The organism is Trichocoleus sp. ST-U2 (assembly GCF_039961875.1).
Taxonomy (GTDB): Bacteria; Cyanobacteriota; Cyanobacteriia; order Cyanobacteriales; family FACHB-T130; genus FACHB-T130.
In genome coordinates, this window is record NZ_JAMPJY010000013.1 from 57,672 (window position 1) to 115,342 (window position 57,671).

44 protein-coding genes and 1 tRNA gene (2 of these 45 cut by a window edge) are annotated in these 57,671 nt (G+C 47.7%); 19 read left to right on the forward strand and 26 right to left on the reverse strand.

The features are described from left to right. Window positions 1-451, forward strand: the 3' portion of a protein-coding gene (locus NC996_RS11285) for an LON peptidase substrate-binding domain-containing protein (RefSeq protein ID WP_190415401.1). Its footprint begins 191 nt before the window's first position; 451 of the gene's 642 nt are visible here — the last part of the coding sequence; its start codon lies off the left edge, out of view; it ends in the stop codon at window positions 449-451. A gap of 89 nt (window positions 452-540) precedes the next feature. Here NC996_RS11285 and NC996_RS11290 read toward each other — a convergent pair whose 3' ends face one another. Continuing rightward, complete coding sequence (locus tag NC996_RS11290; protein ID WP_190690286.1) at window positions 541-1,941, reverse strand: hypothetical protein; 1,401 nt, start codon at window positions 1,939-1,941, stop codon at window positions 541-543. A 71-nt stretch (window positions 1,942-2,012) separates the two neighbouring features. Continuing rightward, complete coding sequence (pheA, locus tag NC996_RS11295) at window positions 2,013-2,858, reverse strand: prephenate dehydratase (protein ID WP_190415397.1); 846 nt, start codon at window positions 2,856-2,858, stop codon at window positions 2,013-2,015. Window positions 2,859-3,177: 319 nt separating this feature from the next. Between pheA and NC996_RS11300 the strand changes: the two genes are divergently transcribed. Next, window positions 3,178-3,759 carry a DUF1997 domain-containing protein gene (locus tag NC996_RS11300; RefSeq protein ID WP_190415395.1) on the forward strand — a complete coding sequence of 194 codons (582 nt, stop codon included), beginning with the start codon at window positions 3,178-3,180 and terminating at the stop codon, window positions 3,757-3,759. Between the two features lie 105 nt (window positions 3,760-3,864). Here NC996_RS11300 and NC996_RS11305 read toward each other — a convergent pair whose 3' ends face one another. The 7 genes from NC996_RS11305 to NC996_RS11335 form a co-directional block, all read right to left on the reverse strand. After that, window positions 3,865-4,464 carry a ribonuclease HII gene (locus tag NC996_RS11305; RefSeq protein ID WP_199299825.1) on the reverse strand — a complete coding sequence of 200 codons (600 nt, stop codon included), beginning with the start codon at window positions 4,462-4,464 and terminating at the stop codon, window positions 3,865-3,867. Window positions 4,465-4,679: 215 nt separating this feature from the next. Further along, window positions 4,680-6,911 (reverse strand): Rne/Rng family ribonuclease, encoded by a 2,232-nt coding sequence (locus tag NC996_RS11310; RefSeq protein WP_190690289.1) that lies wholly within the window; start codon window positions 6,909-6,911, stop codon window positions 4,680-4,682. A 637-nt stretch (window positions 6,912-7,548) separates the two neighbouring features. Next, window positions 7,549-8,718, reverse strand: coding sequence for an IscS subfamily cysteine desulfurase (locus NC996_RS11315; RefSeq protein ID WP_190674181.1), 1,170 nt, complete (start codon window positions 8,716-8,718; stop codon window positions 7,549-7,551). Window positions 8,719-8,929: 211 nt separating this feature from the next. Beyond that, the gene (locus NC996_RS11320) at window positions 8,930-11,044 is read right to left on the reverse strand and encodes a serine/threonine-protein kinase (RefSeq protein WP_190690292.1); all 2,115 of its coding nucleotides are present in this window, start codon (window positions 11,042-11,044) and stop codon (window positions 8,930-8,932) included. 179 nt (window positions 11,045-11,223) lie between these two features. Further along, entirely contained in the window at window positions 11,224-13,293 is a 2,070-nt protein-coding gene (locus tag NC996_RS11325) for a serine/threonine-protein kinase (RefSeq protein ID WP_190690296.1), read from the reverse strand. Between the two features lie 382 nt (window positions 13,294-13,675). After that, window positions 13,676-14,101, reverse strand: a complete 426-nt coding sequence (locus NC996_RS11330) for a phosphomannose isomerase type II C-terminal cupin domain (protein WP_190415385.1) — start codon at window positions 14,099-14,101, stop codon at window positions 13,676-13,678. A gap of 232 nt (window positions 14,102-14,333) precedes the next feature. Next, window positions 14,334-16,508, reverse strand: a complete 2,175-nt coding sequence (locus NC996_RS11335) for a phosphodiester glycosidase family protein (RefSeq protein ID WP_242037725.1) — start codon at window positions 16,506-16,508, stop codon at window positions 14,334-14,336. 799 nt (window positions 16,509-17,307) lie between these two features. Here NC996_RS11335 and NC996_RS11340 point away from each other — a divergent pair. Beyond that, on the forward strand, window positions 17,308-21,960 hold the full coding sequence (locus NC996_RS11340; protein ID WP_190690302.1) for a glutamate synthase-related protein: 4,653 nt from the start codon (window positions 17,308-17,310) through the stop codon (window positions 21,958-21,960). A 237-nt stretch (window positions 21,961-22,197) separates the two neighbouring features. On the opposite strand, the gene NC996_RS11345 is transcribed toward NC996_RS11340, so the two are convergent. The 4 genes from NC996_RS11345 to NC996_RS11360 all read right to left on the reverse strand — a co-directional run bounded on the left by NC996_RS11345 (window position 22,198) and on the right by NC996_RS11360 (window position 26,936). Next, window positions 22,198-23,175 carry a polysaccharide deacetylase family protein gene (locus NC996_RS11345; RefSeq protein WP_339380555.1) on the reverse strand — a complete coding sequence of 326 codons (978 nt, stop codon included), beginning with the start codon at window positions 23,173-23,175 and terminating at the stop codon, window positions 22,198-22,200. Window positions 23,176-23,532: 357 nt separating this feature from the next. After that, window positions 23,533-25,119, reverse strand: coding sequence for a bifunctional pantoate--beta-alanine ligase/(d)CMP kinase (locus tag NC996_RS11350; RefSeq protein ID WP_190690305.1), 1,587 nt, complete (start codon window positions 25,117-25,119; stop codon window positions 23,533-23,535). A 177-nt stretch (window positions 25,120-25,296) separates the two neighbouring features. Beyond that, window positions 25,297-26,472 (reverse strand): septal ring lytic transglycosylase RlpA family protein, encoded by a 1,176-nt coding sequence (locus tag NC996_RS11355; protein ID WP_242037726.1) that lies wholly within the window; start codon window positions 26,470-26,472, stop codon window positions 25,297-25,299. Window positions 26,473-26,777: 305 nt separating this feature from the next. Next, window positions 26,778-26,936 (reverse strand): hypothetical protein, encoded by a 159-nt coding sequence (locus NC996_RS11360; protein WP_190415379.1) that lies wholly within the window; start codon window positions 26,934-26,936, stop codon window positions 26,778-26,780. Between NC996_RS11360 and purM the strand changes: the two genes are divergently transcribed. Next, window positions 26,935-27,987, forward strand: a complete 1,053-nt coding sequence (gene purM / locus NC996_RS11365) for a phosphoribosylformylglycinamidine cyclo-ligase (protein WP_190690312.1) — start codon at window positions 26,935-26,937, stop codon at window positions 27,985-27,987. The two genes, NC996_RS11360 and purM, sit on opposite strands and share 2 nt — an antisense overlap. A 2-nt stretch (window positions 27,988-27,989) precedes the next feature. Here the strand turns inward: purM and NC996_RS11370 are convergent. Next, a tRNA-Cys gene (locus NC996_RS11370) sits at window positions 27,990-28,061 on the reverse strand. Between the two features lie 360 nt (window positions 28,062-28,421). On the opposite strand from NC996_RS11370, the gene cpdA reads away from it, so the two are divergent. The 5 genes from cpdA to NC996_RS11395 all read left to right on the forward strand — a co-directional run bounded on the left by cpdA (window position 28,422) and on the right by NC996_RS11395 (window position 31,146). After that, window positions 28,422-29,219, forward strand: a complete 798-nt coding sequence (gene cpdA, locus NC996_RS11375; protein ID WP_190415375.1) for a 3',5'-cyclic-AMP phosphodiesterase — start codon at window positions 28,422-28,424, stop codon at window positions 29,217-29,219. A gap of 251 nt (window positions 29,220-29,470) precedes the next feature. Further along, window positions 29,471-30,367, forward strand: a complete 897-nt coding sequence (locus NC996_RS11380) for an ATP-binding protein (RefSeq protein ID WP_190690316.1) — start codon at window positions 29,471-29,473, stop codon at window positions 30,365-30,367. Continuing rightward, window positions 30,360-30,566 (forward strand): hypothetical protein, encoded by a 207-nt coding sequence (locus NC996_RS11385; RefSeq protein WP_190690319.1) that lies wholly within the window; start codon window positions 30,360-30,362, stop codon window positions 30,564-30,566. The genes NC996_RS11380 and NC996_RS11385 overlap by 8 nt, the downstream gene beginning before the upstream one ends. 8 nt (window positions 30,567-30,574) lie before the next feature. Then, on the forward strand, window positions 30,575-30,781 hold the full coding sequence (locus NC996_RS11390; RefSeq protein ID WP_190690322.1) for a hypothetical protein: 207 nt from the start codon (window positions 30,575-30,577) through the stop codon (window positions 30,779-30,781). Next, entirely contained in the window at window positions 30,781-31,146 is a 366-nt protein-coding gene (locus NC996_RS11395; RefSeq protein WP_190690326.1) for a hypothetical protein, read from the forward strand. Before NC996_RS11390 ends, NC996_RS11395 begins: the two co-directional genes overlap by 1 nt. A gap of 184 nt (window positions 31,147-31,330) precedes the next feature. Here NC996_RS11395 and NC996_RS11400 read toward each other — a convergent pair whose 3' ends face one another. After that, entirely contained in the window at window positions 31,331-32,038 is a 708-nt protein-coding gene (locus tag NC996_RS11400; RefSeq protein ID WP_190690329.1) for a hypothetical protein, read from the reverse strand. A 124-nt stretch (window positions 32,039-32,162) separates the two neighbouring features. Here NC996_RS11400 and NC996_RS11405 point away from each other — a divergent pair, with 124 nt between their 5' ends. Continuing rightward, entirely contained in the window at window positions 32,163-34,841 is a 2,679-nt protein-coding gene (locus tag NC996_RS11405) for a GAF domain-containing protein (RefSeq protein WP_190690332.1), read from the forward strand. Window positions 34,842-35,505: 664 nt separating this feature from the next. Beyond that, entirely contained in the window at window positions 35,506-37,713 is a 2,208-nt protein-coding gene (locus tag NC996_RS11410; protein WP_190428818.1) for a PAS domain-containing protein, read from the forward strand. A 111-nt stretch (window positions 37,714-37,824) separates the two neighbouring features. On the opposite strand, the gene NC996_RS11415 is transcribed toward NC996_RS11410, so the two are convergent. After that, complete coding sequence (locus NC996_RS11415; protein ID WP_190428819.1) at window positions 37,825-38,301, reverse strand: peptidoglycan-binding protein; 477 nt, start codon at window positions 38,299-38,301, stop codon at window positions 37,825-37,827. A 472-nt stretch (window positions 38,302-38,773) separates the two neighbouring features. Here NC996_RS11415 and NC996_RS11420 point away from each other — a divergent pair, with 472 nt between their 5' ends. Continuing rightward, window positions 38,774-38,980 (forward strand): hypothetical protein, encoded by a 207-nt coding sequence (locus NC996_RS11420; RefSeq protein ID WP_190415360.1) that lies wholly within the window; start codon window positions 38,774-38,776, stop codon window positions 38,978-38,980. A gap of 34 nt (window positions 38,981-39,014) precedes the next feature. Here the strand turns inward: NC996_RS11420 and NC996_RS11425 are convergent, their stop codons facing one another. Continuing rightward, window positions 39,015-39,692, reverse strand: coding sequence for a response regulator (locus NC996_RS11425; RefSeq protein WP_190690335.1), 678 nt, complete (start codon window positions 39,690-39,692; stop codon window positions 39,015-39,017). Window positions 39,693-39,876: 184 nt separating this feature from the next. Next, on the reverse strand, window positions 39,877-40,485 hold the full coding sequence (locus NC996_RS11430) for a hypothetical protein (RefSeq protein WP_242037727.1): 609 nt from the start codon (window positions 40,483-40,485) through the stop codon (window positions 39,877-39,879). A 184-nt stretch (window positions 40,486-40,669) separates the two neighbouring features. Here NC996_RS11430 and NC996_RS11435 point away from each other — a divergent pair, with 184 nt between their 5' ends. From NC996_RS11435 to NC996_RS11450, 4 genes are all read left to right on the forward strand, one after another. After that, complete coding sequence (locus NC996_RS11435) at window positions 40,670-41,017, forward strand: hypothetical protein (RefSeq protein WP_190415708.1); 348 nt, start codon at window positions 40,670-40,672, stop codon at window positions 41,015-41,017. Between the two features lie 104 nt (window positions 41,018-41,121). Then, the gene (locus NC996_RS11440) at window positions 41,122-42,633 is read left to right on the forward strand and encodes an AAA family ATPase (RefSeq protein WP_190415355.1); all 1,512 of its coding nucleotides are present in this window, start codon (window positions 41,122-41,124) and stop codon (window positions 42,631-42,633) included. Window positions 42,634-42,777: 144 nt separating this feature from the next. After that, window positions 42,778-43,131, forward strand: a complete 354-nt coding sequence (locus NC996_RS11445) for a DUF1257 domain-containing protein (protein ID WP_190415354.1) — start codon at window positions 42,778-42,780, stop codon at window positions 43,129-43,131. Between the two features lie 238 nt (window positions 43,132-43,369). Next, window positions 43,370-46,960: a CHAT domain-containing protein gene (locus NC996_RS11450; protein ID WP_190690339.1), complete on the forward strand. Its 3,591-nt coding sequence runs from the start codon at window positions 43,370-43,372 to the stop codon at window positions 46,958-46,960. Here the strand turns inward: NC996_RS11450 and NC996_RS11455 are convergent. From NC996_RS11455 to NC996_RS11480, 6 genes are all read right to left on the reverse strand, one after another. Beyond that, complete coding sequence (locus NC996_RS11455; protein ID WP_190690342.1) at window positions 46,957-47,319, reverse strand: hypothetical protein; 363 nt, start codon at window positions 47,317-47,319, stop codon at window positions 46,957-46,959. The genes NC996_RS11450 and NC996_RS11455 overlap by 4 nt on opposite strands. Window positions 47,320-47,474: 155 nt before the next feature. Continuing rightward, entirely contained in the window at window positions 47,475-48,533 is a 1,059-nt protein-coding gene (aroF, locus tag NC996_RS11460; protein ID WP_190690345.1) for a 3-deoxy-7-phosphoheptulonate synthase, read from the reverse strand. A gap of 233 nt (window positions 48,534-48,766) precedes the next feature. Next, window positions 48,767-49,231: a PAM68 family protein gene (locus NC996_RS11465; RefSeq protein ID WP_190425690.1), complete on the reverse strand. Its 465-nt coding sequence runs from the start codon at window positions 49,229-49,231 to the stop codon at window positions 48,767-48,769. Between the two features lie 15 nt (window positions 49,232-49,246). Then, window positions 49,247-49,516, reverse strand: coding sequence for a 30S ribosomal protein S15 (gene rpsO / locus NC996_RS11470; protein WP_190415339.1), 270 nt, complete (start codon window positions 49,514-49,516; stop codon window positions 49,247-49,249). Between the two features lie 85 nt (window positions 49,517-49,601). Further along, window positions 49,602-50,117 (reverse strand): Holliday junction resolvase RuvX, encoded by a 516-nt coding sequence (gene ruvX / locus NC996_RS11475; protein WP_242037728.1) that lies wholly within the window; start codon window positions 50,115-50,117, stop codon window positions 49,602-49,604. After that, complete coding sequence (locus NC996_RS11480; protein ID WP_190690351.1) at window positions 50,080-51,366, reverse strand: GNAT family N-acetyltransferase; 1,287 nt, start codon at window positions 51,364-51,366, stop codon at window positions 50,080-50,082. The genes ruvX and NC996_RS11480 overlap by 38 nt, the downstream gene beginning before the upstream one ends. 449 nt (window positions 51,367-51,815) lie before the next feature. Between NC996_RS11480 and cruF the strand changes: the two genes are divergently transcribed. Both cruF and cruG read left to right on the forward strand, forming a co-directional pair. After that, complete coding sequence (gene cruF, locus NC996_RS11485) at window positions 51,816-52,736, forward strand: gamma-carotene 1'-hydroxylase CruF (protein ID WP_190690354.1); 921 nt, start codon at window positions 51,816-51,818, stop codon at window positions 52,734-52,736. After that, window positions 52,733-53,980, forward strand: coding sequence for a 2'-O-glycosyltransferase CruG (cruG, locus tag NC996_RS11490; protein WP_190690358.1), 1,248 nt, complete (start codon window positions 52,733-52,735; stop codon window positions 53,978-53,980). Before cruF ends, cruG begins: the two co-directional genes overlap by 4 nt. Window positions 53,981-54,119: 139 nt before the next feature. Here cruG and rnhA read toward each other — a convergent pair whose 3' ends face one another. Both rnhA and NC996_RS11500 read right to left on the reverse strand, forming a co-directional pair. Further along, window positions 54,120-54,998: a ribonuclease HI gene (gene rnhA / locus NC996_RS11495; protein WP_190690361.1), complete on the reverse strand. Its 879-nt coding sequence runs from the start codon at window positions 54,996-54,998 to the stop codon at window positions 54,120-54,122. An 82-nt stretch (window positions 54,999-55,080) separates the two neighbouring features. Then, window positions 55,081-56,685, reverse strand: coding sequence for a tetratricopeptide repeat protein (locus NC996_RS11500; protein ID WP_190690364.1), 1,605 nt, complete (start codon window positions 56,683-56,685; stop codon window positions 55,081-55,083). Between the two features lie 227 nt (window positions 56,686-56,912). Between NC996_RS11500 and NC996_RS11505 the strand changes: the two genes are divergently transcribed. After that, window positions 56,913-57,671, forward strand: the 5' portion of a protein-coding gene (locus NC996_RS11505; RefSeq protein WP_190690367.1) for a DNA polymerase III subunit gamma/tau. 1,371 nt of this gene lie beyond the right edge of the window; 759 of the gene's 2,130 nt are visible here — the first part of the coding sequence; the start codon lies at window positions 56,913-56,915; its stop codon lies beyond the right edge, outside the window.

A 57,671-nucleotide genomic window follows, 5' to 3' on the forward strand; every position in this document is an offset into this window, starting at 1 on the left:
TGCCGTGGGATGCTGCGCTGAAATTATCCACTTCCAGCGTCTTCCCGATGACCGAATGAAAATCTTGACCTTGGGACAGCAGCGGTTTAGGGTCTTAGAGTACGTCCGCGAAAAGCCTTATCGCGTCGGTTTGGTGGAATGGATTGAAGACCATCCACCAGAAAAAGACCTCAGAACCTTAGCCTCTGAGGTTGAACAACTGCTCAGAGATGTGGTACGTCTCTCATCCAAGTTGACCGACCAAGACATGGAGCTACCAGAAGACTTGCCTACCCTCCCCAGAGAATTATCCTACTGGGTTGCCAGCAATCTTTACGGGGTGGCATCTGAACAGCAAGCCCTTCTGGAAATGCAAGATACGACAACCCGCCTAGAGCGCGAAGCCGAAATTCTCACGTCTACTCGCAATCACCTCGCGGCTCGTACAGTCCTCAAAGATGCACTCCAGTAAGTTTCATTAGTTGTTAGTCATTAGTCTTCAATGATTAGTTCAGTGCAAAAAGCCTCGCTAATCACTGATTCAGAACTAATGACTAAGGACTAAACACGAGCATCTGCTCGCAAGTCATACCAGCCATACCAGTGACGAACTGCAAGCCAGACAGCGCCCAAGAGAGCGGCTACGCTGAGAGTAAGTCCCGTGTAAGGAACGACGAGTCCCAAGACTGGCACAACCGCACCAGCAATCGTGCAAATGACGGCCGCAAGAGACGCACGGCGGTTTGACCCCAATCCCCACGCCAAGGCTAGCAAGACGATAGAGATGAGAGTCCAAGCTACCTTGACATCAATCAGGCGGCTAAGATAAGTCAAAGTTAGCAGACAAGCGAAGAAAATTCCGCCAGCGATCGCTACATTTCTGAGGCTCATGGGTAGCGACATATAAAGCAATAATATCCACCATAAGAATACGGCTGGTGCGAGTAACAGCAACCGGGGAAGGATGCCAGTGTTGCGAATTGGGCCTGTCGAAGTAAAGACACCAAATGGATTTTGGACGGAAACGTTGTCGTCAAATACCCAAGTAAATCGGGTGCCTTGTCCCTCAACCTTACTTTCTGTGGGGATAATCCCACTAGCAAAATCCCCTCCAGGGAAGTTAGCCAGCGCGGTGAGGCGGAAATTGGAGAGTAATTGCCCGGTGGCACTATAAACCCAGCGCGGCCCTCCTTGAGCTTTATAGGTGACTTTAAAACTAGCTGTTTGTCCGGGTTCGAGACGGAATGGAAAACCATAGTCACCGGGATTCGCTTGCTGAAGCCGAGTCCCGTCCCGCTCTACCTTATAGCTTTGCAGCAGTGAATAACCGGCAGGCGGCGGGACTTCAAAGAAAAAATTGCTAATATCAGTCAACGGGTTGGTAACTTTATAATCGGCACTGTAGTCAACGCGATAAATTGCGCGACGATCTTGGGCATCTGTGCTTTGGTCAATTTTGACCTGAACTTGCGATTCGCTCAGAGTTAGCAAACGGCTAACTTCTCGCGTATCGTTGACTTTGACGATTTTACCCTCAACTTGAGTGGTATAAGTGTAAGGCTCTTTGAGAACGTAGCGTACTTGGGGTGCGGGTTGCTCTAGCCTGTCACCGGCAACGCTGGCAGCTACCTGAGCGACCCTTGCTTGTTCCCAGTGGTGGTAGCGATTGCCTAAAGTTGAGCTAAGAAAAAATCCTCCTACCATGAGAATTAAAACCAAGGCAGCGTGGGGTAAACTTCGCAGTAATCGGGAGTAGCGAACAACCCACTCACCCATGAAAATCGCTTGTTCTGGTTGATCGCGACGGAGAGAAAAACTTAGCAGCGCGATCGCAATTCCCAACGCACCAACTAGAAACACAATGATGAGGAAGGTACTCAGTACCTGCCCCCCAAATTTCATTAGCTCAGCCGGATGCGTTAAATCGGGCAATCCGGGAATGCCTTGAGCAGATTGAAACATAAAAGTTTGGGATTTTGTAGAGACGCTCGATATAGCGTCTGGTTTGAGTTTTAGAGACTACAGTCCCAAGGCTAGAGTTTCCCTACCGGCAGAATTGAATAGCTACCAAATATTTTGAGCGTTTCGGTATAGGTGGATAATTCTTCTAAGGCAGATTGAACCGATGCCTCTGTAGTGTTCGCTTCCAAGTCAATAAAGAACAGATAGTCGCCAAGACTCCGCTTCGTCGGGCGAGATTCAATTCGACTCAAGTTAATGTCGCGACTGGCAAACACTTGAAGCAGTTTGGCGAGTGCCCCAGGCACATTGGCAGGAACGCTGAACGCCAAAGAAGTACAATTGCCTCCGGTAGCGGGTTGTAAACTCAGCACCCAGAACCGCGTGTAGTTGTCAACATAATCATTAATCGGGCAAACCAGAATCGGTAGATTGTAGAGTTGAGCGGCTCTAGAGGAAGCGATCGCCCCCGCTGTTTTGTCCTCATCCAGATACTTGAGAGCTTCCGTCGTCGCATTTGTCGGTACCAGCTGCGCCTGCGGCAGAAACCGCTCCAGCCACCCCTGACACTGAGCCAAAGCCTGTGGGTGAGAATAAACGGTCTGAATTGCCTCTAAATTCGGCGCTCGTGACATCAGAGCATGAGAAATTGGCAGTACCAAAGCTTGTTGAATTTGCAGCGTATCTAACTGCCACAGGGTATCCAACGTTGTCGTAACACTGCCCTCAACCGAATTTTCTACCGGCACCACAGCTAGATCCACTTGTCCCTGCGCTGCGGCTCGGAGTGTCTGAGCAATGCTGGGATAGGGACATAACAACGCTTCCTTTCCCATCTGGGTTAGCCAGCTAACATAAGCCAAAGCAGCAGCTTCTGCGTAAGTGCCAGGAGGTCCTAAGTGTGCAACGGATACGACCATTAAAGCTAGCCCTTTATTTTTCCGTGATAGTCATTCTGACACCTTTTTTACCTTTCTCAGAAAGTCGGTGCTAACGAGGCTGTCCCTCGCAAGGGATAGAGTGGAGCTACTTTATGCCCTATCCCAGTGTCTATTTCTTATGCCTCCGAAAGAGGAGACCTGCTTCATAAATTTTTATAATTACAGAATGCTTTAGTTGATGCCTTCTTTACTAGGACGGATTTTAGCTCCAGAAAAAATTCTGTCCGCTTTTTTAAGAACTGTAAAGTAAAATTAATTTAATTTAGCGTACAGAATTACATTCTGTTACCATCCTCTCATGCAAACTCAATTTGTTGCCTCCCAATCTGTTCAAATTGCTGTTCCGGAACAACCTGTTCCCATTCAGCATTATTTGCGCCAGCCCCAACGTCTTGTGCAGGCTCTAGTCGATCCGACTCGAATTGAACAACTCAGTGACGAGCTTTTTCGTTTGAAAATGCGTCCCTTAAGCTTTATGACCCTGAGCATTCAACCAATTGTGGATTTAAGAGTATGGGCAGAGTCGGATGGAACAGTTCATTTAACATCTACAAATTGCGAACTGCGTGGTGTTGAATATATCAACCAACGCTTTGCTCTCAATTTAATTGGTAAGCTTTCTCCGTGCGAATTGAATGGAACAACTCATCTCAAAGGAAAAGCAGATTTAGAGGTCAAAGTAGAGCTGCCGCCGCCTTTTTTGTTTACCCCTAAGCCGTTTTTAGAAGCGACTGGAAATGCTCTACTCAAAAGTGTACTGTTAACTATCAAACAACGATTGATGCATCAGTTACTTTTAGACTATCGTCGGTGGGCAAACGCTACTAATTCTCAGTCCTCTGCAATTAGCAATCAGCCTTCTGAAAGTTTTGAGTTTTGAAATTATTAGAGCGGTTTTGCTCGTTTTATCTGTTGTCTCAGCAATATGTTTGGATAAACCCGCTTGTACTCAATTGCTCAGGAGTAGGGCATCAGTAAATTGTTTTTATTGATTACCCACCCGACAGGGACTAAAAGACATTCGATGCAAGCGCGAAGGACCGTATTGTTGCAGAGCTAAGAGATGCGGAGCAGTACCGTAACCTTTATTAGCTGCTAAATGATAGGCAGGATACTGGGTGGCGAAACGCATGATTAAGTCGTCGCGCCACACTTTGGCAACAATGCTGGCCGCAGCAATGACCAGCGATCGCTCATCACCCTTCACAAGATTCTGTTGCGGTACCGCCAAGTCTGGCAGCGACCACTTCCCATCAACCAGACACATCTGCGGCTGCACCTTTAGCTTAGTGACAGCCCGCTTCATCGCCAATAACGACGCCTGCAAGATGTTGATCTGGTCAATTTCCTGATTGTTGGCATAGCCGATTTTCCAGTCAAGCGCGATCGCTTGAATGTGTTCTGCCAGTTTGCTGCGCCGATAGCTAGACAGCTGTTTGCTGTCTCTAACCCCAGCGGCTGCAAGTTCCTCAAAAGCAGACTTGGGTAGAATTACAGCCGCCGCTACCACCGGCCCAAATAAGGCTCCGCGCCCCACTTCATCCACACCGGCAACCAGTTCCCAATCGCCAGCTAACTCTGGCAGATCTGCTAGGTTGAAATTCGGTTTACGGATTCGCTTTACGACGGCGGGGGCATTTTGCACTTCCGGCGACACGATCTTTGACTCCTTGAGAATTTAGCTTCTGACGAATGAAGGATGAATCATAACAGTATGGAACTGAATTTTTAGGTAAATACCTACAGTCTTTCTCGTTTCATCCTTCATCCGGCGCATTAGCGCCGCTTCGCTAACATCCTTCAGCCTTCAGAAGCCTCCGTTGCAGAAGACCGACGACGACGCCGCCGGTTTATCACGGGGCTACTTTCGGCTTCATTAGAGGATGCAGAAGAAGCACTCTCCACAGTGTCTTCTTCCCTAGGGGCTTCTGGTTCGGACATCACCACAGGCATCACCAACTGAGTTGGTGGTTCCTCGTCCGTTGTCTCATCTCCCCCATCTCTCATCTCATCTTCCTCGTAGGCGGAGGATATATAAGAGAATTTCTCGTCAAGCGCGGACTCTACGCCAGGAATATCCCTATCTATGATGTTATCTATGACGCTGACAGCTTCCCTGCTTGGTTCTACAGACGGTGCAGGTGCAGTTTGGGCAGACTCTCCGGGTAAGGTGACAGAAACAATCGCTGATTTAGGATTTTTGACCTGCCGATTAAGGAGTACCAACGGAGAAATTCCCATTAAAGCATAGATATCTTGTTGCTCTGGGGTCATTTCAATCGAAACAATCTCCGGCGGTTCAACTTCCTGCCTGGAAGGCTTAGGACGCTCCGGTCTTGACGCCCGACGACCTTCTTCCACAGCGGGTAAAACGGGCAATGGCGCTGCTGTAAATGCCTCGGTGTCTCTGGATACTTCTGGTTCTGCCACCGGACTCTGTCTGAAATGATTCACCAGTGGCGGAGAAGTCGAGACTCGAACGGGATTTTTAGTGATTTCCTCTCTTGCAGGAGGTTCGCCGATACGGCGGCGACGACGACGGCGATTATTGTTATTGACTCCTCCCCGTTCCTGATAACTGGGATGATGCATCAAATCCATTGCGTCATCATCATCATCATCATCAACAGCTAAATCTAAGGCTTCGCTGCGACTTTCACGGATGTCTGGGAGGGGCATTTCCCGGACGCCAAGTTCGTTTCGTTCGTTTCGTTCGTTTCGATAAGGTGCCGTCCGGACTTCCCTTACAGGCACTGGCACAGAATGCTCGGCAATTTCCCCGCCATTTCGGGCAGGCTCACCCGGAAGGCGAACTTGATGCCCCAAGCCGCCGCAGGTCGGGCACGCCTGACTAAACAATTCGTAAATATTTTGACCTTGGCGCTTGCGGGTCAGTTCTACTAAGCCGAGTTCTGAGAGTTGAGCAATCTGCGGTCTTGCTTTATCTACTTTCAGTGCTTTGTTAAAGTGTTCCAGCACTTGCAGCTGGTCTCGCCGCTGATCCATGTCAATAAAGTCAACAATAATCACACCGGCGATATTCCGAAGCCGCAGTTGGCGGGCAATTTCCGTTGCTGCCTCGCTGTTAGTCCAGAGGACGGTTTCGCGGGCTGTTGCAGAGCGGGTAAAGGAACCGGAGTTGACATCTATGACCGTCAATGCTTCCGTCGGCTGAATGATAATGTAGCCACCGGAAGGAAGATCAACTCTAGGCTTGAGGGCTTCTCGAATGGCAGCATTGACGCGGAAGTATTCTAAAATCGGGAGACGCTCGCGGTGATGGTCGATCAAAACCCCTTCAGGCGATCGCCCTCCGCTCCAGCTAAGTAAGTATTGCTTAACTCGTTTGACTCCCGTGTGGGAATCTACCACAATGCGATTGACTTCCGCACTGTACATATCTCGCAGGACGCGCTGAATGAAATCATCGTCTCGATTCAACAGCGCTGGTGCCCTGGTGGAGTTTACCTCTTGCTGAATTGCCTCCCACTGTTTTTGCAGAGACTCTAAATCTTCAATGATGGCTTCTTCCGAGCGTCCTTCTGCTTCTGTCCGCACGATCAGCCCCATACCTGCGGGTTTAATCAGAACCGCTAACGCTCTTAGGCGGTTGCGTTCGCTCTCACTCTTGATTTGCCGAGACAGGCTTACACCCCGTCCGAAGGGCATCAACACTACATAGCGTCCGGGTAAACTGACGTTTCCGGTAAGCCGGGGGCCTTTGTTGCCCGTCGGCTCTTTCATCACTTGTACCAATACTTTCTGCTGGGGTGTCAGCAGTTCTGTTATCGCACCGGCAGAGCGTTTTAGCCGCAACGGACCCAAGTCAGTAACATGAATAAAGCCATTTCGCTCTGTATCTCCAATGTTTACAAAGGCAGCATCTATCCCAGGTAAGACATTTTCGACAACGCCCAGATAAATGTCTCCAACTTGATGGTTGCCAGTCGCAACGACGAGTTCTTGAATTTGATCTTCCCAAAATACGGCAGCGATTCGATGCTGCTCTGCGATGATAATTTGCTTTGGCATTCAATTTCCTCAAAATTTGCAGCAAGCTGATAGCACAACAGACAGGCGGAAGTTGCTCACTGGCAGAAGGCGGAATGGAATGTATTCATTTATCCTTCCGTACCCTTCGAGGTACAACGAAGAGCGGCTCTTCGAGAAGACCTTCGGTCTACGCCCCACATCCTTCATCCTTTCGAGGTGACTCTCACTTTTGCTCAAAAAAAATAACAGTGTCAGCCTGAAACAACTCTGTACGGGCCGGTTTTGTTTTACCTTCTGGTTCAATGACAGCAGGGATAGATTCTAAACCCGCCCCTACCTAGAGAGAATAAAGGTGCGATCGCCCATAGTCACTGGAATCAGTAACCGACAAGCTGGGTCAACTCTTCCCCGATGAATTTAAGTTGCCAGTGCCATCCTTTTTCAAAAAGGTTGAACGCTGGACTTTGCCAAGAATGAACAGAAAGTCTCAAAGAAAAGCTAGCTGCGCGAGCGCCACCATGACAGGTTCACACGAGGGGCAACCCGATGGAGCCTCGATCCGCAATTGCTTCTATTGTGATGTATTATATCGCGCTGTTACGCCGATCGGACGTAACTTAGATTGGCAGTGGCGTTAGCCAGAACTTTCTCAGCCTAAGTTTGCAGATTTGGTTGCTTAACCGACAATCGAAGCTTGTCTACGCAGACTGGAAATCGTCGCGATCGCGTGCTGTGCGACTCGATCGATCTCCTCCGCAGTATTCTGCCGTCCAATCCCAAACCGTACCGACGCATAAGCCAACAGTTCCGAGCGTCCTAGCGCCGTCAGGACGTGAGAGGGAGACACTTTGACAGAGGTACAAGCCGATCCAGAAGACACTGCCACCACTGGTTGCAATCCCAGTAATAGCGCTGCTCCATCTACACCCTCGACACTAATATTAAGGTTTCCGGGTAGTCGCTGGGTGGGATGTCCATTTAAATGAATCCCTGTCAAACCGCTTAGTTGCTGCCATAGGCGTTCCCGCAACTGGACGAGGCGTTGCGTCTGCGATTCCATTTCCGTGAGTCCCAGTTCTACTGCCTTGGCAAACCCAACAATTTGCGGTGTATAAAGAGTACCAGAGCGCATCCCCCGCTCATGACCGCCTCCATGCATTTGGGGTGCCATTTGGACTCTAGGGTTGCGGCGTCGGACGTAAAGAGCGCCGATTCCTTTAGGGCCATAGACTTTATGGGCAGTCATTGACATCAAATCAATGTTCATCGCCGCTACATCTAGGGGAATTTTGGCAATTGCTTGGGCAGCATCAGTATGGAAAAGAACCTGATGCTGGCGACAAATTGCCCCAATCTCTGCTAACGGCTGTATAACTCCAATTTCGTTATTCGCCGCCATCACCGAAACTAAAATCGTGTCCGGACGAATCGCTTTCTCTAACTGGGTTAAATCAATAAGTCCATCGCTTTGCACGGGGAGGAAAGTCACCTCAAAACCAAGTGATCGCAAATAATCACAAGGATCGAGAACCGCATTATGTTCCGTCTCTACAGTAATAATGTGGCGTCCTTTTTGAAAATAAGCTTCCGCGACGCCCTTAATTGCTAAATTATTTGCCTCCGTCGCACCGCTGGTAAAGACAATTTCTTCTGGTGTGGCATTGATCGCGTCTGCCAAAATTGCTCTGGCTTGTTTGACAGCAGCTTCCGCTTCCCAGCCATAGACATGGGTAATACTGGCAGGGTTGCCAAAATGCTCGGTAAAGTAAGGCAGCATTGCCGCTAACACCCGCTCATCAAGAGGTGTCGTTGCATGGCAATCGAGATAAATAGGGCGCTGAGTCAATTGTTTCGTTGAATGGTTCACAATCCCATTTTGGCAAATTGTAGGTCTAGCGATTGAGGATACGATAGCCGTAGCCTCAGCTCGGTGCAGAAGGAGGTTCCCATGAGTCTGACTATCCAGGATTTAGAAAAACTGCAAGAAAAGTGGTGAATGTTTCAGGGCGATCGCTTTCTAGGTTTTCTAGAAAAATTATCCCAAGATCCTCAATCTTTTAGGGCGACGATTGCCAAACCTCGATTTTCCCCTCCTCACCATTGCTGACCAGGGTTTTCCCATCAGGACTAAAAGTAACAGAATTAACAGCGCCTGAATGGTTAGAAATCGGGCTTTTTAGCTCTCCTGTTTGTGGATTCCACAGCTTGATTGTCTTGTCCCGACTTCCACTCGCGAGAGTCTGCCCATCGGGACTGAAAGCAACCGAATTAACATAGTCTTTATGGGCAAAGATAGTCCGTGTAGGGCTACATGGCTGTGCGCCTTTACAACCCTTCAAAAGCTCTTGCAGATTCCATAGATAAATTTTGTCAGAAATGTTGCTAGTGGCGAGAATCCGACCATCTGGGCTAATGGCGACAGCAGGAACACCATTGTCTGAAGGCTCGGAGACGGTGCTAATCAGGGTACCTGTGGACAGATTCCACACTTTGATTGTTTTGTCATCGCTGCCACTGACAAGGGTTTGTCCATTTTGAGCGATCGCAACCGATAAAATAAAGCCTGAATGACCCTTGAGAGTAGTTTTCAGTTGCCCCGTGCCCAAATTCCACAGCTTGATTGTCTGATCCTTACTCCCACTAGCGAGAGTTTGTCCATCTGGGCTAATCGCAATCGAAAAAACCCGGTCTTCAGGCCCTGATTTGAGGGTTTGCAGTAGTTGCCCAGAGTGCAAATTCCACACTTTAATGGTTCCGTCACCACTACTACTTGCTATCTTCTGCCCATCAGGGCTGAAGGCAAGGGAATAAACCCAGTCTGAATGACCTTTGAGGGTTTGCAGTTGTTGTCTCGTCCCTAAATTCCACAGCTTGATAGTGTTGTCATCACCACCGCTTGCGAGGGTTTGACCATCCGGGCTAATCGCAACCGAATAAACATTTTTTGAATTTCCAATAAAAGTATTGGCTAAAGCAATATTTTCTACCCGATCCCAAGAATTATTGAGTTTTTGCAACGACTGTGATGGACTATTTGCAATTTGTAATAAGGGTGATGAATTATTTTGTTTCGGAAAGTAGTAAATCCCCGCTGTTAGCGCGAAAGCAGTGGCAAGACCGACTCCAATTCCGATCAGCCAATGAGGTTTATTTGGAGTCGCAACACCAGCATTGCTCATGGGTGTATCGACCGAGGATGTTGATAACTCAGCAACAGCATCCTGGATTGTTTGTGGCTGAGATGGGTCGGTTTGAGGTAATAGTGTAGAAGTGACAATTGGTTGAGTCGTGGCTGCTCGAGGCGTTAGGGTTTGTGTGGGTGGCACATGATAAGCCCCCGTTGACATTTGGGAATTAACCCATTGAAGTGCTTGCAAAGCTTCTGTTGCTGTTTGGTAGCGTTGACGGTGGTCATAGCGCACCATTTTGTCTAAAACATCTGCGAACGGCTGGCTGACTTGTACCTTATCCCGCCAAATCATCTCGCTGGTTGTCGGATCTTCTGGTAACTGGCTGGGTGGTATTCCTGTAATTGCTTGGATACCAATCATTCCCACTGCATATATATCGCTGCAAAATCGCGGTTTGCCACCGAGTTGTTCGTTCGCCATGTAACCGGGCGAACCAATCGCAACCGTTAAAGTAGTATTCCTTTCAGAGTTAGTTTTTTGAGCGCTAACTTGTTTAACTGCCCCAAAGTCAATTAAAACGATCTTTCCATCTTGTTTGCGCCTAATTAAATTTGAAGGTTTGATATCGCGATGAATGACCTCTTGCTGATGAACAAATTCTAATATTTTTAAAATGTCTCCACAGAGGGTCATTACCTGATTTTCACTCAGATGCTTACCAACAGGTAACTCTTGCTTGAGTTCATGCCCTTCGATAAATTCTTGTACTAAATAGAACTCTTGCTCTTGTTCAAAATGAGCCAAAAGTTGGGGAATTTGATCGTGTTTTCCCAGCTTGTAGAGGACTTGGGCTTCTCGATCGAATAAACGCTGTGATACTTGTAAAGTTAAGGGGTCGGTAGCTTGGGGTTTAAGTTGCTTAACAACACACAGTGGATTTCTGGGTAGCTGCCGATCTTCAGCCAGGTAAGTTTGACCAAAACCCCCGCGTCCCAAGTGTTTGACGATGTAATAGCGACCACTGAGCGTTTTTCCCAGCATGACATTTGTACAGTGTAGTTGTCTGATAGTTTAGCCTTGGGAATCGGGAAATCCACAGAGTACGCGAACTGACAAGTCAGCGCTAGGCTAACGCCTCGCTTCGCATGAGCGCGATCGCTTTTCGCCCTCTTGTTTCCTCAGCCCTGATTCTCTACCCTTATTTCCCCAAGCTTCTAGCTTTAAGGCACGCTCCAAACCTTAATGGTTCCATCCAGGCTACTACTGTAAATCGTCTGCCCATCCGGACTAATCGCAATTGCGAAAATCGTGTTGGAATGTCCCGTCAGGGTGCGAATCAATTCTCCAGTCCGCCGATTCCACAATTTTAGGCTGTTTTCCTTAGTACCACTGCCACTAAAGAGCATCTGACCATCTGGACTGAGGGCAACCGCATACACTCCTCCAGAAAAAGAGCCATTTGGCAATCGAGATCCATGAGGAAACGTATTCAGCAGTTTGCCTGTTTGTAAATTCCATAATTTTGTAGTTCCATCTGGACTGCCACTGGCTAGGGTTTCACCATTCGAGCTAATCGCGATCGCCCTCACTGCCTCGATATGTCCCCCAAAGGTGCGGCGCAGTTCGCCCGTTTCCAAATTCCACACATTGATGTCATAAACGTTACTACTGACCAGCGTTTGTCCATCTGGACTAATGGCAACATTCCGAACGCCCTCATCTAGCCCTTCTTTGATCCCGATCAGCGATCGCACCAATTCACCTGTTTGCAAGTTCCACACCTTGATGGTCTTGTCCTGACTCCCGCTAACAAGGGTTCGTCCATCTCGGCTAATCGCAACGGAATACACATTTCCTAAATGCCCCCTCAGGGTGCGAAGCAGTTCCCCTGTTTGCAGGTTCCACACCTTAATTGTTTTATCGGCACTCCCACTCACCAGGGTCTGACCATCCGAACTGATGGCAACAGAATAAACATATCCTGAATGCCCGGTCAGCGTGTGAATGATTTCTTTGCTGCGGACGTTTCTAATCTTAATCGTCTGGTCGAGACTGCTACTGACAAGGAACTGACCATCCGGGCTAATTGCAATCGATGTAACGCCGCCTGCATGACCGGGGAGGGTGTTGACTAAAGCAATTTCTTGTGGTTTTTCTCCAATGGTATGAGGTCTTTGAAAATAGAAAATTCCGACTGTCAGAAATAGAGCCGTAGCAATACCTGCACCAATTCTGATGAGTACAGGAGCCTTGTTTTGGATAGTAGAAATCCCTTCTTCTTCAGACTTTGGTGGTGCTTCCTGAATAACCGATGTCGCCACAGAAGAATTTTGGCTTGTCGGTTGCCTTGCTGATGAGATTTGAATCGACAGCGTCTGCGTGACGGGTAGCAAAGAAGCAGTAGGTGATGACCTGACGTTATAAGGAGGGGGTGTCATCGGCTGCGTTACTAAGTCAGTATTGAGCTGCTGGAGCGCCTGCAACGCTTCTATTGCTGTTTGGTAGCGTTGGCGGTAGTCATAGCGCACCATCTTGTCTAAAACATCTAGTAGGGGCACGGTATACCGCGTCCCGACCGGCAGGCGATCGCGCCATAAAATTTCACTGTTTCTGGAGTCTTCTGGCAGTTGAGATGGCGGTAATCCGGTAAGGGCTTGAATTCCCAGCATCCCTACAGCATAAATATCGCTACTGAATCGGGGTTTACCGCTGAGTTGTTCGTTTGCCATATAACCGGGGGAACCAATTACCACCGTTAAAGTTGTCTCTCCTGAAGAACTGACTGTCTCAGTGCCAACTTCTTTAACGGCTCCAAAATCAATCAAGACTAATTTGCCATCCTGCTTGCGCCTAATTAAGTTTGACGGTTTAATATCCCGGTGGATGACATCTTGCTGATGGACAAACGCTAAGACTTCTAAGAGGTCTTGTAAAAGAACAATGACGAAGTCCTCTCTCAGTTGCTTCCCAACGGGTAATTCTTGCTTGAGTTCGTGCCCTTCGATGAATTCTTGTACTAAATAAAACTCTTGCTCCTCCTCAAAATGAGCTAAAAGTTGAGGAATTTGATTGTGATTCCCTAAGCGATAGAGGACTTGAACTTCCCGATCGAATAAACGTCTAGCTACCTCCAACGTTAATGAATCGTTAGCCTTGGGTTTGAGTTGCTTAACGACACATTGTGGATTGCCCGGTAGCTGCTGATCTTCGGCAAGGTAAGTTTGTCCAAACCCCCCGCCTCCCAAGTGTTTGATGATTTGGTAGCGACCACTGAGCGTTTTTCCCAGCATGAGGTAGATGCAGTGTTCTGGCAGTTATTCTAGATTAGTCCCCAAGGCTCTGGTTTTGCTTGCCAGCCTTAGATGTTTTAACGCCCAACCGCTACCCCTGCAAGAGAAATCAGGAAACTTGTCCAGTTTCACAAGTCTCACTGAGTAGAAACACTCGTCTCGCTTTAGATGACTCCTGGCTTGTCCGGGAATGACAAGAGCCGTGGAAATGCAACAAATGAATGAAAGATAGAATTAGGACTTCGGCGCGATCGCATACCCTTTGGAAACAATTTAGGGCGACTCCCACCTGATTATGGAAGCACGCCCTAGAAAATTTGATTTCAAAAAAATACTGAAATCGGGTAGTCGCTCGTCGAGCTACCCAACTTTGAACCCTAGCCTACTTTTTTTGCTGACTGCGGGAGTAGTCATCTTGAAAACGAACAATGTCATCTTCTCCTAAATATTCCCCATTCTGAACCTCGATTAATACCAGAGGAATGACACCAGGATTCTCTAGGCGATGAGTATGGCATTGAGGAACATAGGTCGATTGATTACTGCTAAGAGTCAGTTCTTGCTCGCCACAAACAACCTTCGCTGTGCCTGAAACCACGATCCAGTGTTCGCTACGGTGGTAGTGCATTTGCAGGCTGAGCCGGTGACCAGGCTTTACTTCAATGCGCTTGATTTTGTAGCCTCGCCCTTCTTCCAGAATCGTGAAAGAACCCCAAGGGCGCAATTCCGTTGCAGCAATTCCGTTGGTGGCTATCGAACTGGGTAAAGGGAAGGCAGAAGTTTGAGAAATTTCTTGCGCCTGAGCCATTGATGTTTCTCCTTAAAACCGTTGCTTTGTCAGCATGGTGAATACATTTTGAGAATGGACAATTGTAGTGAGCGATCGCTGACACATTGAGGGAATCTTTGCCAAACATAGCAAATCAAACCAGGCTGTTGTAACCGTAAACTACTGAATCCTCGCAATCTACATCAAGTCTTCATAGAAGTTTTAACGGTTGACAAATTGGCTAAATCGTAAAAAAATCCTAAATCAGCGACTACCGGGTGGGCTGGAAGAAGATACCAAGACCGTTGTGAACGCGGGCGGCACTGGAGGGAGGGCGATCTAGGAGCTGCCCCCCTAAGTAGAGGCTGGTAGAGCTGCCCCCGTCGAGGTTGAGGGCGTCAATGATACCCATTTTTTGCATCAGGGCAGCCATTTCTCTCAAGGTAGGCCCAGTTCCACCAACGCGATTGTGAACGGCAACAATCATTAGGTTGCCGTCTGCGGTCGTTCCAATTGCACTGCGAATTGCGGCTTGCTTATCGAAAGCGTCGCTAAATTGCTCGCCTTTGGCATTCAGCACAATTTGCCGATTTTGCAACAAAAGGGGACCAGCACCAACAATGTGCGGGTAGCGGTTAAAGTCAGCAGGGACAGTAGCTCCCTCTACCCATACTTTCGTACCAAGCGGGAGAGAACTGGCTGGTCCTCGGTTGGCGCGTAGGGTGAGTAAGAAACCATTGCGGGGAATGGGAAATGCAGTTTTCCCTGCAATCCCTCCGGGTAGAAGGCTCGTGACTTGGTTGTTCTGAACAACGGCAATGATTTCATCATCAATGAGAGGCGTGTAGGTTGCTCCCCACTCCGGGGTATAGCGGGAAATGCCTGCCTTGACGTAGCCACTGTTGAGGAAAAGAATTGGCAACCGCGCACCCGTTGCGGTCATTAAAGTTTCTTGGAGTGCCAGACGCCCAATTTTTACTGCTCCCGTATCATTCCAGGCGATCGCGCCTCGATTCAGAATCGGCCCGGATAACCAGCGCCCATCCCGCCGAATTGCGCCTAAAGGTAGCTGGTTCTTGCGATTAAAAAAGCCCCCGTTGACTGCCGCCGAGGCGTGCCACATCTGGGCTGTCTCGCTCAGGGGAGCGACTCCCACCATCTTGGAAGGATGGCTCCAGATCGGTTTCATTTTAAAAAAGGGCAAGTTGACATCCCCCTGAAGACGGGGATTCAATATCAGTCCGACCACCGGAAATCGGGAAGAACCCAAACTCACATACTGCTGTTTCCAGCGGATTCCTTTCGCCCAAAGAATATCTCGCTCTACCATCGCCTCTGGTAGAAAATCGATAACCAATCGATTCGGGTTGGGTAGGGAGGAAAAGCGAGGAGACAGACCGGCTGGAATGTTGATACGGATTTGGGTTTGGTTCTGAATTGATTCCACCACTGGAGTCGGTAATTTCGAGCGATGGGGAAGTGGAACTATCGAGGGAATCTCTCCTTCTGTTTCCCTGTCCTTCTCTGCGACCTTCCCTTGCTTCGGAGCCTGTAGCAGCGGTACTGGAGCGGAAGAAAAACGCTGGAGGAGAGCGGGAGTAGCCACTGCATCCATTGTGACGACTAATTCTTCACCCTCTTTTCTCACTTGCCACGGCGTCGGACGATCGATCTCGATCGTCATGCGCGAACCCCTCGGTTGCAGTGCTGGTTGAATATCTGCCACTTGCGCTGGCTTAGAGGAAATCAAGAGCTTGGTGCCCTTTACCTCCATCTTCCAACCGGCTCTCTGGGCGAAATCAGTAATATCTAGATAGCGATACGACCCCACTGCCTGCGTCGCCAACCTTAGCGGCTCTGTTGCCGGTTGGGAAAACCACTGTACCGGCTGTGTGGTGACATCTCCAGTATTTAAAAGCTCTACCCCCAATGTTTGACTCATTCCGGCGTCGCTAATTCCGGTACGGACAGACTCTCCTACCCGCCACTGACTCCAAGTGGCTGGCAAGGTGCGCCCGTTGATAGAAACTTGATAACCCAACCGAGAAATCTGAGGCGATGCTGAAGGCACCAACGCCTGTGTGGTTAGGGGCAATTCCGGTGCCGGTAATTTTTGAAGCTTCCCAGTGGGAGCTGCAACAGGCAACGCTTGACTGGGCAACTTGTTGGGCCTGCTGAGAGCGGCATAAAACTGTAATCCTTTGGGGGGGAGCTTGTGGGGGGCTACAGGTATCTGCTTGGCAGTCGGTGGTGCTATCTGGCTCTTTTCTTCGCTCTCCCGTGCCTTTAACACTGGCTCTTTAGTGCTTCCGACCGGGGAAGAAGTCGCCATGTAAACTGAGAGGGCAATAATGGACGGGAGCGAGAAAGCGATTAGGCGACCGGGGGCAATTATGCCCGCCACACCATCGAACGTCTCACTCTGTGACGTCGTTCTCCTGATCATTCGACAACATCAATAAAAATAGGGCGGCTCTTCTGTAGGGGCGTATTTGCCATACACCTGGATAGCGCTGGATGCGTGTCTACAGAGTCACGACTTCTAAAATAACTCAGCGCGTCAGCAGCACAACTATCAAAAAACAATGACTTTATCTTCTCAAGCCTGCTTTTTTAGCTTCATAATAAAAAGCATAACCGCAGGGTTCGGCAAGACGCTTTATTCAACAACTCAATAGGGCGAAGCATTCGCTCTCAAAGTAGCGGCTAAAAACATAGCCCAGTCTAGACTTGGTGTTGACGATAGCCCCTACAATTTGTTTGTCCTGGCTCTATGTCTTGGGGTCGCTTACCAGTCCCTTGACCAGCGTCGGGGATTTATATTAGGCGTCATTAAAAAATGATAAGATGTCTAATCCGTCACTCTTGCAGGCTGCTGGGATAGGAATCGGGTTAGAACGAGGTTCTTAGCAGCACCTTGCGGGAAGCGATCGCTCTGACAACCAGTTTTGTCACCCTTGGCTCTAGCGCAAAAAAGCAGAAAAAGTAGTAATGTCATTCAGTTGCAGCCTTCATAGTCAAATGGCATCTATATCTAGATAAGTATCTAGATAAGTCAGGCTTTGGAGGCATCACCTAGTCTCGGCGAGAGAAGACTGAAATGAGTGTTTAAATACATTGACGACGAGTTTTGTCATCGTTTGACAATTTTTAATCCTGTTGTTTAGTAAAGTCTTGCCACAGGGTTAGCAACCTGAGAACGGGAAATTTGTATCAGTAAGTAAAGGAAAAACGTGGATCAGCTCATGGAGAACAGGAGTGTGAATGATAATCATCAATTACAGGGAACGCTAAAGGGGGCAGAAACCTCTCCTGGCCCGCGATGGTTGGTAGAGGAACGCGATGCCTGCGGCGTCGGCTTCATCGCCAATCCGCAGGGAACGCCAGAGCATGAATTAGTCGAGAAGTCTTTATCTGCCCTGGCTTGTCTGGAACACCGGGGCGGTTGTAGTGCTGACCAGGATTCTGGGGATGGAGCCGGTTTGATGACCGCCATTCCGTGGGAACTGTTGGGTGAATGGTTGGCAACTCAAAGCATAGAAATGCCCCCGACTCAGCAGACAGGGGTGGCAATGGTATTTTTACCCCAAGATACCGAAGCTGCCAGCAGAGCCAAGGACATTGTTCGGAAAACTCTCGAACAGGAAGAATTAACTGTCTTGGGATGGCGAGAGGTGCCAGTACAGCCCCAGGTGCTGGGGATACAGGCAAAAGAGAACCAGCCACGAATCGAGCAGCTGATCTGTACCTCGACCCATTTACAGGGCGATGAACTGGAACGAAAGTTGTATTTGGCTCGCTGCCGTATCGGCAAGGCACTCAAAGCCAATAGCGACCTCGATTTAGAATGGTCGGAAGATTTTTACGTCTGTTCGTTCTCTAGCCGCACCATCGTTTATAAGGGCATGGTGCGCTCCGCCGTGCTGGGAGAATTTTATACAGATTTAAAAAATCCAGTTTATAAGAGCGCCTTTGCGGTCTATCACCGCCGCTTCAGCACCAACACCCTGCCCAAATGGCCTCTAGCCCAACCAATGCGGCTTTTGGGGCACAACGGCGAGATTAATACGCTGTTGGGAAATATTAACTGGATGATGGCACGAGAGGCAGAGCTGAAGCACCCGCTTTGGGGAGAACGCATCAACGACCTCAAGCCACTCGTTCATCTCGATAATAGCGACTCGGCAACTCTTGATAACGTACTAGAGTTACTGGTACGCACGGGTCGGAGTCCTCTGGAAGCCTTGACGATTATGGTGCCAGAGGCGTACCAAAATCAGCCGGAATTGTTGGAGCGTCCAGAAATTGTTAATTTTTATGAATATTACAACGGGCTTCAGGAACCTTGGGATGGCCCAGCACTGCTAGTATTCAGCGACGGGAAAAAAGTAGGGGCGACCCTCGACCGCAACGGTCTGCGACCGGCTCGATACAGCATCACGCGGGATGGCTACGTCGTCGTCGCTTCCGAAGCCGGTGTAGTCGATTTGCCCGAAGCAGAGATTCTGGAAAAAGGTCGCTTGGGGCCAGGTCAAATGATCGCCGTTGACCTGGAAACCCACGAAGTTCAAAAAAATTGGGAGATTAAGGAACGGATTGCGGCTACCCATCCTTATGGAGAGTGGCTAGCGTCTCACCGACAAAATCTAGCAGCGGAGCCTTTTGCACCAGAACCAAAGCTGGATAATCAAACCTTGCTGCGCCAGCAAATTGCCTTTGGCTACACCACTGAAGATGTGGAAATGATCATTGAGGAAATGGCGTCTTCTGGAAAAGAACCGACATTTTGCATGGGAGATGACATTCCCCTCGCAGTGCTGTCAGAAAAGCCGCATTTGCTTTATGACTATTTCAAGCAGCGCTTCGCCCAGGTGACAAATCCGCCAATTGACCCCCTGCGCGAAGGCATGGTGATGTCGCTATCGGTTTCTCTGGGTAAGCGGGGAAATCTCTTGGAAGTGAAACCAGAGTATGCCCGGTTGCTGAAGTTAGAGTCTCCGGTTCTGAATGAAGCACAACTAGAGCAAATCTGCGCTTCTTCTTTCGAGACAGAGCAGTTCTCAACGCTGTTTGAAATTGAGAAAGGGCCAGAAGGGCTAGAGGCAGCGGTTAGAAGCTTATGCGAAGCAGCGGCTCAAGCCGTCCGTGCTGGGAAAGAAATAATCATTCTAAGCGATCGCATCGCCAGTGGTATCAGCGCTGAATCTAGCTATATTCCACCGCTCTTAGCTGTAGGGGCAGTACACCACCACTTGATCCAGCAGGGTCTGCGGACGAGGGCATCTCTAATTGTCGATACCGCTCAGTGCTGGAGTACCCACCACTTTGCTTGTCTAATTGGCTACGGTGCTTCTGCGGTTTGTCCTTATCTATCTCTGGAAACCGTGCGTCATTGGTGGAGCGATAGCAAAACCCAAAATATGATGCAGCGGGGCAGAATCAAGAGTATTAGCTTAGAGCAGGCTCAAAAAAATTACTGCAAAGCCGTAGAAGCTGGGTTGTTGAAAATTCTCTCAAAAATGGGGATTTCTCTGCTGTCTAGCTATCAAGGGGCACAAATTTTTGAGGCAATTGGCATTGGAGGAGATTTACTGAAGCTCGGCTTTGCGGGGACGGCGTCGCGCCTCGGTGGCTTGAGCGTAGCAGAACTTGCCCAAGAAGTGATGTCCTTCCATTCGGCGGCGTTCCCAGAAGTGCCGCGCAAAAAGCTGGAGAACTGTGGCTTTGTGCAGTACCGTCCGGGGGGCGAGTACCACATGAACAGCCCAGAAGTTGCCAAGTCGCTGCATCAGGCGGTGAAGAATCCGCAGTACGACCACTACGAAGTTTATCAAAAGCACTTGCAAGGGCGACCCGTAACGGCGCTCAGAGATTTGCTGGATCTAGAAAGCGATCGCGCCCCCATTCCACTGGCAGAAGTAGAGCCAGTCGAGGAAATTTTCAAGCGTTTCGCTACAGGTGGGATGTCTCTAGGGGCATTGTCGCGGGAAGCGCACGAAACCCTCGCGATCGCCATGAACCGCATCGGCGGTAAATCCAACTCTGGTGAAGGCGGCGAAGACCCAGTTCGTTACAAAGTCCTCGATGATGTCGATGAAATGGGTCATTCCCAGGTATTGCCACATCTGAAAGGGTTAAGGAATGGGGATACGGCTTCTTCTTCGATTAAGCAGGTTGCTAGCGGTCGCTTTGGCGTCACCCCTGAGTACCTGATGAGCGCCAAGCAAATTGAAATCAAAATCGCTCAAGGTGCCAAGCCGGGAGAAGGCGGTCAGCTACCGGGGACAAAAGTTAGCCCTTACATCGCCATGCTGCGCCGTTCCAAGCCTGGGGTGACGTTGATTTCGCCGCCGCCGCACCACGATATCTATTCCATTGAAGATTTGGCGCAGTTAATTTTTGACTTGCACCAAATTAACCCGAAAGCGGGAGTATCGGTGAAGCTGGTAGCAGAAGTTGGCATCGGTACCATCGCGGCTGGGGTCGCCAAAGCAAATGCCGATATTATCCAGATATCCGGTCACGATGGGGGTACGGGCGCTTCTCCGCTGTCGTCGATTAAACACGCCGGAAGCCCTTGGGAACTGGGGTTAACCGAAGTGCATCGCGTCCTCATGGAAAACAGCTTGCGCGATCGCGTGATTCTGCGAGTAGACGGTGGCTTTAAGAGTGGCTGGGATGTCGTTATTGCCGCTTTAATGGGCGGAGAAGAATACGGTTTCGGCTCAATTGCTATGATTGCCGAAGGCTGCATTATGGCGCGGATTTGTCATACCAATAACTGCCCTGTAGGCGTAGCTTCTCAGCAAGAAAACTTGCGGAAGCGCTTCCCCGGAATGCCAGAACACGTCGTCAACTTCTTCTACTTTGCGGCAGAAGAAGTGCGGAGTCTCTTGGCACGGTTGGGATATCGGTCGCTCAACGACATCATTGGTCGAGCCGACCTCTTGAAGGTGCGCCCAACGAAACTCACCAAGACACAGGCGCTGAATCTAGATTGCCTGACCCGTCTTCCCGATACCCGCGAAGACCGTTCCTGGTTGGTTCACGAGGCCGTTCATAGCAATGGCTCGGTTTTGGACGATCAATTGCTCAACGACCCGGAAGTTAAGGATGCGATCGCAAATCAGTCGAGCGTGACCAAAGCTGTAACCGTAGTAAATACAGACCGGACGGTTGGGGCAAGAATTGCGGGAGTGATCGCGTCTCAATATGGAAACACCGGCTGGAGTGGCAGTCTTACCCTCAACTTCCAAGGCAGTGTGGGTCAAAGTTTTGGTGCCTTCAACCTCCCTGGCATCACCCTCAACCTGGAAGGTGAGGCAAATGATTACGTAGCCAAGGGGATGCATGGTGGCGAAATTGTCATCAAGCCGCCCCAGTCAGCCACCTACGATCCAGCCCAGAACGTGATTGTCGGCAACACCTGTCTCTACGGTGCCACAGGCGGCATTATGCTTGCCAATGGTCAAGCCGGTGAGCGCTTTGCCGTTCGCAATTCTAAGGGCATGGCGGTGATCGAAGGTGCAGGCGACCACTGTTGCGAATACATGACTGGCGGCGCGATTGTCGTCTTGGGCAGAGTCGGACGCAATGTGGGCGCGGGGATGACCGGGGGTTTAGCTTACTTCCTCGATGAGGATGGCAGCTTTACATCGAAGGTAAACCCAGAAATTGTCAAGCTGCAACGAGTCAGGACACCTGCCGGTGAGCAACAACTCAAAGAGCTGATTGAGCTGCACGCCGAACGTACAGGTAGCCAGAAAGCGAAAGATATTTTAGCCAACTGGGCTGAGTCTCTAGCCAAATTTTGGCAAGTTGTGCCTCCTTCCGAGGCTGATTCTCCAGAAGCCAATCCTGAAGCAACACCAGAAAAGGTGCTTAGCTCGGTGCAGTAAGCACTAAAAAGTGAAGGGGAACTATCGGGTTCCCCTTACCAGCATCATAGAGAAGAAATTTTCTCTATAAATTCTATAAATGCCGCTACATCGTACAGGTCAGCAGTAATGAAAGTGATGATTGATGAGTGAAAATAAATTTCTTTAATTCAAGACTCACCACTCAAAACTTAAAACTTTTTCCCAATCACCAGCCACCTCTGTATCGTGCCTGAAAAGAGGAAATATTCTCTTCCCTTATTCAGGTTTTGGAACAGCCGATTGAACTTTTGGAGGAACTCGTTTAGCAGCGGCTGCCAACTTAACTTCTTTGTCTTGCATCTCCATCAGTTCTGGCACAGTAACAAACCTGTAGCCACGCTTTTTGTATTCGGTGATTAGTTGGGGTAAAGCCCGCACCGTATGGTCTCGATTGCCTCCGCCGTCGTGCATCAGGACAATTCCGCCTGGTGTGATTCCAGTTAGCGCGTGCTTGATGAATAATGGCACCGAAGGACGGCTATAATCTCTTGAATCAGAAGACCACATCACAACCGCGTAGTTCTTCTTATGGGCGTAGGCGGCTAATCCGTTTTTAAGATGACCACCGGGTGGACGAAATAGAGTTGTCTTGATGCCTGTAGTTTGATAAATCATGTCGGATGTACGGTCAATTTCACTGGAAGCTCCAGTTTCATTGAAGCGATGGTAAAGGTGGCTCCAAGTGTGATTGCCGATCGCGTGACCATCCAGGGAAACTTGACGCGCCAAATGGGGAAAATTTTTCACGTTCTTCCCCACCATAAAGAACGTTGCCTTGATGTTATTTTTCTTGAGGATTTCCAGCACTTCCAACGTGCTTTTAGGCCAAGGTCCGTCATCAAATGTCAGGGCGATAACTTTCTCTTTGCTGCTGAGTGTTACTTCCTGAAAGGTTTTGCCCTGAAATTGCGTAGGTACAGAAACCATCAGGCGTCTGTCTTGTGCCTCCTGTTCCAATCGAGAGAATACCTTTACAAATGCCTCATCTCGCTGTGCCTTTAAAGCTTGGATATCAATGCCACTTTTTTCGGGGGTGTGATGCCCCATTTTTTCAGTAGGGGATAGAAGAATTTCTGGATCGCTACCTTGTGGGTTTACTGGCAACATGAGACCAGCAATAAAACTACTAGCAGCCGCAGCCAGAGCAATTAATGTTGTTTTTTCCCGCCAGAGAAATCTGTCATACTTTGCCACGTTAAGTCCCCTCCACTCCTCCTTTCATCCGGGCGGCAATTCATCTGCCGCCATTTCCAGACACCATGCTTCTCAAAAATTTTTTCACAACTAGCGGCGCAACTTGCGCGAGCAAGACTGCTAGCTAGAGGACGTGCGTCTAGTGCCCTTTGTTCATCTCTAGAATCTCTGTCTAGAGCGCTAAAAGCTAGAAACTATATCATTTATCGTTAAATTGCTTATTTTTTGTACAGGGCAGTGAAGTCTGCCCTGTTGCAGGCTACAGCAGAATACTCACCAACCAGAAGTTAATCCGGGTTAAAGTTAGTTTTTACTGACCTTGTATTTTTGTTAAACCGTACATTCAGAAAGCAGCCGCTAGACAGGCACAGACAGCCTTTGATGATAAAGGCTGACAATTTGTGCAGTGACTTCGGCTATGCTCAGACCGTCGGTTTGGATCTCGATGGCATCGGCTGCCTTTCGCAGGGGTGCCAAGGCGCGGGTGCTGTCGCGGGTATCGCGTTCTTGAATGTCCCGTTCTAACTGCTCTAAACTGACTTCTGGCTGAGCTTGGTTTTTCAGGTCTTGCTGACGGCGTTGCGCCCGTGCGTGAGCGGAGGCGGTTAAGAAGATTTTGAGTTCCGCATCCGGGAAAACGTGGGTGCCAATGTCGCGTCCTTCGGCGACGACGCCTCCTTTTACTCCCCAGCGCTGCTGTTGTTTTACGAGTTCTCGGCGGACGTAGGGTTGAGCAGCGATCGCTGATACTTGAGCCGTGACTTCTCGCGAGCGAATTGCCTGGGTGACTTCCCGATCGTGAATCCAAACCCGCACTGGCGTCTGGAGGTCGTCACTGGTGCTTAGCTGAATCTGAGAACCACTCGCTAATTCGGCGATCGCGGGTTCATCTTTGACGCTGGTTCCTGATTCCAGAACCAGCCAAGTCAGGGCGCGGTACATCGCCCCGGTGTCTAAATAAAGTAGTCCTAAAGACTGGGCAACCGTGCGGGCTACGGTCGATTTTCCTGCTCCGGCAGGGCCATCAATCGCCAGAATCGGCTGGCGATCGCGCAAAGTTACATTATCAATCAAACGGGTTGTTCCTAGCCGCGCCGCGATGCTTAACAGTCCCGCCTCGTCAACTTTTTCCAATCGCATGAGAGTTGTTGGGTGAACCAGTTCAATATACTCGATCTGTACCTCTGGGACGAGTGCAAATTCCTTTTGAGCTGCCTCAATGAGAACAATGCGATCGCGATCTCCCGATTTAAATTTCTTCTGCGCTTGCTGTAAGCCGCGATACAAGACAGACGCCTGTTCTTTCTGTTCAGCACTTAGATACTGATTGCGGGACGAGAGTGCCAGTCCCGACGCCTCCCTGACGATGGGACACCCGATAATCTCTACCGGCAAATTGAGATCCGCCACCAGACGCCGGATAATCGCCAGTTGCTGGGCATCTTTCTCGCCAAAATAAGCATGAGTCGGTTGTACCAGGTTCAATAGCTTCGCCACCACTGTCGCCACTCCCTGAAAGTGTCCGGGACGAGAGCGACCGCACAACAATGAGGTCATGCTCTCCGGTGGAACTACCTGAGTTAAGTCATTGGGAATGGGTAATTGGGAATCGGGAACAGGCGCAAGCGTCCTTTCCACATTCCTCATTCCGTACATTTCTTCAGGAGCGGGGGCAAAAATCGCATCTACCCCCGCTTGTTCGCACAATTGCCAATCCTGCTCTAGCCGACGAGGATATTGTTGAAAATCCTCTGTCGGGCCAAACTGTAACGGATTTACGAAGATGCTGACGATGACCCGATCGTTGTCGCGTCGAGCGTGTTGGATTAAGCTAAGATGCCCTGCGTGCAATGCTCCCATTGTCGGTACAAAACCGATTTTCAAGGGATGCCGGTATAAATCCAAGTAGCAGTGCAATCCAGCAGTTGTCGTAAACAGGCGCACCAAACCCCCCTTTTTTGGTTGTTAGTGGTTAGTAATTGGTTTTCGAGCAACTAACTACTAACCACTAACACTACTCTCTGCCCAGTAGTCTATCTCCAGAAAAGAGGATTGGGCGTTTTAGGTGAACAGGAGGTTCAATGTCAAGAGTCTGGGCTTAACACCTTTGTGGCTAAAAGTTTAGTTGTCATCAACTGCTACCTTCTGCGGTTTGCCCAGAATTTCTACACGCACGGGTGCCACACCACTGCTGATCATGCCTAGAACTCTAGCAGCCCCGGCTGACACGTCAATGATCCGACCCCGGATAAAAGGCCCGCGATCGTTGATTCGCACGACGACAGAACGCCCGTTGTTTGTGTTAGTCACGCGCACTTGGGTTCCGAAAGGTAAGGTACGGTGAGCCGCGGTCATTGCATTCTCATTAAATCTTTCACCGCTGGCACTTTGAGTGCCATTGCCCGCGTAACCATACCAGGATGCCATGCCCTTAAGCTCGGAGATGACTGGTCTGTAGGCAATGGCGTTCGATGGTTGTTGCACGACGCGCGATCGCTCGTTCGCGACTCTGGAAGCGCTAGGGCGCTTGGCAATCTGGCGCGGCTTGGGCTTAGATGTGGGTACACCTGCAATTGCCCGTAGCGGCGGCGCGTTCCCCATCAGGCGTCTCAGCCGATTAGTTGCTTGTAAGGCATCGGTGGCAATGTTACGAGTGGTGTCGGGCAATCTTGTTTTCCCGTTTACCTCCACCAGTTCCTCGCCATTCACTTTAATGCTGTAGTTGCTCTTGTCACCATTCCAAACGACCGCGATCGCTTTCGCATCCACTTGATCTCGGCTCAACTGATTCAGCTTCGCAGCAACAGCAGTGGCTCGCCAAACCGGATCGTCTTGAGAAGTGTTGGCATCCGCTTGACGCGACCCGTCTGAAGTTCTCTGGGTTTCCCCTACTTTCGTGCTTTCTGCGGGAGCTTGACGGGAGCCGAGAAAGGTTAAGACTGGAATACTGCGGACATAGAGTGTTGCTGCCTGATACCCGTTTAAGTCATGGGGAAGAATTTTAGCAACAACCGCCCGATCCATTGCGCTTGGACAAGGTTTTACTAAGCAACGGAGCGCGGCTTGGGACTGGTATTCTCCCAATTTGACACTGTCAGTCGGCTGAAGGTTTGACGGTGTTGAGAGTAAGGGCGACGAGACTGCTTGCCGAAGGTTATTTTTAGTCACTCTCGATTTGCTTGTCTGTTGCGCCTGAGAAACACGGGATTCGGAAGCTTGGTTAACCCCCTTGATTGACTCCGCATAACTAGATGTAGTCGTACCCAGGAGGGCAGTCGTTAAAAGGGTTGCAAACATTCCGAAACAAAATCTTTGGTTCATAGAGTCCTTGTGAAAAGTACTGGGAGGTCGAGCTTAGAGCCAAATGCCAGTGGTAGCGCCAGACGGCTCATTTGCCCAATCGATAACTCGTACTCGTTCTGTGTTCACCCTGGTCTGTGGAACTGCAACAGACTACCATGAAGTTTTTGAAAAGGGGATCGGGGATTTCCTCTAGGAAGCAACAACTTTATGAAACCTTCACACAGTAATTTCCGAAAAAATGCGGTTATGATGTTGAAGTCAATATGGTTTGAGACAAAAATCAGGTTTCCGGAACTTTATCAGAACTTCACAAACGAGGAAGCCAGTTTGTGAATAATTGGTGAAGCAATCGGGGCATAGTGCTGCCCAACGGTACAAAATTGCGATCGCTGTCCTATCTGTCGCGTTAGCCAAGTAAAATACGTCTCTTGATCGCTGCTGAACAGGTTTGAATTCATGGATTATCGAGACGCTGGTGTAGATGTTGAGGCGGGGCGGAGTTTTGTAGAGAAAATCCGCAGTTTGGTGCAAAGTACGCACCGCTCAGAAGTATTGGGTGGTTTAGGCGGCTTTAGTGGTTGGTTTCAGTTGCCAACTGGATACAAAGAGCCGGTTTTGGTTTCAGGGACGGATGGCGTAGGCACCAAGCTAAAACTCGCCCATCAGCTCAACTTTCACCACACCGTGGGAATTGACCTTGTAGCAATGTGCGTCAACGATGTGTTGACGTGTGGTGCAGAACCGTTATTTTTTCTAGATTATTTAGCCACAGGGCAACTAAACCCAGAGCAGCTGACTCAGGTGGTTGATGGCATCGCTGCGGGATGTCGTGAGTCGGGGTGTGCCCTACTGGGAGGAGAAACCGCAGAAATGCCGGGTTTTTACCAACTGGGCGAGTATGACTTGGCGGGTTTTTGTGTGGGGATTGTGGAAAAGAGCCAGATATTGGATGGTTCTCAGGTACAAGAGGGAGATGTGGCGATCGCTCTTGCCAGTCAAGGTCTCCACAGCAATGGTTTTAGTCTGGTGCGGAAGATTGTTGAACGTAGCGGCGTTGACTTGCACGCCTCCCCAACCGATGTCAGGGGGGAAGGCTTTGCGCCCTTAGACGGTAAGAATTTTGGGGAAGTTTTATTAACTCCCACCCGGATTTACGTCAAACCCGTTTTAGCAGCACGGAAGGCTGGGCTTGACATTCATAGCATGGCTCACATCACGGGTGGCGGCTTGCCAGAAAACTTACCTCGCTGTATTGGTGCCAATCTATCCATCCAGATCGATCTTCAATCGTGGGAGATTCCACCTATTTTTAACTGGCTTGCTGACGCTGGTGAAGTCAAACCCGCCGATATGTTTAATACTTTCAATATGGGCATCGGTTTTGTAGTCCTCGTGCCCCCAAACCAAGCCGACCAAACCATCAGCTGGTTTGAATCCCAAAATATCCCCGCCTATGCCATCGGCAAAGCGATCGCTGGTAGCGGGGGTCTGATTGGAATCCCAGATTAAAAAGGCGGCACCCGGATTTGAACCGGGGGATAAAGGTTTTGCAGACCTCTGCCTTACCACTTGGCTATGCCGCCGCAATTGCAGATTCTTAGTATACCAAAATTTTTTCCGGACGCATTGACTCTGTACGAATTGGAAGACTAGTCGCTATATTCAAAGCTGATGCAGGTTATCTGATGTGATGACGATCACAGGAACGGGGTTCCTAGATCGCAAGTCTTTGATGATCTGAAACGCTAATCTAATACGAATCTCCAAATGTAAGTGGATTTACGGAATGGTTGACGTTCGCCTACTGCTGGGGAAGTTCGTCAGCTTTGGTTATCTCTAAGCGGAGAATCGCCTTGGTTTGACCAAAAACAGCCATCTGGGTGTACTGACTTGCTAAGTATTTTTTTGAGCAGCGACCAGAATACCTTTTCATTACAGAAACTATGACTCAAGCCAACCCGCTTCTGATTGCTCAAATTACAGACATTCACTTGTTCGCAGATACCAAAAAGGAATTGCTAGGGCTTCCTACTGCCAAGTCTTTTGATGTAGTTTTAGAGCAATTGCACCGAATGTGCCCTCAGCCGGATTTGCTATTGCTAACAGGAGATTTGTCCCAAGATGGTAAGCCGCAATCTTACACGCGGTTGGCAGAACTGCTGAGTCCTCTGGGAATTCCTACTTACTGGCTACCAGGCAACCATGACCAACCATTGGTCATGCAAGAGGTATTAAATGAGGCTCCGATTTGTCCGGAGAAGTCGTTTGAAGCGGGAGGGTGGCAGTTTTTATTGCTCAATTCTCACGTACCAGGTTGCGTCTATGGCAAACTATCTTCAGAAAGCTTAGTTTGGCTAGACCAGCAGCTACAGCGTGCAGATAAACGTCCTACCCTAATTGCTTTACACCATCCCCCTTTTGTTGTCGATTCCGATTGGCTGGATGGCAGTTCATTACAAAATTCAGAGGAACTATTTGCTGTCATCGATCGCCATTCTCAGGTGCGGTTGGTTGTTTTTGGTCATATTCATCAAGAATTTTATCGGCGGCGCGGTGAGGTTCATTACTTGGGTAGTCCCTCTACGTCAATTCAGTTTGAACCGCATAGCCACCAGTTTTCCTTAGATGAGGAAGCGCCAGGATTTCGTTTATTTAATCTGTATCCAGATGGCAGGATTGAAACTAGGGTGGAACGGGTTGCTTACGCGCATGAGTTGGATTTGGCAGCTACTGGTTATTAGGATAGAAGTTGGTATTTTTAAAAACCCGTTTTCTTGAAGAAAACGGGTTTTTTTTGACGCGATCGCGCTTCCAAGCGATTATTTTTACTGACAATAGTTGCGCGATCGGTGCAACATAAGTGAAAATACTGAGCCGTCATTCACTAAGAAGGGAGTATCTTGAAATAGCGCTCGCTACCAGGACTGAGCAGCTACTAGCAATGTAAAGTAGCAGAAGGAAAGTTTCAAAATTTTGAGAGTACGCCATTGATATGAGCAGTATTGTTAAAAGCTCTAGTGGATTATTGCAATCAACCCACGCCGACATCAAGCGAAAAATTGCTCATCAACAGTTGTTCGGGTTAGATAACTTACAAAAGTATCTATTTCGTTTTTGTAAGGTTATAGTGACTGCTGATAACTCTGAGCTAAGTCATTTCAGCCTTTATGATCTTGCCGCATCTGTTTTACTCTACGGGCCACCCAATACAGGTAAAACAAGTCTGTGTTACTTACTTTTTGATCAGATCAAGCAAGAAGTTACTAATGACATAAACTTTTATGCGCTTAATATCGGTGGATTGCTTGACCCTGCTTTGGGTCAGTCCTCACGTAACCTAGAGCAGATATTTCAAGATTTAAGAAATAGCTGTTCAGATGGAACATCAGTGTTTTTAGTATTGGATGAGCTAGATGCTTTCTGTATGAGTCGTAGCCGCACCCAAGAGCATGATGCTGTTCGGCGAACGATGACCACTTTAATGCTGGAGCTTGATAAACTTCAGCCATCCACAAGCCAGCGTTTTTTAGTATTTGGAATTACTAACGTACCCCATCTATTGGATACAGCAGTAGTGCGTAGATTTGCTTTAAAGCAGGCGGTTGATGCGCGGTTATCCTGGCATGACTTCAAATCATATCTTGACTATCTGAATAAGCCCATTAAATATGAACCAAAAGAAGAAGATATTAAAAAACTTTACGACATTTATAATAAGTGTGATTATACTACAGGAGATATAAAATCTCTTTATAAAGTATTATTTTTTGAGGCAATGTGTGCAGAAGAAGTTGTGTCTATGAAAGATCGAATTTTTGAACTTTTTGAAAAAGGTTTTTCAACCCGTCAACATTTAGCGGAGACATACAAGGAGCTATCTAATGACTGACGAGGACAAGATGATCTACAAGCTTACAGTACACAGAAATTTTATTGGGTGGGTTATTGATAAGTTAAAAGAAGAAGGGATTTTAGCCCAAAGAACGACGGGGAATGACTCAAAGGGAGATATTTTGCTTATTAATCCTGATGAGGTTCCACGAGTAAAAGAAATAATCCGCCAGATTCAAAGTGAGTATAATAGTTAGGTAGGTTCATGCCACATATAGAAATTAAGACAAAAAAGAATATCTATCCAGGGGAAGCCCAGAAAATGATCGACAAACAAACTGTTATTGGGGTTCTTACTACAGGAACAATTTCTGCTAAAGCTAAAGAATTGTTTGATAATGCAGGTATAGCTTGGGCTGAGAATTTTCCAGAGAAGGAGTTTATGGAGTCAGAGGCTCAGGAGGAAGGCTAATGTTAGATATCAGCTTCTATCCAAAAAATGGTTATCCACCGTACACTGTAGAAGTATCAGAAGACAGTTACGAGTGGTTAGCAAAATCTGATTTTTCTAAAATAGGTACATCTGTAATAAGAAAAATACAGATAGAAGGAGAAGAGGAAAACTTACGTGTACTTCAGTTAGGTAAAGAGAATCGCAAGAAGCTAAGAATTTTTTTACTTGAGGCAATTAGTCAGGAAAGTGATGCCGTACTCAATCAGCTTGGAGATTCTCCTTCAAAACAAGAGTATCAAAATGCAACTTACCGTTTGAGGAAGCTGCAAGAATTACGAAAGTGTGTGGAAAACGAAAAGTATCAGTATCTTCAAAGAGTATAAATTAGTATCAAAAATACGCAAAAAAACGTGCGCTCGCTTCCTATTAGACAAGAAGCGAGCGCTTTATTATTAATCTCCAGTCGCAAAGGCACGTAACTGGCACTGATTACTCCTCGATTTCACAAAGACGAACGATATTTCAAAAGGTGATAGATAAAGCAATTTTGAGCGATTTTGCAGGAGTTTATTCGCTGGCTTGCCAATGCACGAAAGGACGCCCAGATGCCACAGTTTTAGAAACAATCTTGGTATAGCCAGGAACCCAATCGAGATTCACGCGAAAATAGACTTTACCATTGCGAAACTCGAAGCTATAGGAGTGTAAATCTGGAGAACTTGCCTGACCGACGCAGGAGGCATAAGCTTCTTGCAGTGGAGCTTCATATTCCACAAACGTATTGCCTGAAGACGAAATTTTCCCATTACTAGCGATCGCTTTCGTGTCAGCGACAACTGTATGATCGGCAGCACCTTCAGAAGGTAACAAGACTGTCCAAAGTCCGACTGATGCGGGACACGTTCCTGATTGCTGTTCTACAGTCAATTGCTGGTTGGGTTGTTCTGAAGACACATCGGATGCTGGCTGAGCTAACGTCGAAGTAGATGTATTCAGCAGCAACGCAGACAAAATTCCTAAAGTGGTCGCGAATTGTACGGGTTGAAAAGGGGGAATTTTGGAGAGGAGTTTTTGGGGAATTAAAGTCGTTAGTGCCATTTGAAGTGCCTGCCAGCGTCTCAAGTGAAGAGCCTCTATAAATAGGATCGCTTGGCGCAGGCGCGATCGCCCTCCTACAGATTGGTTAACCCGATCGGGTGATAGATCCGTATTTTTTCGGAAATCGGAAAGATAAATCTTGAAGATTAGATGATGAATTTGTTCCCAATTCATCATTTTTAATGATGCTTCTGGAAAATTCATTCTTCTGACTACTGCCTTTGGCTTTCAACCCATCAAAAGACTTTTATCGACGCGAAGGATGAAAGCCTCCACTGCAATCGAACAAAAGGGTTAAAGAGTGAACAAAACCATAAGTCAGAGTCAAAAAATTCCCTATCCAGAAGAGCGTGTTTCCACTAGACTGTATGCGAAAACTAGCCCCATGTATTGCTCTAATCTCCTACAAAGTGTGGCGGAAGCGACTCACCAACTGCTGACGAATCGCGATTTTGCAGTCGGCGTGAATCAAGCTTTAGCAACTCTAGGCAGAGTAACGGGGGTGGATCGAGCTTATATTTTTGAGATTCATCCTCATCCAGAAACCCGTGAATTAGCCTTTAGCCACCGATTTGAATGGACAAAAGAGTTTGTAACGCCTCAAATTCACAATCCCAATTTACACAACCAGGCATTAGCGGCTTGTCGCATCAGTCGGTGGTACGAAGATTTGCAAGCTGGGAAGGCAGTTCGGGGTTTAATTCGCGAACTTCCAAATGGCGAACGGGAAGTTTTGGCAAACAAGCAAATTTCCTCTATATTAGTTGTCCCAATTTCTTGCAATGGAAAACTTTGGGGCTTAATTGGCTTTGACGATCGCCGCTACGCTCGCCAGTGGTCAAAGGATGAGGAAGCTTGTTTGATAACGATGGCAGCAAGTTTCGGGAAAGCGATCGCTCATCAGCAAACGACTGAAACTCTACGGCAGAGCGAATTACGGCTGCAACAAATTACCGCTAACGTACCGGGGATGATTTTTCAGTTCCTTCAGCGTTCGGATGGTTCCCAGGCTTTACCCTATGCCAGTTCCGGTTGCCGCGAACTGTTTGAATTAGAGCCGGAGGCGATTCAGGCAAATTGTGGCAAGGAGTTAATTTATCCCGACGACCGCGAGGCTTATGAACAATCCATCGCGGTTTCGGCTGTGACACAGCAACCTTGTAAATGGGAAGGTCGGATTCAGACTCCCAGTGGCAAAATTAAGTGGATTCAATGCGCTTCTCGACCAGAGAAGCAACTCAATGGCGATATTCTCTGGGATGGGTTGGTAATGGATATTACCGACCGAAAGCGGGCTGAGGAGGCGCTGCGAAGTTCAGAGGAGAAGTTCGCATCCTCTTTTCGTTCCAGTCCTGACTCGATAACGATTAGCACCCTCAAAGAAGGGCGATACATTGATGTCAACGAAAGTTTTCTCCATCTTTCAGGTTTCCAACGCCATGAAATTATTGGTCATACGACATTGGAATTAAATATCTGGGTAAATCCAGAAGACCGCATCAAAGTTATCCAGCAGGTACAGGAAGAAGGTGCTGTTCGCAACCAGGAATTCGAGTTTCGCAACAAGTCCGGAAAGGTAATAATAGGGCTTTTCTGTGCCGAAATCATCGACTTGGAGGGTGAGCCATGTTTGCTGACAATTGGGAACGATATCACTGAACCCAAGCAGGCAGAAATGAGGCAGCGCTTGGTGCAAGAACGCGATCGCTTGTTGGCAGAAATGGCGCTGCGAATCCGCAAATCGCTGGATTTAGACGAAATTTTTAACACTACGGTGGCAGAAGTCCGGTCGTTTCTGAAAGCCGACCGCGTCTTCATCGCTTCCGATACGACGGGAAAAGGCAGGGTAATGGCTGAATCTGTAGAACCCAATTACCCGCCGATTATGAACTGGGTACTTGACGATCGAAGTTCCCTGGAGGAGATGCGAACCTTGTTTGAGGCGAATCAGGTTCGAGTCGTTGAGGATACAACCCAAGCGATGGTTCACCCAGCGATCGCATCCTATTACCGCGATTATCACGTCAAAGCCGCCGTGGCTGTCCCAATTCGCGTGAAAGGCGATCGGTTATTGGGTGCATTAATTGTTAATCAATGCAGTGGAGCGAGGCGCTGGGAACCGATCGAGATTGATTTGCTAGAACAATTGGGAAACCAAGTTGCGATCGCCATTCAGCAATCTTGCCTCTTCCAACAAGTACAGGAACTCAATACCAACTTAGAATGCCAAGTTCGGGAACGTACCGCTCAACTAGAGCAAAAAATCCAGGAAGTTCAAGAACTATACGAACTGAAGGATGTCTTCCTCCATGCCGTTTCCCACGACCTGCGGACGCCGCTCACCGGCTGGTTACTGGTGTTGCAGAATTTGTTAACAGCGCATGGTAACGAACAAAAGACAATTTCAGTGTCTCGCTCAATTTTAGAGCGGATGATTCAAAGTAGCGATCGCCAACTCCGCTTGATTAACTCCCTGTTAGAAGTTCACACCAGCGAAGTGCGAGGTTTTGTCTTGCAGCGCGAACCAGTTCAACTTAACTCTCTCATTCAAGAGATTGTTGAGGATTTTGAGCCGTTGTGTGTCAAAAATCAGGCAATTCTGATCGATCAAATTCCTTCTGAACTGCCCACAGTGAACGCCGATCCGCTTCAGATGCGGCGTGTGTTTGAAAATCTACTCACGAATGCTTTTAACCATAACCCACCCGGACTCAGGATGATTCTTAGGGCGACCGTTGAAGAACAGACGATTCGCTGCACTATTGAAGATAACGGTGTTGGGATGAATCCAGAACAATGCGATCGCGCCTTTGAACTTTATGCCCGTGGTTCGCAAGCACGACGCTCAACGGGTATTGGTTTGGGATTATATCTTTGTCAACAGATTGTACAAGCTCACGGTGGCAAAATTGGCGTGACTAGTTCTCCAAAAGCTGGTGCAACCTTCTGGTTTACTTTACCTTTTGCAATGTCACCATAAACAGAAAGATGTTATTAGTCTAAGAGCTGTTTTATGCCTGCTTACTAGACCAATCTGATTTAATTTATAAGATGCTAGTCCTTTAGATACCCAACTTCTTAGAGAAGTTGGGTATTTCGTCTTCAATCCAACCGAGAAACGCAATAATAGGACTCTTGTACTGACTAGATTCCTATGCTGACTAGATAAAGATGCCAGATGAATGAATCCTGGTACATCCTTAACGATGGCTACTAACCAATAACTAAAGCATGGTTAAGAATCACCCGATTGGGTGATTCGCTAAAAGAAGGTTAAATGTATGGTTTCCTCTTAAATTAGAAAATAAACCTTTGAGCGATCGCTCAATCGGTGAAGATAATTGAAAATCAAGTCTTGCTTGTTATCGTGGCAGCAAAATTATTACTTTTGATAGAAAAAAAAGATTAGACTTTACATTTTCTGTGCCAGTTTCCTTCCAATCACCTATGGACTGCATTTTTAAAGCGGGGATGGGAATACTAAAGGATGAAGGCTATAAAAAAATGAAAAACCAGAGAAGTTGAAAGTTACCGTAAAGCGTAGCTTTTCACACTTCGGACTTCATTTTTCAGGGTTTTTAGCCTGTTAATCTGGTGAAATTGTTGAAAAATGGTTGAGTTAAAAAGAAGTGAAGTAATTGCTAATGCCTGAATATCTAGAAGCCATCCGGGAGTGTTGTCGGGACGAAGCCGCCTTTGAAAAGCTCAAACAAATTCTGGCTGACGGCGAGATTGAAACGATTCAGAAAACAACAGACAAGCTAAGACAGCAAAAGTCGAAATTTCAAAGAATGGTTGCTAACATACCGGGCATGATTTACCAGTACCTGCGGTGCCCGGATGGTCGTGAGTCCATCGTCTGTGCCAGTTCCGGGTACCAAGAATTGTTTGAGTTAGAACCAGAAAATATTCAGGCGAATTTTCAACTGCTTAAGGATTTAATTCATCCCGAAGATCTCAAAGGGTATGAAGAATCTGTAGATATTTCTGCCGCCACGCTGCAACCTTGGGCTTGGGAAGGTCGTATCGTCACGCCGACTGGCAAAATTAAGTGGGTACAATGCGCCTCTCGTCCGGAAAAGCAGGCGAACGGTGATATTCTCTGGGATGGCTTGCTGATGGAAGTGACAGAACGCAAGCGAGCCGAAGCAGCACTAGAGCGAGAACGCAGATTATTTATCAGAGGGCCTGTTACAGTCTTCCGCTGGGTTGCCCAAGAAAATCGACCAGTGGAATATGTCTCGCCCAATATCAGTCAGTGGGGTTATCAACCGGATGACTTCATGAGTGGCAGGGTGACGTATGGTAGCGTTATTCATCCCGATGACTTAGCTCAAGTTGAGGCTCAGACTCAAGCGTATGATGCGGCTGGCTTAAATTTTCAGGAACAGGACTATCGCCTGATTCGCTCTGATGGTGAGGTGCGATGGGTTTATGAATTCACCAGCGTTGTCCGCAATGACCAAGGGAACATCACCCACTACGAAGGATATATTCTCGATATCACCAAGCGAAAGGAGGGGGAAGTCCAACTCCGGGCTGCGGGAGAACGCGATCGCGCTAGCATCTGCGCTCTGAGTGCGGCTCGCTTACTAGGAGAGATTGCGTTGAGAATTCGGCGATCGCTGGATCTCGATCAAATTCTCAACAACACCGTTCAGGAGGTTCGGCAATTTCTGCAAGCTGACCGAGTTTTCATCGCTCACTTAGATACCAATTCTCAAGGCAAAGTTGTAGCAGAATCAGTGGTACCGGATTGTCGATCGATTCTCGGCTGGGTGACAAGTGACCGTTACCTCAGAGAACTTAAATCCTTCTTTAAACAAGGTCAGGTTCAGGCAATTGATGATACAGAGAAAGTCGTTAAATCTCGCTTTCATACTGCCTACTACGCTCAATATCAAATTAAAGCCAGTTTATGCGTTCCCATTCTGGTGGGAAACGAGTTTTTTGGAATGTTGATCGCCAATCAATGCAGCGGATCGCGTCATTGGCAGCAGTTTGAAATTGAATTGCTCTGTTCGCTAGCAACCCAAGTCGCGATCGCTATCCAACAAGCACAACTTTACGAACAAGTATCCACTCTGAATACCTGTCTAGAGCGGACTGTCGAGGAGCGCACTGCCCAGTTACAGCAGGTAGTGGCAGAACTCCAAGAAATGAACCAACTCAAGGACGTTGTTTTACATACAGTTTCTCACGAACTTCGGACTTCGGTAATTGGAACTGTAATGGTGCTAAAAAATTTGCTCAATCAGCCAGCGGAAAAAATTACCCTTTCTCGTTCAATTGTCGAACGCATGATTCAAGGGAACGAGCGGCAATTGGGAATGATTAATTCCTTGTTAGAAACTCATTCTAGCGAGGAAGAGGGCATTATCCTCCACTGCGAGCCTATTCAAATAAAGACTCTGTTTGCAAAGATTCTCCAAGGCTTAGAGCCAACGCTGTCGCAAAATCAAGCGACACTAACGAATCTTGTTTCCGCTGATTTACCCTTGGTCATGGTCGATCCAGCTCAGTTACAGCGAGTTTTAGAAAACTTATTCAACCATATTTTGAAGCATAATCCCCCCAAACTGAGCCTACATCTGAGCGCCACCGTTGAGTCTCAAAGACTGCGCTGTACGCTTCAGGATAACGGTATCGGGATGAGCCAACAAGAGTGCGATCGCTTATTCGATCTTTATATCCGAGATCCGAGATCCAGTTGCTCGACTGGCACTGGTTTAAAATTGTATCTTTGCAAGCAAATTATCACAGCCCACGGCGGGGAAATTGGAGCGAATAGCAGTCCTGGATTAGGGACAACCTTGTGGTTTACATTACCTCTAAATCGGGTTGCTTCTTAGCCTTTTAGTCTTTGAAGTTATATCGAATCCGGTTAATTCATCAACCTTATAGAAAAATTTCTTGACGCCTCTCCGTTCACGGAGAGGCGTCAAGAGAGTGACATTCCTTCTTTAGTGAGGAATCTTACTCAAAGCGTGCCAAGTGCGATCGCCAACAATTCCATCCGCAATTAAACCAGAACGCTTTTGGAAAGAACGCACCGCTGCATCTGTTGCTGGGCCGAAGTTTGGGCTAGTTGCAGCAGTAAAATCGCCAGTTGTCTGTAAAAGACGCTGAAGCGTGACTACGATTTGACCTTTGCTGCCTTTTTGCAGGACCGGCATATTGACGGGCGCACCCTTGTAAAGCGCCTGCCAAGTCAGATTTCCCACGATGCCATCTTCTTTCAAAAAGACGCGGTGCTGGTAAGATTTCACTGCATTTTCAACTACGATATCGAAGATTCCATCAATGTCACCGTTATAACTTCCCCAGTGAGTTAAAAGTCTTTGTAGTTCCTCAACCGATGCTCCTTGAGAACCGCGCTGAAGTACAGGTTTGTTGGTCTGGATGTTAGCATTTGCTTGAGTATTAATTGGAGCTTGCATGGTTAGTGTTCCTTGAAGTGATTTGGTGTTCCTTACACTTACTAAGGTAATGTTTCGCTCTCAGCTTCCACTTCACCCAACTAGCTCATTCTTTTGGATGATATTGATTCTTACCACCTTTTAAAAAAGCTTTTATTTAAGTGCTAATGCTTGGCATTTCTCGAAATCATCCATTCGGGTGAATCAAGAGCATGAGGTAGATAAAATAAATCATATTATTTTGATAACTACTGTTTTTTTAAACAGTTGAATTGTATAGATAGGATTTTTTTTAAAGTGTTGTTGACCATCTAAGTAGCTGGACACGATTAAACTAAAGACTCGTGAGTTAGTTTGCTTAGCCTTGGCAATCTTTCATCTAGCTTAAGACAGAATTGATGTTCACCCAGTTGGGTGAGACAAGGGGATGAAGTGCGATCGCTTCTAATCGTCTTAACCTGAGACCTGACACTGAATTCAAGGGTGCATGGTCATGTTGTCATTCTACTTATACGCTCGACGCATGGGGTTTATTCTGATTCACCCGGAGGCAATTACAAAAACTCCCCGTCTGACTAGCAGACAGTCTTTAATTGAGCCAAAACTACAGGTTTCGACGCACCAACAGTCAGCACAGTTTACGGAAAGTAGACATCAAATCGCACAACTTTATCACTTGGAGCGTCGGACATTTCTGTAGAAATACAATGAATCGCATTCCTACAGAATTTGGTTTACACCAGTCCAGAACGAAGCGCGACAACAGCTGCCTGAACCCGGTCATCGACAGACAGTTTGTTCATGATGCCACGGACATGGGTTTTGACCGTGTTGGGGCTGAGGTAGAGGGCGGCAGCAATCTCCGGATTGCTTTTGCCTTCTACCATTAATTTCAATACCTCTAACTCGCGCTGCGATAGCGTTGAAACACTGCCGGTCACTGAAGGCGGTTTAAGATGGTCAATTACTCGTCGTGCAATTTGCGGATCGAGGTAGGTAGCACCTTCTTGGGCGGCAGCGATCGCAGAGAGCAAGCGTTCTACACTGGCACCTTTGATGCAGTAAGCATCCGCACCACTAGAAAGGGCGGCAATAATCTCGGTTTCTGTTGTATGGGAGGTCAATACCACTACCCGGATATTAGGAAGCGCTGCCTTGATTTGCTGAGTGGCGGCAATTCCATCTAGTCTTGGCAGACCAATATCCATAACCACCAGATCCGGTTTCAGTTTAAGAGCAGCTTCAACGCCTAAATAGCCATCTTCGGCTTGTCCGACAATCGTGAACTGCGGATGAGCGGCTAATGACTGCTCCAAACCCAACTGCATCATGGGATCGTCTTCTACAATCAAAACTCGCAATGGCTTTGACTCGGTTGGTAGATTCTGGGGTGATTCTGTTTCGGAGGGCATGGAATTAAATGGCACTTTACACTTATGGTAAAACCACGCGGATTGGCAGGTAATTCGGATAAAGCGGATTTCCTCAGACCAATCCTAATCCCTTCCGGAATTTAAAAAGTAAAAGTTAAAATTAAAAATTGCCAAAGCCCTATATTTTTAGAGAATTTTGAGGTTTTATAGGATTTCGCGCTGATTACTGCCTGGAATCTCCCTCTCTTAACCTCTCTCCCTCTCTTCCTTCCACTTGCAAGGGGATGCGGTATTGTCCGGCAACGTAATAGAAGAAGCGATAATAATTGGGAAATTCTTTGGAGGGCGATCGCCCCTGCCAGTAGTAGCGTATCCTTCCCTGAATCAGTGTCAATCGCATCAAACTGATATCTGAACGTAGTTCTACATAAAGTTTTCCGGTAACTCCTTGTTGGGTAGTAAAGTTCTTCTGCGTGAATTGATGGGGAGTTTTTTGCCCTGATGGCGCAAGTTCAATTTCTGGCAAGCGATCGCCTGCCACTCCTAATATTTCCACCTCTGGGTCTTGAGGATCTCTAAAAGCTCGTCCATCCCGATTGTCTGGCATTGGCGCAGCAATCCAGGTACTGGGATAAGGAAACTCGAAGCTATAACGCGGGTTTTTATAAGTTTTCCAGGTTGGCGACTGGGTATCCGAGGCGCGACAACTCCACAGCATTACACAGAGTGCGATCGCATAAACAACAACACGCCAGCTGCAACAAGCTTCGACTCTCTGACTTCTAACAACTGATCTAGGACGCCGGACGCCTCTGGGAACGTTATTTAGCAATGGACACCGCCGAAACCTATCTCCGTTCTGCTTGCTTATATTCCTTACGCCAGTTCATCCGACTCTGCCGGAAATTATTAAGCAATGTAACAATATTGCCGTCATGCTGGCATGATGTCTTGACAGCCCGGAATAAGGCAGATAACCTGTGAAATATACCCGGGTAGAACAACTGAAAAGTTATATGCAAGACAAGCAAAAGGTTACGTTGTATCTTCCTCCAGGTCTCCATCGCCAGCTCAAAATTCGCTCAGCTGTTGACACGGAACCCATGTCAACAATTGTCGAAAGAGCGATCGTCTTCTACCTGGCTAACCCAGAAGTGGTTGATGAGGTAGAAGCAATCCAGGGAAGGACTCACCGAGTCTATTCCTGTCCGGAGTGTACTAGCTCTGTGGTACTGCGAGATGGAGAAATGGTTTCCCTGGATAATCAACCAGGTGTAATCGCTGAAGAGCTGACTACCCTTGAAAATGCCAGAGGTGAACTCGGCACGGATTCTCAGGGAGAAGAGGCATTGGTTCCCTGTTAAAGTTCCAAATCCTCCAGACTGCTTGAATTCCTCGCTTGCTCAGGTTGGTTGCGGTTGATAAATGTTTGGCTAGTGGTTGTGCCGTCTCTAATGGGTCGATAGATATGAAAGAAGAGCTAGATATTCTGGTTCAGGCTCAATACCCCCTCATCTACCTAGTAACTTCCGAAGAAGAGCGGGCGGAGCGAACAATTGCCAATATTGCTCAGACAAAATCCCTGGCTCGGCGCGTCTACATTTGGACTGTCACCCACGGCATAGTCGAGTACGGTCAACCCCGCCATATTACCCAGCACAACACCGTCTCCCCAGAGGCAGCGATTGAATGGGTAGTACGCCAAAGAGAGCCTGGTATCTTTATTTTTAAAGACTTACACCCCTTTATTGACTCACCGGCAACAACGCGGTGGCTGCGGGATGCGATCGCCAGCTTCAAAGGGACGCAGAAAATTATCATTCTCATGTCACCCGTTCAGCAAATCCCCATTGAGCTGGAAAAGGAAGTCGTTGTTCTAGACTATCCTTTGCCAGATTTGGCAGAACTGAACCAAGTGCTATCTAGCCAGTTAGAGCAAACCCGTTCTCGCCGCACCACAACTGAAGTTCGGGAAAAACTGCTAAAAGCCACCTTGGGTCTGACGCGGGATGAAGCCGAAAAAGTTTATCGGAAAGCTTTCGTTAAAACCGGGCGTCTGACGGAAACAGAAGTCGATATTATTCTTTCTGAGAAAAAGCAGCTAATCCGCCGCAACGGCATCTTGGAATTTATCGAAGAAGATGAAACCATTGATTCGGTTGGCGGTTTAGAAGAGCTAAAGCGATGGCTGAGACAACGTTCCAATGCTTTTACAGAGAAAGCAAGGGAATACGGTCTGCCCCAACCCAAAGGGATGTTAATCCTAGGGGTACCGGGATGTGGCAAATCTCTCATTGCCAAAACCACTGCCCGCCTCTGGAGTCTGCCACTTCTGCGCCTAGATATGGGCCGAGTGTACGACGGCTCAATGGTGGGGCGCTCAGAAGCTAACTTGCGGAATGCCCTGAAAACGGCTGAATCAATTTCCCCAGCGATTCTCTTTATTGATGAACTGGATAAAGCATTTGCCGGTACTTCTGGGTCTGCTGACTCAGACGGGGGTACTTCCAGCCGCATCTTTGGTTCTTTCCTTACCTGGTTACAAGAAAAAACGTCTCCGGTGTTCGTGATGGCAACTGCCAATCGGGTTGAACGCCTACCGGGTGAGTTTCTCCGCAAAGGACGCTTCGACGAGATTTTCTTTGTAGACTTGCCGACTGCGGAAGAACGCAAAGAGATTTTCAATATTCACCTTAGCAAGCGGAAGCGAGACATTTCTCGCTTTGACCTCGACCAGCTGGCTAAGGTATCGGATGGATTTTCCGGGGCAGAAATTGAGCAGGGATTGGTCGCGGCAATGTACGAAGCGTTTGCCCAAGACCGAGAATTTACCCAGCTCGATATCATTGCGGCAATTAAAGCCACTCTGCCGCTTTCCCGAACCATGAACGAGCAGGTAACGGCCCTGAGGGACTGGGCCAGACAGCGAGCGCGACCTGCTGCGTCCTCCGTCGCCGAGTATCAGCGACTGGAGTTCTAAAAGCTTTCTCCTGCTCCCAACAGGAGGAAAGGCTAGCAGTTTGCTAGCAGTTTGACAAAAAAAGCCGCCCAGTAATGTGTCCAGGCGGCAGACTCACATCCACAAGTTGTCGTTTCTCTTAACTCTCTACTGGAGGAAATCCAAATGTCTCACTTTAGCACTCTGCGTACCAAAATCACCGATGCCGAAATCCTGAAAGCTTCTCTCCGCGACCTGGGTATCAGCGTTAAGACCGAAGCAGATGTTCGGGGTTATAACGGTCAGCGGGTTCGTTCTGACATCGTTGCTGTTCTGGAAGGCGAGTATGACCTCGGTTGGTCTCGCAACAGCGACGGCTCTTTCGACCTGATTGCTGACCTGTGGGGCGTCGCCAAGAAGCACAACCAAACCGAACTGATTAACTCGATTAATCAGAAGTATGCCGTGAACAAGACCTTGGCTGAAGTCAAGCAACGCGGTCTGCAAAATGCCAACGTCAAGTTGGTTGTGCAAAAGTAATTTGTGTGCGCGTTCCCAAGCTATCGGGTTAATCAACTTTAGGTTAGCCCGTTTTTTCTATCACCCAGCTCTAGCCAGAGCTGGGTAATTTTTTTATGGGAGGAATGATCACAATAGTGGGGAGATCGCGCTTTTAATGTGTTTCTTGATGTAGCTTGCATTGGAAAAATGCGATCGCATCCCCCTTGGTAGCTGAGGCGAGAATAAATCTATCCACTGAAGAAAAGCTGTCTTGGGTATGGCAAAGCATTGGATTTGGAAATTCAGTTATGACTCCACTGACTCCTTAATGTTCTTCGAGATGTTTGAGACATCTGGAGTAACTGGACTCTGGAGGTTACGTAAATCAAAGAATTACACAGAGGCACTTGCCGTACTTGATAAGCACTTGCAGACTCGACCTGACGATCCCAAATTGTGGGTTAGTAAAGGTATTTTATTATGTGAATTACATCGCTACAGAGAATCAATTAACAGCTATGACAGAGCTTTAAAAATTAACCCTATTTATGCTATAGCGTTAAATAATAAAGGCTGTCTACTGATAAAGTTGGAACAATATCAAAAGGCTCTTTCCACCTATGACAAAGCCTTAAAAGCTCGCCCTAACTATGCCATAGCCTTTAATAACCGAGGGATTGTTCTGAGTTATAAAAAAAACTATAAAGCAGCAATTTTTAACTATAGAAAAGCATTGGAAATAGTACCTCAATATCACGCGGCGTGGCACAATTTAGGTAATGTATACTGGTTGTCAGGTCGCTATCTGTTGGCAAGCCACAGCTACCTCCAAGCTCTGAAGTATAGTTCTGGCTATCAGGCAATATGGAGTAACCTGAGTGATGCATTACGATTCTTGAGTTACTATCCATTAGTTACTTCTGACTACTGTAAAGCTCTGATATCCAAACCTGATTATTATCGATTTTGGAGGCAGTTAATTGGAAATCTGAACATTGAATTAAAGCAGTACAAAGCTTTATTTAGGAAATGGCTATCGCTGTTCAGCATAGGTTTCTACGAAAAAACCAATGACAGTGACCAAATTGCAAAGGCTATATCTAATGACTATAAGACGTATAGAGAACGCGGAATTCAAGCATTCACGCAGAGACAGTATATAGAAGCGATCGCTAGTTTTGAGCAAGCTGTAAAAATCCAACCTAATAACTGGAAAATTTGGCATGATCTAGGAATTGCATTGTTGCGATTAGGACGATATGCAGAAGCGATCGCTAGTTTTGAGCAAGCCCTAATAATTAACTCTGATGATATTAACTCTCAGCATGAGCGAAGAATTGCGCTAGATTTATTAGTACGGCATCTAGCAGAGATTGCCACCAGTGTTTACCAACTTTTAGAGTTTAACCCATCTGACGATTTAGACTGGTACCGATTGGGTGAAAAACTATTTGATTTAGAACAATATCTGGAGGCAATTGCCAGTTTTGACAAAGTTCTAAAAATTAACCTACGCTACCACAAAGCTTGGTACAAGCGAGGTTTAGCTCTATTCCAGAGAGGTTATTACGAGGATGCAATTGTCAGCTTTGACAGTGCAATGGAGATTAAGCCTAACTACTACGAAGCCCTTTATTATAAAGGTCTTGCACTATCTGGTATAAGTCGTCATAAAGAGGCAATTGACAGCTTTAACCAAGCTCTCGAAGTTGCACCCAACTCCCATGATGCTTTGAAGGCGAAGGGAATTGCATTATATGAATTAGTTCGTTATCAAGAGGCAATTGAAAGCTTCGAACAAGCTTTTTCATCTCAGTACAAAGACTACGAAGTCTTGTATAACCTCGGCAATGCACGGAAAGCTATAGGACGCTACAGTGAAGCGATTAATGATTTTAACCGTGCCTTACAACTAAACCAAAACCAGTGCTGGTCAGCTTGGAATGAAAAAGGCTGGGCTATTTTTAATTTTAAACCTTTTGGGTACCAAGAAGCCTTGGATAATTGGACAGAAGGCTTGCATGAATTTCATACTGTTCCAGAAGCTGTTGGTGCTTTATACCATTCTATTAGTCTTGCTCATGATAAGTATGGAGATATACAGTACAGAAGAAATGACAAAAAATGGTATTGGAGAGAAGCAAAAATTTGTTTTCAGTTTGCTTTAAAGTTTTTAACGGCTGATACGTTTTGCCAGCAACGCCTGGAAGTCTTGAAAAACCTGCTTCCAGTGTGCTATAAGTTAGCTGAAGTTGAGACAGACAAACAAGAAAAGGAAAGGCAAAAAGAAGAAATTGAAGCATTGAGGATGGATGGACACGATCTTTTAGCAAAATTAATTAATCAAACTCCATCTAAAGGTAAGCAGTTTCAGTTATGGCTAAAGTTTCTGATATTTAAACAATTGAGGGTAGATGAATTAGCTCATTCACAAAAAATAGAGGAGCAAATACAAGCTCTAGAGTTAGCTGAAAAGCACAAAAATCTTTGCCTTAGATATTCACGCTATGGTTACAGCAACGCCAAGTTTGATAGCCCTAGTTATTCAGATATTAAAAAAATTTTAAATCCAAAGACAGCAGCAATATATTGGCACGTTAGTCCAGCAGCAATCACCACCTTCATCCTCAAATTTAACAAACCTCTAGTGATATGGAGGAGTAACCAAGCTACTAATATCTGGGGAAGACTGTTCCAGCAGATAAAAAAAATCTGGTCTGTTTATAGTAGTCAATCTAGATTAAGAGGCTTTGATTACCCAACCAATGCTGAACAATTAAAATTGTTTGAGGCATGGCTTGACCAGTGGAAAGTGAGTTATGAAGAGTATCGGCTTAGTCCTATAAAAACTGACAAACAAGAAAAGGAAAGGCAAAAAGAAGAAATTAGAGAATGTTTTTGGTTCAAAGAAATGGAGCCACATCTGAAGGAGCTAGAAAAAATCCTCTGCATCCCAGCAATCACCAAAGAATTAAAGGGAGTTACTTATCTGGTATTAATTCCCCATCGCGACTTACATCTGTTACCTATTCATGCTCTTTTTCCTCAAGACTTTATAATTACATATCTGCCCAGTATCCAAGTTGCTATTGATTTAAAACAATATACATATGAATCTGGGCAACAGTTGTTGATTGTAGAAAATCCCAGTGATGACTTGCCCTATGCTGCTATGGAATCTACTCTTATTAGTCAGATTTGTCCTAAACCCTCCAGTTGCATTATTAAAGGTAAAGAAGCAACGAAGACTAATATGCTGGGTGCTTTGCAAACCAGTAATAAATTAGGCATATTTCATTTTTCCGGGCATGGGGAATATATTATCAATCAACCTTTGGAGTCAGCATTGTACTTAGCAGGTGAAGATAAATTAACACTGCGTTATATATTTGATCACCCCTCAGCCTTTAGTAATTATCGCCTTGTCTGCCTCTCCGCTTGCGAAACTGGCATTACTGGCAAGAAAGACCTGATTGATGAGTTTGTAGGTTTGGTCAATGGTTTTTTGGTATCTGGTACTAACAATGTAGTCAGCAGTCTTTGGAAGGTGAGTGACATTTCTACAGCTTTCTTAATGATTAAGTTCTATGAAAACCTTAAAGACCTTCCTAATCTGAAACCGGGAGATGCGGCGTTCGCACTTAACCAAGCCCAGATATGGCTACAAAATCTCACTAGTGAAGATTGTGAAAAATTCCTAGATCGATTAAAACCTCAAATTGAGCAAATCCTTGCCGAACTTTCTCCAGGCAAGCGTTTTGTATTTGAGGATGCTATTAAGGAAGCTCGGAAGGAAATACGCGATCGCCAACCCTGCCCCTTTGCTAACCCCTTCTACTGGGCTGCCTTCACTGCCACAGGATACTAGAAATTTTTACAAAATTCATACACCTTTTTCTTGGTAACATACATAACAACTAAAACTGCCAGCGCTTTGTCTATTTGACTCACTGCCGTTAAATATCCAATTGCAAAGTTAAACGAGCCATCTAATAAGTCTTTTTTACATTCTTCCTTACAAATAACAGGGCGTAATTTATCGGCAAACTCGTTTAACCAATTGGGCGCTCTAACAATTTCTATTTTGGCTCGTCTTGCCAAAACTACCGCTGCATCTTCTAAATCTCCCTCACATTTCTCAATTACGCTCAAACCTTCTAGGGCTTCTAGATCATCTGCTAGTTCAGAGCGAAACTTCTGGATTTCTTCTGTTGTAACGGTAGTCATAGGATTATGCTTGCAATAAGCCCAGCTAGAACAGATTCAGCTAGGCAATTACCAATATTCTGGCATACGCCCTATCGCTTTATGGATGGCTCAGGCTGATAGGAAAGAGATCGCATTCATAAAAAAAGGGTGAGCATTTGCCCACCCTTGTAACTCTAAGCTAAAGCAACAGCAGGTTCAGGCCACCGACCTACGGCTTTGCCAATTACAGACATTTCTAGCATCAGGCGGTCGAAACGCTCTGGAGTCAGGGATTGAGGGCCGTCAGAAAGCGCTTTCTTCGGGTTGGGGTGGACTTCAATCATCAACGAGTCAGCACCAGCAGCGATAGATGCCATCGCCATCGCAGGCACGTATTCAGACTTACCTGTACCGTGACTGGGGTCAATCATAATTGGTAGGTGAGTCAAAGTTCTCAGCACCGGAATTGCCGACAAATCCAGGGTATTGCGCGCATATTGACGGTCAAAGGTGCGGATACCGCGTTCGCACAAAATCACGTTCGGGTTGCCAGCAGCCATAATATACTCCGCCGCCATCAACCAATCTTCAATCGTCGCCGCCATTCCCCGCTTCAGCAGCACAGGCTTTTCTTGCGCCCCTACTTTCTTCAACAGGGAGAAATTTTGCATATTTCTGGCACCGATTTGGATCACGTCAGCAAATTCTGCCACCACATCCAATTCAGGGCTATCCATCAATTCCGTAATAATGCCTAAACCTGTTGCTTCCCGCGCCGCCGCTAGCAAATTCAAGGCACTTTCACCGTGTCCTTGGAAAGCATAGGGCGAAGTCCGAGGCTTATAAGCACCGCCGCGCAAAAACTGCGCTCCCGCCGCCTTAACTCGACGTGCGGTTTCAATAATCATTTCTTCGTTTTCAACCGAACAAGGGCCAGCCACCACTACTAAAGGATGGTGTTCGCCAAAAGTGACATAACCGTTAGGCGTTGATACAACAACTTCGCTAGCTTCACCGTGACGATAATCGCGGCTTGCCCGTTTAAAGGGCTGCTCAACCCGCAGAACCTGTTCAACCCAAGGGCTAATTTCTTGCATCTGGAGGGGATCTAAGTCAGCCGTCTCACCAACCAGACCTAATACCACCTTGTGCTTCCCAACTATTTTTTCTGGTGTCAGTCCCCAAGTACCGAGTTCGGCGCTAACGCGCTCAATCTCAACCTCTGGAGTGCCAGCTTTCATGACTACAATCATTTTTCCAAATCCATAATTCGGTTGTTTATCTGCCGAATATCTCCTTTTTCAAAAGTCACCAGAGATAATACTTCTCTAGCTTTGCCTAGATAGACCGCCGAGTTTATCTCTCCAGCAAAAAATGAAAATAGCCTGGGGTTCAAACCCCAGGAAAGAGCGAGACCGATGGCAATCGTCCTCTAAACAACTTATAAGTAAAACTCACCTTTGAACTGCTGGTATTTGCGCGGGATTTATGAATCCTTTTGCCCAGCAGAGCGCCATGCTGCTGTCATCCGTCCCCAGTTCGTGGTGAACTCGTTCCAGCCGATTTTACTACCCGGTCTCTCTTCATCCCAGGAGGCTGAGAGAACCCCGTAACTTAATCCCAGAACGCCCAACCCAAAGAAGCCCATACTCACAAGTACAACTGCGGCGTTGGGCAACTTGAACCAGTGCTGGCTAACCACGACATAACTGACAATAAAAGTCAAAATGCCTAAAGCGCTAGGAATTCCACAAAAAAGAGCCATCCGGCGAGCCATGCGTTTGCTCACCACCTCTGGGACTGCCGAAGATTCGAGCTTTCTTGGAGAAGGCTCTTGACCTTCCTTTTTGGCAGTGCTTGGGGTTGTTGGTTGGTTTTTCGCTGGTTTTTTGCGATTCTTCTTAGCGGGTTCAAACGGTAAGCGATTCCGTTGGGATTCTTCTGAAGACATAAGTTTATCGGCGGTTTAACCGCGAATACCCAGGCGACCAATCAAGGCTTGATAGCGGGGTCTATCTTCCTTTTGCAGGTAGGACAGGAGACGCTTTCTGGTACCAATCATTGTCAACAAACCTCGCCGGGAAGCATGATCCTTCTTGTTGGCTTTGAGGTGAGTGCTGAGACGATTGATGCGTTCTGTCAGCATCGCAATTTGGAGATCCGTCGAGCCAGTATCAGTTTCGTGAACCTGATACTCCGTCATAATTTCGTGTTTACGCTGTTGCGGCAGAGTCATGGATAAAGTCTATTTTTAGAATGCAGCAATCTCTCATATTATCATCTGATTTGGAAATCGGTGATGGAGAATCGGGAATTGCGAATCAACTGGGAATTTCCGATGTCTCTGCCTGTGTCTGTATCTGTGCGCCAGACGCGATATAGGTTGTTTCTACAAGTTGCTTTGCGACTTTGTTTGCGGCTCGACGTTCATCTAACCAGCGTTGCAAAATCAAAGCTGCCGCCTTGCGGTCAATTAGAGGTTTATTTTGGGAGAGCGATCGCCTTTCTGTTTTCAGCAGTTCCTCTGCCTCATAAGACGTGAGCCGCTCATCCATATATTCCAGCGGTAACTGGAGAGCCGCTGCCACTCTTGTCGCAAATTTCTGCACCTGCTGCGCCTGAAACCCTAGAGTTCCATCCATTGCATAGGGTAAGCCGACGACCAGAACTTGCACTTGTCGCTCCTCAACCAGGCGTCGCAGTTGCTCCATATCCCGCTCAAAGGAAGTGCGTTCGATCGTAGCGATTCCGGTGGCAATCAATCCAGTGCCATCGCAACCAGCTACCCCAACCCGCTTTTTACCGACATCCAAACCCAGTGCCGAGATTCTCTCCATTCTCTTCTCCCCGCTCTGTGCGGCTAGCTTTCGTGGCATCAAGGGATTGGGAATTTAGCACGATTCCCCCTTTTGGAGGCAACGCCACAGAGGACGATAAATCCTTCTGCGGTTCTACCTGCGGCTTCTTATGCTTTGACTTCAGCCAAGACATCCGCCCCGGTACTGCTTTGCGAGCGGGTTGGAGACCCTGAAGCATTTCCGCCAACTGTAGCCCTTCTAGGGAAATGGGCTTTGCCTCCCGTAGCTTGTGCCACACAGAACGAGACATCAGGAGCGAGTGGGAAATTCGTTCTGCCCCCAATTGTTCCAAATATTCTTCTCGTTCTGGCTGATAGTCGGCTGAAGCCAGTTGTAAGGACTGGGAAGGGTAATCCTTAGCCATCCGAGCCATTTGGGAAAGTAGCTCCGGGTATAACCAAGTGTAGGCTGGGTGTACGGTCAACTCAGCGACATGGGGTTGGGAGCCATCGCGGGACAGAAAAATTTGAAAATAGCCAATTGCTGCCTTGCGCTGCGGTTCAAATACGTAACCACTAACGCTAACCGTCTTGCCAATCCATTGCTTCAAGCTGGTGAGAAACCCGCCAGCGAAGCTAGTTTTGAAGTCATGGATGTGACGGTCATAAACTTGGCGTAGCAGCGGTGGCATTGACACCGTATCGAGTTGATAGAGTAACTGGGCATCAGCATTGCTGACTGGGAGAAGATTGGGTAAATCCGGTTCGTGCTCTTGCAGTGACGAAAGCAGCTCTGGAGCGATCGCCCAATAAGTCAGCTGAGCCAAAGGTTGAAACCCATTCTGGCGGTAAAGAGCCAGTGTTGCTTTGTTGTTAACATTGACTTCCAACACCCAGGTACGCGCTTCCAAGATTGACTCAAAGCAATAACGTAAAAGCTGCGAGCCAACTTCCGCCGGTACCCCTGTCTCCAAAACTACCTGCTCAACCCGCCAAGTGCTGCGCGTGCGGTTGAACGGTGAAACCTGGATCGTACCGCGAACTTGGTTATCCTGCTCCGCGACATAAACGCAAAAAGTGTGCTGACAAGGATTGGGAAACCAGCTCAAGAACTTCAGCGGGCCAAACCAGGGTCGAATTTGATGAACTTTTCTACCCAGATTGTCCGTTGAGTAAATTTGGTCTCCTGCGTCAAAATCTTCTGCGGCTAGCCGTTCCAGCGCATCTAGATCGCGGTATTGAACGGGACGGATCGCAATTTTGGTTTCTTTAGGCAGAAATGAAGTCATGTTAAGTACATGCGCCATGAAGCCGATAGGGTCGAGCGAGCTGCTCTTGGAGAGCAAGCCCAGCTTAAAAACGCAACCAATAGGTTTTTAGTGAAAAAGCCTTTTAAGTGTTGCTGCCAATATCTTAACTGCTTTCCCCTACTGACCGCCGACCAGGAAGAGCCAAAAGCCGACTGGCGAAGAATTTATTTGATTGTCGTTTTTTTCTTTCTAAGTCCTTCTCTGGAAGTCTGGAGTCCAGCAGCAGCCTTGAACTTCGGAGCATTCCAAAGGTTGATCGAGGTCGCTGTCCTAACGGGTGAATTGGACTTCTGACACGAGATTGGGAGACTTCCAACTAAATTTGGACTCTTAAGCCACGACTAACGACGACAGCCGCACAAGCATGGGGTTATTTGACAAACATTTGTAAACTACTATTAAGAACATACAGAAGTAAGAATTCTGCAATGAAGCAACTTGTCACTGTCGAGCGTTTCTGCCTGATTGGTCATATTGTAACGATGGTTTTTGGACTGGCGGGGCTGGTGCTGGTCGTACCCCATCCTGAAATAATTATGAGTTTAGGGGAGACTGGGCAGACTGCATTCCAGTGGAGTATGGCTTGGGGTGGAGTGGTGAATATCGTCTTGGGAACGGTCGCCGTTGCCATTTATGCCTATAGAAAGTTAGGACTGTGGCACTGGCTGACTTTCATGTTGCCTGCGGTGTGCCTGTCCTTGGGGAGCGAATTGCTGGGAACCAGTACAGGCTTTCCATTTGGGGACTACAGCTACCTGAACGGCTTGGGGTATAAGATTGGTGGACTGGTACCTTTTACCATTCCCTTGTCCTGGTTTTATATGGGATTGGTTTCTTATTTAATTGCCTGCGCGGGTCTAAAAACTCGGCAAAATCCGAGCTTGGTTCGCTATGTAGGCGCGATCGCTGTAGCTGCTATGATGTTCACCTCTTGGGACTTTGCGCTGGAGCCAGCGATGAGTCAAACAATGGTACCTTTTTGGTATTGGGAACAGCCAGGAGCCTTCTTTGGCACACCTTACGGAAACTATGCCGGTTGGTTTGGCACTAGCTCGCTCTTTATCGGTGTGGGAGCAATATTGTGGAGAAAGACGCCAATTTTATTGGATCGTTCTGGGCTAGGTTTCCCGCTCATCATCTATCTAAGTAACTTTGGTTATGCAGCCGGATTGAGCTTGGCAGCTGGGTATTGGATACCCGTCTCCTTGGGCGTTCTGGTCGGTGTCATTCCAACTTTGACCCTCTGGCAAATGGCACAACCCGCAGAGATTCGCGAATCCACAACGGAAACTCCTGCGAGTTTGAAGCCAGAAATTCCAGTGACTCAAGTCAAAGTGGCGGTGAAGTGAACGTCGATTGGTTAACACTCCAGAGCGCACTATCGCTGCTGCTGCTACTCGTTCAGGCACCAGCAGTAGCGATCCTGCTCTCGCGTCTATTGAAAGGGCCGTCTCGGCGATCGCCTGTTCAACCCAATACTGCCACGCCCGAACTCTTAGGTGCTGTCAGTGTCGTGGTTCCGACTTTAAATGAAGCGGAGCGAATTAGCCCAGCGCTGGCTGGGCTAACCCGCCAAAGCTACGAAGTCCGTGAAATTATCGTTGTTGATAGTCGTTCCCGGGATGGAACTCCAGAGTTAGTTAAAGCGGCACAGCAGCAAGATCCCCGGTTTCGCTTAATGACGGATGACCCCTTACCGCCTAGTTGGGTGGGGCGTCCTTGGGCTTTACATACTGGATTTTTGCACAGTAGCGAACAGAGCGAGTGGATTTTGGGAATGGACGCCGATACTCAGGCGATTCCCGGTTTAGTTGCCGGTTTGCTCAGGACAGCGGAAGAAGAGGGTTATGACCTGATTTCCCTCTCGCCGCAGTTTATCTTGAAATATCCAGGCGAGTGGTGGCTGCAACCAGCACTCTTGATGACCCTGCTTTACCGATTCGATCCGGCAGGTACAAATACTCAAGATCCGGAGCGGGTGATGGCGAACGGTCAGTGTTTCCTGTGCCGTCGCTCTGTTTTGGAGGCTGTAGGGGGTTATACCAGCGCCCGGAGTTCTTTTTGTGACGATGTCACCCTTGCCCGCAATATTGCCTCCCGTGGGTTCAAGGTGGGCTTTCTAGATGGAGCCAAGGTTTTGAAGGTACGGATGTATGAGGGGGCAGCCGAAACTTGGAAAGAGTGGGGGCGATCGCTTGACCTAAAAGACGCTGCTTCCAGGGGTCAGATATGGGGAGACTTGTGGCTGCTATTCGCCGTTCAGGGTTTACCTCTACCCGCGTCCTTGGTTTTACTCAGCTGGCTGGTGATGGGAACTTCGACACTCCCAGTGGTGGCTGCTGTCGGGTTAAATTTATTTCTGCTATTGATTCGGTTTGCGTTGCTACTCGCGATCGCGCCGTCTTATGAAAGCAAAGTACAAACCCCCGGCTTTAGGGGATCGGAAACAGGTAAACGGGAAAGGAACTTTGACTTTTTACTTTTACCTGTTTACTTTTATCTTTCCCCTCTGGCAGATCCTTTAGCTGTGCTGCGAATTTTTCTGTCTGCTATCCGTACTCCTAAGCAATGGCGCGGTCGGAGTTATGGATAGTTTTGAGTTTTCAAGCAAAGGGGTAATGAGAGTGATGAGTGTTGGATTTTGAGCGATCGGAGAGTTCTTTAATTCAAAACTCAAAACTCAAAACTCAAAACTCAAAACTTTTTCCCAATTCCCCAAAACCAAAACTCATTTAAGAATCGAAATTACTGTTAACCGCATCTACCCGTTCTAGCTGCCAAAGAATTTGATTGCCCTCACGGCGAACCCGCGACACAATCCAGTTACGCCACCCCCAGTGGTCTCCGCGACTGGTGACAGCGCTGGCATTGACATCCATCAAGTCAGCTAATTCAGAGCTAGTAATTAGGTAGCCTTTAGCAGCAATTTCGTCAGCCACGTGGAGAGTTTCTATCAGATTACGCAGCTGGGCGACTCTCACCTCACGGGGCAGATTGTCCTGAGAATCAAGAGCAGATGGAGTAGTAGAATCTACCATGACTAGGCCGAGGTTAGGAGGGTCAGAAGATAAGTCACTCGATTGTATCGTTTTGTTATCAATAGAATTAGTGGCGGGTGAAACAATTGACTCTTCTGCTATGGGTTGTTGCAGCGAAGGAGTCTTCCCCGTCGCAAAAGCCCGAGCGATCGCATCGCATCGCTCATTCCCCTCATTTCCTGCGTGACCCCGGACATACCGCCACTCGATCCGGGGAAGATTGAGTTCATCGAGTATTTCCCAGAGGTCTTGGTTGAGGACGGGTTTCCCTTCTGCTGTCTTCCAACCCTTTTTTTTCCAACCTTTCACCCATTTGGTAACACCGTTTTTCAGGTATTCACTATCGGTGTAGAGGGCGATGGGTTCTTGTTGTCCGAGGCCGTTCACGAGTTTCAATGCGCCGATTGCGGCTTGCATTTCCATTCGATTATTAGTGGTTGCCGGATCGGCGTCGCCCATTTCATAGACCGAACCATCGGTGAAATAGACAACAACACCCCAGCCTCCAGGACCTGGGTTGCCAACGCAGGCACCATCGGTATAGATACTTTGGATTGTCCGAGTCAAGGGCATGAAAGTGGTTTTGCGAGGTTGAATGGTTATTGTACAAAAAACGGGCAGCTCCAAGCGAGGGAAAGCTGCCCTGTCAGATTATTCAGGATTCTTCAGAGGGTTGTCCTAAAGATTGCTGGAGTTGCAGAAGGTCTTGCAAAATCTCTTGATGCAACTCTGGAAAATCGGCTTCGGGGAGGCTTGATAGCACCTGTTCGTACTCGATTATGGCTTTTTGGCGCAACGGATTGGGTTCTGGATTGACTTGCGATCGCTCATAGTAAGCATTGCCGATTGCTTGATGCAATCTGCCCCAACCTTCTGGCTGGGTGTCTTGAGAAACGTACTTCAACCCTTCCTCATAGCTTGCCAATTGCCCTTCATCGCCGCGCTGGTTCAAGGCTGGATTATTTTGAGCGACCTTACTTAAGGAACTCAGTAAGGGGTCCAAACTCGCTGAAAGAAGCGCCGACTTGCCGCGACCGATCCAGGAGTCCCAGTCATCCAGTTTGAGTTGCAAAGCTTGGTCGTAGCTGGCGATCGCTTCCTCATATCGAGCTAAGCGGTGTAGGGTCTCGCCTCTTACCATCCAGACTTCTGAATAGTTGGGTTGGAGTTGCAGAACCCGGTCAAAACTAGCCAGCGCTTCCTCATAGCGGTTCAAGTTTTCTAGCGCTAATCCCCGATTGTAGAAGGCTTCTGGGTCGTTTGCTTTAATTTCTACTGCCTTGTCAAAGCTAGCGATCGCTTCTTCTAAACGGTCTAAGTCCTGGAAAGTATTGCCTTGGTTGTTCCAAGCTTCGTAAAAGTCGGGTTTAATTTCTATCGCCTTGCTAAAGCTGGCGATCGCATCTTGCAACTGTCCTAAATTTTTCTGCATCACGCCTCGGTTGTTCCAGGCGATATAGTTATCCGGGCTAATCGCCAAGCACCGATCGTAGCTAGCGATCGCATCTGACAATTCTCCAGCACTGGCTTGCTGATTGCCTTGATTAAACCAAGCTTCGGCTTCCTCTGCACTCGATGGATTTTCTGCTTCCTCGACGCTGGATGGATTTGCCGCATTGAATTGATTCACCAATGCTTGCACAATAACTTGCGGATCGGTCGTCTCAATTTGCAGTTGCTCGGAAATTTGCTGAAGTAAACCGCTATCCTGCTGCAACATCACCAACAACTCATCTAGGGTGACTGTTTTGAGTTCTCCGCCTTCCTCACCTTCCTCACTAACAGCGGGGACTTCCTCCTCCGGCGTGTCGAACTCCTCGTATTCATAGATAGAAGAGACGGGTGGGGGGTTTACCGCTCGTGCCGGAGCGTTTCTCGTCAGCAGTTGCATCCCAATATCATAAGAAACTTCCCCGATTTCTCCGCAGCCCACCTGACCAAGCTGCACCATTCGCGCCGCTAACTCATTATTAGGTGCAGGGGAAGCCAATAATCTTTCCCCAAAGCGGTTCAGCCACCCCACCCATAGGGATGATTGACCGCGATCGCCCAGAGATTCAAAAAACCGTAAAACCCGGTCTTGCTGCCAGCCATGTGCGACACCTTCGAGCAGTTGGCTGTACAAAAATTCATAATCTGTATCCGTCAGGGGTTTAGGGGGTTCCGAGCGAACCGAGGCGGGTGTTGGGTTTCGCCTGCCGCCCGTTCCAAATAAACGCTGAAACCACCTTACCAGCGATCGCCATAGTTGCTTGAGCATTTGCTAGAGTCCCCCCGCCCTTACTTTCTCAGATTTTATCTAACGGGCTTGAACAGTTTACTGGCTATTATGAGCTTTTGATCGGTTAACCGTAATGTTTGCTTTCCAGAAAACCACACCAAGTCTCTGAAGACAACCAGAAGGCGATCGCATTCGGTTCGACTAGAGCAACACGTTACACTTTTATCGACACCTCTGTCGCTTGTCTAGCCTGACGAATCCCTGCCGTGACCTACCAACCCCTACATCACAAGTATCGCCCTCAGACGTTCGCGGATTTGGTGGGACAAGAAGCGATTGCCCACACACTCCGCAACGCCATCCGCACCGAACGGATTGCCCCCGCCTATTTATTCACGGGTTCTAGAGGAACGGGCAAAACCTCCAGCGCCCGGATTCTGGCAAAGTCGCTGAACTGTCTTCAGAATAGTCAGCCGACAGAACAACCTTGTGGTGTTTGTCCTGTTTGCCAAGGAATCGCCAAAGGTTCAGCGCTGGATGTAATTGAAATCGACGCCGCTAGCAACACCGGCGTGGACAATATCCGGGAGATCATCGAACGCGCCCAATATGCCCCCGTTCAGTGCCGCTACAAAGTGTATGTGATTGACGAAGTTCATAGTCTCAGTTCAGCTGCGTTCAATGCTTTGCTGAAGACGCTAGAGGAGCCACCCAAGCACGTTGTCTTTGTCCTGGCGACCACCGATCCGCAGCGGGTGTTACCGACAATTATTTCTCGCTGTCAACGCTTTGATTTTCGCCGCATTCCCTTAGAGGCGATGGTGGAGCATCTGGGAAAAATTGCCCAGTTGGAAAACATCAACATCACTTCCGAGGCGATTACCTTGGTGTCGCAAGTGGCTCAGGGAGGCTTGCGGGATGCGGAAAGCCTGCTCGACCAGCTCAGCCTATTATCCGGTCAAGTGACGGTAGAGGTGGTCTGGGATTTAGTGGGAGCGGTGCCAGAACGAGATTTAATGGAGTTG

Coding starts and splice junctions, on each gene's coding strand:
- NC996_RS11290 (WP_190690286.1), bottom strand. CDS start 1,941: ATGTTTCAATCTGCTCAAGGCATTCCCGGATTGCCCGATTTAACGCAT.
- pheA (WP_190415397.1), bottom strand. CDS start 2,858: ATGGTCGTATCCGTTGCACACTTAGGACCTCCTGGCACTTACGCAGAA.
- NC996_RS11300 (WP_190415395.1), top strand. CDS start 3,178: ATGCAAACTCAATTTGTTGCCTCCCAATCTGTTCAAATTGCTGTTCCG.
- NC996_RS11310 (WP_190690289.1), bottom strand. CDS start 6,911: ATGCCAAAGCAAATTATCATCGCAGAGCAGCATCGAATCGCTGCCGTA.
- NC996_RS11320 (WP_190690292.1), bottom strand. CDS start 11,044: ATGCTGGGAAAAACGCTCAGTGGTCGCTATTACATCGTCAAACACTTG.
- NC996_RS11325 (WP_190690296.1), bottom strand. CDS start 13,293: ATGCTGGGAAAAACGCTCAGTGGTCGCTACCAAATCATCAAACACTTG.
- NC996_RS11330 (WP_190415385.1), bottom strand. CDS start 14,101: ATGGCTCAGGCGCAAGAAATTTCTCAAACTTCTGCCTTCCCTTTACCC.
- NC996_RS11335 (WP_242037725.1), bottom strand. CDS start 16,508: ATGATCAGGAGAACGACGTCACAGAGTGAGACGTTCGATGGTGTGGCG.
- NC996_RS11340 (WP_190690302.1), top strand. CDS start 17,308: ATGGAGAACAGGAGTGTGAATGATAATCATCAATTACAGGGAACGCTA.
- NC996_RS11355 (WP_242037726.1), bottom strand. CDS start 26,472: ATGTTTGCAACCCTTTTAACGACTGCCCTCCTGGGTACGACTACATCT.
- purM (WP_190690312.1), top strand. CDS start 26,935: ATGGATTATCGAGACGCTGGTGTAGATGTTGAGGCGGGGCGGAGTTTT.
- NC996_RS11360 (WP_190415379.1), bottom strand. CDS start 26,936: ATGAATTCAAACCTGTTCAGCAGCGATCAAGAGACGTATTTTACTTGG.
- cpdA (WP_190415375.1), top strand. CDS start 28,422: ATGACTCAAGCCAACCCGCTTCTGATTGCTCAAATTACAGACATTCAC.
- NC996_RS11380 (WP_190690316.1), top strand. CDS start 29,471: ATGAGCAGTATTGTTAAAAGCTCTAGTGGATTATTGCAATCAACCCAC.
- NC996_RS11385 (WP_190690319.1), top strand. CDS start 30,360: ATGACTGACGAGGACAAGATGATCTACAAGCTTACAGTACACAGAAAT.
- NC996_RS11390 (WP_190690322.1), top strand. CDS start 30,575: ATGCCACATATAGAAATTAAGACAAAAAAGAATATCTATCCAGGGGAA.
- NC996_RS11395 (WP_190690326.1), top strand. CDS start 30,781: ATGTTAGATATCAGCTTCTATCCAAAAAATGGTTATCCACCGTACACT.
- NC996_RS11400 (WP_190690329.1), bottom strand. CDS start 32,038: ATGATGAATTGGGAACAAATTCATCATCTAATCTTCAAGATTTATCTT.
- NC996_RS11410 (WP_190428818.1), top strand. CDS start 35,506: ATGCCTGAATATCTAGAAGCCATCCGGGAGTGTTGTCGGGACGAAGCC.
- NC996_RS11415 (WP_190428819.1), bottom strand. CDS start 38,301: ATGCAAGCTCCAATTAATACTCAAGCAAATGCTAACATCCAGACCAAC.
- NC996_RS11420 (WP_190415360.1), top strand. CDS start 38,774: ATGTTGTCATTCTACTTATACGCTCGACGCATGGGGTTTATTCTGATT.
- NC996_RS11425 (WP_190690335.1), bottom strand. CDS start 39,692: ATGCCCTCCGAAACAGAATCACCCCAGAATCTACCAACCGAGTCAAAG.
- NC996_RS11435 (WP_190415708.1), top strand. CDS start 40,670: ATGCAAGACAAGCAAAAGGTTACGTTGTATCTTCCTCCAGGTCTCCAT.
- NC996_RS11440 (WP_190415355.1), top strand. CDS start 41,122: ATGAAAGAAGAGCTAGATATTCTGGTTCAGGCTCAATACCCCCTCATC.
- NC996_RS11445 (WP_190415354.1), top strand. CDS start 42,778: ATGTCTCACTTTAGCACTCTGCGTACCAAAATCACCGATGCCGAAATC.
- NC996_RS11450 (WP_190690339.1), top strand. CDS start 43,370: ATGGCAAAGCATTGGATTTGGAAATTCAGTTATGACTCCACTGACTCC.
- NC996_RS11455 (WP_190690342.1), bottom strand. CDS start 47,319: ATGACTACCGTTACAACAGAAGAAATCCAGAAGTTTCGCTCTGAACTA.
- aroF (WP_190690345.1), bottom strand. CDS start 48,533: ATGATTGTAGTCATGAAAGCTGGCACTCCAGAGGTTGAGATTGAGCGC.
- NC996_RS11465 (WP_190425690.1), bottom strand. CDS start 49,231: ATGTCTTCAGAAGAATCCCAACGGAATCGCTTACCGTTTGAACCCGCT.
- rpsO (WP_190415339.1), bottom strand. CDS start 49,516: ATGACTCTGCCGCAACAGCGTAAACACGAAATTATGACGGAGTATCAG.
- ruvX (WP_242037728.1), bottom strand. CDS start 50,117: ATGGAGAGAATCTCGGCACTGGGTTTGGATGTCGGTAAAAAGCGGGTT.
- NC996_RS11480 (WP_190690351.1), bottom strand. CDS start 51,366: ATGACTTCATTTCTGCCTAAAGAAACCAAAATTGCGATCCGTCCCGTT.
- cruF (WP_190690354.1), top strand. CDS start 51,816: ATGAAGCAACTTGTCACTGTCGAGCGTTTCTGCCTGATTGGTCATATT.
- rnhA (WP_190690361.1), bottom strand. CDS start 54,998: ATGCCCTTGACTCGGACAATCCAAAGTATCTATACCGATGGTGCCTGC.
- NC996_RS11500 (WP_190690364.1), bottom strand. CDS start 56,685: ATGCTCAAGCAACTATGGCGATCGCTGGTAAGGTGGTTTCAGCGTTTA.